This is a genomic window from Candidatus Polarisedimenticolia bacterium (assembly GCA_035764505.1).
Taxonomy (GTDB): Bacteria; Acidobacteriota; Polarisedimenticolia; order Gp22-AA2; family AA152; genus AA152.
In genome coordinates this window covers 1-42,498 of the sequence record DASTZC010000112.1, presented here as the reverse complement: position 1 = coordinate 42,498, position 42,498 = coordinate 1, and the positions used below count along the sequence as shown (strand labels likewise).

General features: G+C 66.7%; 33 protein-coding genes. 13 read left to right on the top strand and 20 right to left on the bottom strand.

The window, feature by feature from the left end; genetic code table 11:
- The coding region (locus tag VFW45_07770) for a hypothetical protein (protein HEU5180675.1) at positions 1–2,302 on the bottom strand (2,302 nt) is incomplete at its 3' end.
- Positions 2,303–2,897: 595 nt separating this feature from the next.
- Here VFW45_07770 and VFW45_07765 point away from each other — a divergent pair.
- Positions 2,898–6,344 (top strand): proprotein convertase P-domain-containing protein, encoded by a 3,447-nt coding sequence (locus VFW45_07765; GenBank protein HEU5180674.1) that lies wholly within the window; start codon positions 2,898–2,900, stop codon positions 6,342–6,344.
- A gap of 213 nt (positions 6,345–6,557) precedes the next feature.
- On the opposite strand, the gene VFW45_07760 is transcribed toward VFW45_07765, so the two are convergent.
- Complete coding sequence (locus VFW45_07760) at positions 6,558–9,185, bottom strand: VCBS repeat-containing protein (protein ID HEU5180673.1); 2,628 nt, start codon at positions 9,183–9,185, stop codon at positions 6,558–6,560.
- 361 nt (positions 9,186–9,546) lie between these two features.
- On the opposite strand from VFW45_07760, the gene VFW45_07755 reads away from it, so the two are divergent.
- The 4 genes from VFW45_07755 to VFW45_07740 all read left to right on the top strand — a co-directional run bounded on the left by VFW45_07755 (position 9,547) and on the right by VFW45_07740 (position 12,075).
- Positions 9,547–10,035 (top strand): VOC family protein, encoded by a 489-nt coding sequence (locus tag VFW45_07755; GenBank protein HEU5180672.1) that lies wholly within the window; start codon positions 9,547–9,549, stop codon positions 10,033–10,035.
- A 193-nt stretch (positions 10,036–10,228) separates the two neighbouring features.
- Positions 10,229–10,513, top strand: coding sequence for an autorepressor SdpR family transcription factor (locus VFW45_07750; protein HEU5180671.1), 285 nt, complete (start codon positions 10,229–10,231; stop codon positions 10,511–10,513).
- Between the two features lie 4 nt (positions 10,514–10,517).
- Positions 10,518–11,165, top strand: coding sequence for a DUF1648 domain-containing protein (locus VFW45_07745; GenBank protein HEU5180670.1), 648 nt, complete (start codon positions 10,518–10,520; stop codon positions 11,163–11,165).
- A 280-nt stretch (positions 11,166–11,445) separates the two neighbouring features.
- Positions 11,446–12,075, top strand: a complete 630-nt coding sequence (locus tag VFW45_07740) for a DUF4382 domain-containing protein (protein HEU5180669.1) — start codon at positions 11,446–11,448, stop codon at positions 12,073–12,075.
- Positions 12,076–12,304: 229 nt separating this feature from the next.
- Here the strand turns inward: VFW45_07740 and VFW45_07735 are convergent, their stop codons facing one another.
- Both VFW45_07735 and pyrE read right to left on the bottom strand, forming a co-directional pair.
- Entirely contained in the window at positions 12,305–13,465 is a 1,161-nt protein-coding gene (locus VFW45_07735; GenBank protein ID HEU5180668.1) for a hypothetical protein, read from the bottom strand.
- Between the two features lie 204 nt (positions 13,466–13,669).
- Positions 13,670–14,209, bottom strand: a complete 540-nt coding sequence (gene pyrE / locus VFW45_07730) for an orotate phosphoribosyltransferase (GenBank protein ID HEU5180667.1) — start codon at positions 14,207–14,209, stop codon at positions 13,670–13,672.
- A gap of 70 nt (positions 14,210–14,279) precedes the next feature.
- Here pyrE and VFW45_07725 point away from each other — a divergent pair, with 70 nt between their 5' ends.
- Positions 14,280–15,842, top strand: coding sequence for a GWxTD domain-containing protein (locus VFW45_07725; GenBank protein HEU5180666.1), 1,563 nt, complete (start codon positions 14,280–14,282; stop codon positions 15,840–15,842).
- Between the two features lie 145 nt (positions 15,843–15,987).
- Positions 15,988–16,380, top strand: a complete 393-nt coding sequence (locus VFW45_07720) for a hypothetical protein (protein ID HEU5180665.1) — start codon at positions 15,988–15,990, stop codon at positions 16,378–16,380.
- On the opposite strand, the gene VFW45_07715 is transcribed toward VFW45_07720, so the two are convergent.
- From VFW45_07715 to VFW45_07680, 8 genes are all read right to left on the bottom strand, one after another.
- Positions 16,355–18,415, bottom strand: a complete 2,061-nt coding sequence (locus tag VFW45_07715) for a hypothetical protein (protein ID HEU5180664.1) — start codon at positions 18,413–18,415, stop codon at positions 16,355–16,357. The two genes, VFW45_07720 and VFW45_07715, sit on opposite strands and share 26 nt — an antisense overlap.
- Entirely contained in the window at positions 18,406–20,664 is a 2,259-nt protein-coding gene (locus VFW45_07710; protein HEU5180663.1) for a hypothetical protein, read from the bottom strand. The genes VFW45_07715 and VFW45_07710 overlap by 10 nt, the downstream gene beginning before the upstream one ends.
- Positions 20,661–21,263: a non-canonical purine NTP pyrophosphatase gene (locus VFW45_07705; GenBank protein HEU5180662.1), complete on the bottom strand. Its 603-nt coding sequence runs from the start codon at positions 21,261–21,263 to the stop codon at positions 20,661–20,663. The genes VFW45_07710 and VFW45_07705 overlap by 4 nt, the downstream gene beginning before the upstream one ends.
- Positions 21,260–22,003, bottom strand: a complete 744-nt coding sequence (rph, locus tag VFW45_07700) for a ribonuclease PH (protein HEU5180661.1) — start codon at positions 22,001–22,003, stop codon at positions 21,260–21,262. Before rph ends, VFW45_07705 begins: the two co-directional genes overlap by 4 nt.
- Complete coding sequence (murI, locus tag VFW45_07695; GenBank protein ID HEU5180660.1) at positions 22,003–22,815, bottom strand: glutamate racemase; 813 nt, start codon at positions 22,813–22,815, stop codon at positions 22,003–22,005. Before murI ends, rph begins: the two co-directional genes overlap by 1 nt.
- Before the next feature lie 2 nt (positions 22,816–22,817).
- Complete coding sequence (locus VFW45_07690; GenBank protein ID HEU5180659.1) at positions 22,818–23,447, bottom strand: GerMN domain-containing protein; 630 nt, start codon at positions 23,445–23,447, stop codon at positions 22,818–22,820.
- A complete protein-coding gene (locus VFW45_07685) occupies positions 23,444–24,667 on the bottom strand; it encodes an N-acetylmuramoyl-L-alanine amidase (GenBank protein ID HEU5180658.1) in 1,224 nt (407 codons plus the stop codon). Before VFW45_07685 ends, VFW45_07690 begins: the two co-directional genes overlap by 4 nt.
- Positions 24,668–24,839: 172 nt before the next feature.
- Positions 24,840–25,358, bottom strand: a complete 519-nt coding sequence (locus VFW45_07680; GenBank protein HEU5180657.1) for a CHRD domain-containing protein — start codon at positions 25,356–25,358, stop codon at positions 24,840–24,842.
- Between the two features lie 64 nt (positions 25,359–25,422).
- Here VFW45_07680 and VFW45_07675 point away from each other — a divergent pair, with 64 nt between their 5' ends.
- Both VFW45_07675 and VFW45_07670 read left to right on the top strand, forming a co-directional pair.
- On the top strand, positions 25,423–25,653 hold the full coding sequence (locus VFW45_07675) for a hypothetical protein (protein HEU5180656.1): 231 nt from the start codon (positions 25,423–25,425) through the stop codon (positions 25,651–25,653).
- A 48-nt stretch (positions 25,654–25,701) separates the two neighbouring features.
- Entirely contained in the window at positions 25,702–25,926 is a 225-nt protein-coding gene (locus VFW45_07670; GenBank protein ID HEU5180655.1) for a hypothetical protein, read from the top strand.
- A 78-nt stretch (positions 25,927–26,004) separates the two neighbouring features.
- Here VFW45_07670 and VFW45_07665 read toward each other — a convergent pair whose 3' ends face one another.
- From VFW45_07665 to VFW45_07645, 5 genes are all read right to left on the bottom strand, one after another.
- Entirely contained in the window at positions 26,005–27,195 is a 1,191-nt protein-coding gene (locus VFW45_07665; GenBank protein ID HEU5180654.1) for an isocitrate lyase/phosphoenolpyruvate mutase family protein, read from the bottom strand.
- Positions 27,196–27,217: 22 nt separating this feature from the next.
- Positions 27,218–28,813, bottom strand: coding sequence for an aldolase/citrate lyase family protein (locus tag VFW45_07660; protein ID HEU5180653.1), 1,596 nt, complete (start codon positions 28,811–28,813; stop codon positions 27,218–27,220).
- A gap of 377 nt (positions 28,814–29,190) precedes the next feature.
- On the bottom strand, positions 29,191–30,729 hold the full coding sequence (locus VFW45_07655; GenBank protein HEU5180652.1) for a sigma 54-interacting transcriptional regulator: 1,539 nt from the start codon (positions 30,727–30,729) through the stop codon (positions 29,191–29,193).
- Positions 30,730–30,745: 16 nt separating this feature from the next.
- A complete protein-coding gene (locus VFW45_07650) occupies positions 30,746–32,824 on the bottom strand; it encodes a S9 family peptidase (protein ID HEU5180651.1) in 2,079 nt (692 codons plus the stop codon).
- Between the two features lie 282 nt (positions 32,825–33,106).
- Entirely contained in the window at positions 33,107–33,703 is a 597-nt protein-coding gene (locus VFW45_07645) for a sigma-70 family RNA polymerase sigma factor (GenBank protein HEU5180650.1), read from the bottom strand.
- A gap of 472 nt (positions 33,704–34,175) precedes the next feature.
- Here VFW45_07645 and VFW45_07640 point away from each other — a divergent pair, with 472 nt between their 5' ends.
- Genes VFW45_07640 through VFW45_07630 form a run of 3 tightly spaced genes read left to right on the top strand, consistent with a single transcriptional unit; the run spans position 34,176 to position 36,995 of the window.
- Positions 34,176–34,610 carry a Rieske (2Fe-2S) protein gene (locus tag VFW45_07640; GenBank protein HEU5180649.1) on the top strand — a complete coding sequence of 145 codons (435 nt, stop codon included), beginning with the start codon at positions 34,176–34,178 and terminating at the stop codon, positions 34,608–34,610.
- Between the two features lie 26 nt (positions 34,611–34,636).
- Positions 34,637–35,716, top strand: a complete 1,080-nt coding sequence (locus VFW45_07635) for a cytochrome bc complex cytochrome b subunit (GenBank protein HEU5180648.1) — start codon at positions 34,637–34,639, stop codon at positions 35,714–35,716.
- Position 35,717: 1 nt separating this feature from the next.
- On the top strand, positions 35,718–36,995 hold the full coding sequence (locus tag VFW45_07630; GenBank protein HEU5180647.1) for a cytochrome c3 family protein: 1,278 nt from the start codon (positions 35,718–35,720) through the stop codon (positions 36,993–36,995).
- A gap of 9 nt (positions 36,996–37,004) precedes the next feature.
- On the opposite strand, the gene VFW45_07625 is transcribed toward VFW45_07630, so the two are convergent.
- The 3 genes from VFW45_07625 to VFW45_07615 form a co-directional block, all read right to left on the bottom strand.
- Complete coding sequence (locus VFW45_07625; GenBank protein ID HEU5180646.1) at positions 37,005–37,838, bottom strand: response regulator; 834 nt, start codon at positions 37,836–37,838, stop codon at positions 37,005–37,007.
- A complete protein-coding gene (locus VFW45_07620; GenBank protein HEU5180645.1) occupies positions 37,835–40,480 on the bottom strand; it encodes a response regulator in 2,646 nt (881 codons plus the stop codon). Before VFW45_07620 ends, VFW45_07625 begins: the two co-directional genes overlap by 4 nt.
- Before the next feature lie 91 nt (positions 40,481–40,571).
- Positions 40,572–42,314, bottom strand: a complete 1,743-nt coding sequence (locus tag VFW45_07615) for an alkaline phosphatase family protein (protein HEU5180644.1) — start codon at positions 42,312–42,314, stop codon at positions 40,572–40,574.
- Here VFW45_07615 and VFW45_07610 point away from each other — a divergent pair.
- Positions 42,313–42,498: hypothetical protein (locus VFW45_07610; GenBank protein ID HEU5180643.1), on the top strand; the 186-nt coding region annotated here is incomplete at its 3' end. The genes VFW45_07615 and VFW45_07610 overlap by 2 nt on opposite strands.

Here is a 42,498-nt window from a genome sequence, read left to right as displayed (position 1 = left end):
CGCCGTACCATCCCATCCGATCGTCGAGCGTGCAGGTCCCGCTCTCGAAGCTCAGCAGCGATGCGGGGCAGATGAGCGGATTCTCGTCCACCTGTCCGTTCCCATCGTTGTCCAGCCCGTCCAGGTGCTCGGGGGCCAGCGGGAAGCGATGGTCGTTGGCATCGTCGAAATCGAGGCCGGTCCGCGCCAGCGCCGCGTAGCCATCCAGATCGAGGTCGGCGTTGTTCAGCTGGTACCAGACGCCGACATCCCCCGAGCTCACGAACGATCCGCCGACCTCGGGATGGAAGCAGGTGGTCTTCCGTCCCGCCACGTCATAGCCCGAGTACCCGACTTGCGGGAAGCTTTGCCGCGCCTTGTTCATGCGCAGCTGGAGATTGCGGGTGGGGTAGCTCCCCAGCAGGGCCGGGCTGGCGCGGAACTCCAGCAGGTAGTCGTAATAGGGGTAGCCGCGGAAGGAGAGCATCTTCGCCTTGGCGGAGGGGTCGGCCATGATGTCGGCGATGTTCATCCAGTTCATGCCGCCGAATTTCACCTGCACGCCGTAGTAGTCGGCATTGGGAATGGTGATGTTGTTGTTGCGGGAGTCGTACTTGACCCGATGCCCGTAATAGGTGGCGCCATAGATGGCGCGGTTGCAGGCCACCACGTTTCCCACGTACTGCGAGTAGGCCTCCTCGATCTTGAATTGCCCGATGGCGTGGATCTGCAGCCGGTCGTTGGTGTTCACGCCGTTGATCACCACCTGCTCCAGCGGCGCGCTCCCGTCGTTGCCCACCCGGAAGGCCGGCTTCACGTCGGGCGGAGGATCCAGATCGCGGAAATCGTCGGCGGTGACGTAGTAGAAATAGACGCGGTCCTCCGGCAGAAGGATCGTCGTCTCCAGGTTCAGCTGGGTCAGCGGCTGGGTCGCGAAGCGGAAGCCCACCACCCAGCGGCCATAGGCCGCCTGCTGCGCCGGCGTGAGCGAATCGAAGTCCTGATCGGCGTAGGCGTTGGTCTTGTGGTTGATGCGCTTCACGATCGGCGTGCCGTCGGGCATGTGGTCGAACTCGACGTTGGCGGCGCCGACGTACTGAATCAGCATGTCCTTGGCGGTGAGGCAGGCGCTGTTGGGCTGGAAGACCGCCACCTGGCCCCACTGGCGCGGCGTCGAGTCGCCATAGACGATCGAGATGCGGGCGTTCGAGCCGTTGATGCGCGAGATGCGCGTGGCGATGTCGTTGGTCGTGCCGCGCTCCACCGCCGAGAAGCCCCCGGCCAGCTCGAAGTCGAAGACCCAACCCTCGGCCATGTCGTTCATGATCTCGAGGGAATTGAGTCCCGACATCACCAGGGTGCGGGAGTCGGTGTCGTTGCCGGCGCCGTACCCGAGACGGAAGACGTCGGTGAAGTGGAAATCGCCGATGGCATGCTTGACCCCGGTGAAGGGGCTGTAGGCGACCACGGCGATGACCACGCTGGAGACATCCAGGTCGAGCGGATAATCCGACAGATTGTGCAGCGTCACCTGCCCGGTCACCTTGCCCGCGTTCTCTTCCACCGTCAGCGATCCGGTGTCCCGCCGATTGTTGATCTGGGTGAACTTGTCCTCCACGATGCGCGAGGAGTCGCGCGTCCAGGTGAAGGTTCGGTTGCGCTCCGTCTCGAACACGATGTTGACGTCCCCCAGCGAGATGAACGGTTTCTTGTCCTTGAACCCCAGCGACAGCTTGATGCCGCTGCCGGTGTTGAACTTGCTGGTGATCTCCGTCTGGTCGTGCACGGTGGTGGTGACCTTGATGTCCTCTTCATGGAAGCGGTTCGACTCGAAGGTGAAGTCGACCCGGTCGTTGTACTTCACGGTGACGCCCGGCTCGATGTAGCTGGTGAAATCGGCCGTGACGCGGGGGCGGTCGGCCACGTAGGGGCCCTGGCGCAGCGGCCGCTCGTCGGGCGGGGTGGTGGTCGCCGTGAAGCCGTCGGCGTCGAAATCGCCGTCGGCGGGGGGATTGCACGTCGGAGGCGTGGTCGTCCCGCCGCCTCCTCCGCCGAGCGGCGGATCATCGCCGGGATCGATGATGATCTCGTCCAGGCTCGGGCCTCCCGGAGCGACGTTCCCCTGCTCCGCCGCCAGCGCCTCGAGGTATTCCTCCCAGGGGATGGCCTGCTTGAAGGAGCGCTTGCGGATCGTCCCTCCTTCCGGAGTGGTCTCCACCTCGAAACGCCGCGTCTGCCGATCCAGATTCACCTTCGGCTTGCTCTCCCGGGCCTGCTGCACCGGGGCCGGAGACGCGATGCTCGCGCCGAGCAGCCAGGCCATCGCCACGCTCACAATTGGATGAGCCCCTCTCCTCCGTCGCATGGATCCCCCCTATGAGTGATTGAGGTGACCGGCGCTCCGGCGCGTGCCCGGCGCGGGCGAGGGAGTGCGCCGGGATGCGGCAGGATCGCGATGTCACATCCTTGATTGAACGGACAGAAAAACCGGATGCGGTTGTTTTTTCAGAAATGGAAATGAGGCGGAAGCGATCCCGGATGCTGCCCCGCCATTTTTCGCGCTCGATGGTTTGCTTCATCAGGAAACACGATGAAATCTCTCGGAAAACTCTCTTGCATGCACCGGTGCGCGTGCTATATTCCGGCGCCCCGATACGAAAACGCGGCGAACGTCCCGGCCGCGGAGATCGCTCCGATCACTGATTCATGCACCGACGCGTCGTGAAGGAAGCCATCCACACCAACAGCCGGACATCCCGGCCGTGCCTGGATCGCCGGCTCACTTGCTCGAGGAGGGGGGAATGCGTCCCGATGGATCGAACCGCCCGCCGGATAGAGGAAGCAGGGAGGGAAGCCGGGGAAGGCGACGCGGATGGAGGTGGCTCACCGGCCTTGCAGGATTGACGGGACTCTCCGCAATGCTGGCTTTCGCGATCGGATCGGGAGGACCCGCCTCATCGGACGGAAGCGGCGTGGATCCCGCGGCAACGGTGCATCCGTCCGGCGCGCACAAGCTTCTGGTGCTGGCGGAGGATCGCGCGGCGATGGATCGGCTGGCGGGACTGGGCGCGGTGCAGCGCCAGATCGATTACGGCAGCTTCCGGCTGCTGGTAGTGAGCGACCGCGCCGTGCCGGCGCTGTCGGAAAAAGCGCTGGGCAGGGCCCAGGTCCGCGATGATTTCGACTTCGTCGGCGTGAACCGCTGGAGCTTCGACACGCGCGAAGGCGAGCCCAGGGATCTTCCCGTCAATCGCCTCGATCGTCCCGGCGTCTACGAGCGCCAGCTCTATCTGGTCCAGTTCGTCGGTCCCGCGAAGGACGAGTGGCTCGCGGGATTGAAGGGCCAGGGCGACCTCGATGTCGTGGCCTATCTCCCCAGCAATGCTTTCGCCGTGTTCGCTTCGCCGGCCGCCTGGAAGCGCCTGTCGGCGGATGTTGGGCGCCCCGGAAGCTCCCTGCAGTGGGCCGGCGCCTACCATCCGGCTTACCGCATCGCCCCGGGACTGGAAGACTCCATCGCGCGCGATGATCGCCAGGTGGACGTGGTGGTGCAGTTCATCGAGCACCCCGGGGTCGAGCGCTCGGTGGCCGACCTGAAGGTCCAGGCCTTCAAGCAGCTCATGGACGACGTCTCGCTGGGCGGCATGCGCGACGTGCGCGTCCGCATCCCGGCGGCGAGGATCCCGCTGCTGGCGGCGCAGCCCGACGTCTTCTGGATCGAGCCCTGTCTCCCGAAAGAGCTCCTCGACGAGCGCCAGGGGCAGATCATGGCCGCCAACCTGGACGGCACGGGCACCCAGCCCTCCGCCCCCGGCTACCTGGCCTGGGTCAACGGCAAGGGCTTCACCTCCAATTTCTCCTTTACGGTCGACGTATCGGACGACGGGCTGGACCGCGGGTCGACGACCGACGTGCACCAGGACTTCAAGGACGCCGGCGGGACGTCGCGCGTCAGCTATGTCTCAAACTACACCACCGACGCCTCGGGCGACAGCGGCGGCGGCCACGGCAACATCAACGCCGCCATCATCGGCGGGTACAATGACACTCAGGGCAACAGCTCCTTCGAGGACGCGAACGGCTACCGGTACGGGCTGGGGATTGCTCCTTACGCCCGGGTCGGCGCCTCGAAGATCTTCAACAATGCCGGCGGGTTCACCTCCACGGCTTATTCGACCATCATCGCCAACGCCTACAACAACGGGGCCAGGATCAGCAGCAACTCCTGGGGCCTGACCGGGACGGGATCGAACCTGTACACCACCGACTCGCGCAGCTACGACATCCTGGTGCGCGACGCCGTCTCGGGCACCGCGGGAAACCAGGAGATGGCGATCGTCTTCGCCGCCGGCAACGCCGGATCGGGCGCCAACACCGTCTCCGCGCCCGGCACCGGGAAAAACGTGCTGACCGCGGGCGCCTCTGAGAACTTCCGCATGACCGGGACCGACGGCTGCGGCGTCGGCAACACCGGCGCCGACAATGCCAAGGACATCATCAGCTTCAGCAGCCGCGGCCCCGCCTCCGACGGGCGCAAGAAGCCCGACCTGATGGCGCCCGGCACGCACATCCAGGGAGCCGCCTCGCGCAGCGCCAACTACAACGGCTCCGGGGTGTGCAACCAGTACTGGCCGACGGGCCAGACGCTGTACGCCTGGTCTTCCGGGACTTCCCATTCGACGCCCGGCATCGCCGGCGCGTCGGCGCTGACCCGCCAGTGGTTCGCGAACCAGGGGTGGGGCACTCCCTCGCCCGCGATGACCAAGGCTTTCCTCATGGCGACCCCGACCTACATGACCGGGGTCGGCGCCAACGACACGCTTCCCTCCAACAACCAGGGATACGGCCGTCTCGACCTGGGCCGCGCCTTCGACGGGACCGCCGCCGTCCGCGTCGATGAGACGCAGACCTTCGGTTCCGCCGGACAGACCTTCACGGTGACCGGCAACATCGCCGATTCGTCGAGGCCGTTCCGCGTGATGCTGGCCTACAGCGACGCCCCGGGCGCCACCAGCGGCAACGCCTGGGTCAACGACCTCAACCTCGAGGTCACCGTCAACGGAACGCTCTACCTCGGGAACGTCTTCTCGGGAGCCGGCTCGGTGACGGGCGGCGTCGCCGACACGCGCAACAACACCGAGGGAGTGTTCCTCCCCGCCGGCACCACTGGAAGCTTCTCCATCACCGTGCGCGCCGCCGGCATCAACGGCGACGGCGTTCCCGGCAATGCCGACACCACCGATCAGGATTTCGCCCTGTTCGTCTACAACGGGACGCAGTCCGCGCCCAACCCTGATTTCACCCTCTCGGCTTCGCCGGCATCGCAGACGGTGACGCAGGGAGGGTCGACCAGCTACACGGCGACGGTAACAAGCGTGAACGGCTTCAGCGCCGCCACCACGCTGTCGGTCAGCGGGCTTCCCTCCGGCGCAACGGCGTCCTTCGCGCCCAACCCGGTCACGCCCCCCGCGGGTGGCTCCGCCGCATCGACGCTCACGGTCAACACCTCGGCGAGCACTCCGGCGGCCAGCTACACGCTGACGCTGACCGGGACGAGCGGCGCCTTGTCGCATTCCACCTCCGTGACCCTGGTGGTGCAGGCCACCGGGGGCGGCAACCAGGTCCTGACCTACTCGGCCTCGCCGGGCCTGGCGATTCCCGACAACAACGCCACCGGGATCACCAGCACGATCAACGTGCCGGCCTCGATGACGATCACCAGCGTGAGCGTCTACACCAGCATCACCCACACCTACATCGGCGATCTGGAGACCTCCCTCATCGGCCCCGACGGAACCACGGTCCTGCTCCACAACCGGACCGGCGGCAGCGCCGACAATATCGTGACCACCTACAACATCACCACGCGCTCCAATCAGTCGCTCGGCGCCTTCAACACCAAGAACACCTCCGGCGCCTGGACCCTCAAGGTGCGCGACCTGGCCGCCGTAGACGTGGGCACGCTCAACTCCTGGAAAGTCGCCTTCAACGGCTATTACACGGCGTCGCCCGGCCTGGCGATTCCCGACAACAACACGACGGGGGTGACCAGCACTATCAACGTCGCCGCCACCGGCACCGTCGCCGATCTGAGGGTGCGCGTGAACATCACCCACACCTACATCGGCGACCTGGAGGTCTCCCTCATCGCTCCCGATGGGACGACGGTGCTCCTGCACAACCGGACCGGAGGCAGCGCCGACAACATCGTGACCGTCTATCCCGACCTGACGGCTCCGGCACAGTCCTTGACGGCACTGTCCGGCAAGGCGATTGCCGGAGCCTGGAAGCTCAAGGTGCGGGACCTCGCCGCGATCGACACCGGCACGCTGAACTCCTGGGAGATCGACTTCCGCACCCCCTGAAACGGAAGCCGATCTCTTTCTCCCGGCCCCGGCCGCGCGGACGCGGCCGGGGCTTTTCTTTTTCGAAGGATGCACTTCCCAGGTGGGCCGTGGAACCAGCTGGCGTGCCGGCGATCCGCAGGGTCGCCCGCTGCCCCCGTTCATCTGCGGTGACTGCGGAGCGGCTGACTCCCGATTGCCGCCGATCAGAAGGTTTGCAGGCTTCCTTCGCGGTCAAGGAGACGGCAGCGAAGGCACGCCCTTGTGTCGCACGGACCCTTCGGCCGGGCCGAACAGCTCTGAGTGACCGTCGCGGTAGAGCACTTCGATGTAGATCGTTCGACCCTTTCCGGGCGCCCTCAAGCTGGCGGCATAGGAATGTCCCCTTCCGGTGGTGCACTCGGCGCATGCGATCGGCAGGGCATTGATTCGTGCCCTGTGGCCTCCCGGAGTCAGGGTGACGAGGTTGAAGCCGGTCAGGTCCCCCTCATGGTCCGTGCTCCACTCCACGATTTCCTTTCTTCTGCCACCGGCCGCGGAGAACCGGGCCTTGGGATCGAGGATATTCGTCATGCGAGGCGCACGCCTCTCGATGACAAACAGGCCCGCGCTCGAGAAGGCGAGCAAATCCTCGAGATTGTCGCCGTTGAAGTCGAAGCTTCCCAGGATGGTCGGGGTCCCGAACAGGCCGTAGCGTTCTTCAGTGCCGAAAGTCCCATTGCCCAGGCCGGGGAAGAAGGACTCGTATCCGTTGGAGGTTTCCACGAACAGGTCGGTGATCGAGTCTCCGTCGAAATCCGCGAGACTCACATCGTAGGGCCCATACCCTGCCAGGAACGTGACTCCGGGAACGAACGTCGCGTCCCCCTGTCCCAGGAAGACATGCACCGCTCCGGGATTATTCGGTGGAGGCAGCGAGTCCCCGCTGTCGGCCACCACCAGGTCAGGTTTTCCGTCGCCATTCAGGTCCGATACCGCGACCGCCACGTTAAGGGTCCGCGAAAAAGTCGCCAGCGTGATGGGGTTCTGGAAGGTGCCGTCGCCGTTTCCGAGGAGAATGAGGGCCGTTCCGGGCGCTCGATCGTTGCGAATGGTGACGACCAGGTCAGGATGCCCGTCCAGATTGAAATCCCCGACTGCCATGTCCGAAGGCAAAGTTGGAATCGTCTTGGATAGTGCGGGGGACATGGATCCTCCCACACTGCCCAGATAAACCCTGACGTCTGAAAGTACGCCAACGAGGTTTCCCACGTCCGCGACGGCTATATCGGGCACGCCGTCGCTATTGAAGTCCGACACCACCATGCGGAGAGGGTAGGGTCCCGTCGCGTAGGAGTCCGGCGGCGCGAAGGTGCCGTCTCCGTTGCCTTTCGAAATAATGAGGGTGCCAGGGGGAATGGGATTGGGTCGTACATAGGGCCAATTCAACACCGCTTCCGCCAGGTCCACGTGACCGTCGGAATCGAAGTCGGCCGCGGCGAGGGCCAAGGCGCCCACGCCGCCCGGAATCCTCGATTCAGAGCCGAAGCTTCCGTCACCGTTTCCGAACAGCAGCGAGACCTGGTTCGCGTCGACACGGCCTGCGGCCAGGTCCAGTTTTCCGTCTTCGTTGAAATCTCCCACCGCCGCGGCGCCGATGGGCGCATACTGCAAGGCCTCGATCGGAGCAGGTCCGAAGCTACCGTCCCCGTTCCCCAAGATGGTGAAAACCGCCTCGGAACTGTTGCCAAGCATGACCAGATCGGCCTGCCCGTCCCCCTGGAGATCGGTCAGCAAGGCCTTGGCGTTGCCGTTTCCAAGGTAATTCACCGGCTGCGGTGCAAAGCTTCCACCCCCCAGCCCCAGATAGACCGTGAAATCGTATTCGCTCGCGGCGACAAAGTCCTGGATTCCGTCCCGGTTCAGATCGCCCGGCGCGATGGCATTGAGCAAGCCTGCTCCCGCGGACACGAAGAGGGTCGGACCTGGATCCAGGGTTCCGTCCCCGCGGCCGTACATCAGCACATTCTCGAAATGGCTGCTTCCGCCAACAAAATAGGATGATTCGAACACCAGATCCATTTGGCCATCGTTGTTGAGCTCCGCTGGGAAAACCAACAGGATCTCATCCCGCTGGGTTGTATAGATGAAAGGCGCCGAAAAAGTGCCATCTCCGACGCTGCAATAGATCATCACGTCGCTGGTACCGTCGTAGATGGTGGTGACGACCGCGATGTCATCCCTGCCGTCGCCGTTGAAATCGGCGGCCTTCATGGAAAGGTAAGGGCTCGGACTGAAATTGTGGGTCCCGGCCGGAACGGCGGGTCCCGCGTAGAAGCCGGTCCCCGCGAAGACCAGCACCTGAAAGAAGTGCTGGCCTGAAAAGTCGCCGTACACGACGAGGTCCTCGATGCCGTCCCCGTTGAAATCTCCCATCTCGAGCTGGCGCACGCTCAGAATCGTTGGGAGAGGAGTCTCCGGACCGAAGATTCCCAGCCCCTGGTTGAGCAGGAATGCGGCCGTGAAGCGGTAGTACACCGCGAGATCAGGTTTTCCATCGTTATTGAAGTCGCCCGCATAGACCTCCAAGGGGGCCTGCGTGAGCGGGATTTTGACCTGCGGGGCGAAGGTGCCGTCCACCCGTCCACGCAGAAAGGACAGCTCACCCGGCGGGGCTGACGATCCGAGGTTCGAGACGATCAGGTCATCGATTCCGTCGCCGTCGAAGTCGGCCTTCGCCATGCCCCAAGGGTTCGAGCCAACCGGGTAGACCGGGTTCGGGAACTGGGGGGCGGCGATCAGGGCCGGGGAGAACGCCAAGGCCGTCAAGGCGCTGCAGATAAGGAACGATAGTCTGGTCGGGATAGGCTTGCGCAGTCTCATGGCTTGTCCTCCGGCGACGGACCGTATTGACACTGGAGATTTCGAGGGAATATCCCTTTGACGTCAAATATACGACGATTCGAAATCCCCGCCAGGAATTTTCTTAGCTTCTCATGCACCTCGAAAGTGCAGACCCCTGGGAGTCGGCCACGCGCGGCCGGGTCGCCCACGGAGTCCGCATGCCGAACGGCGGCGCCAGCGCTGGCGATTCCCGACAAACACCACGACCGGGATGACCAGCACCATCAACGTTCTCGCCAGCGGGACCCTAACGGATCTGCGGATGCGCGTGGCCACGTCGAGGAAAGGTGGACTACAATGCGTTCCTTCTGCCGAAAAACTCAATCAAGGAGGAATCGCGATGGCCACCCCCGTGAAGCCCATCCCCGACGGTTACCACACCGCCACAGCCTACCTGGTCCTGCGGGACACGAAGACCGCCCTCGAGTTCTACAAGAAGGCCTTCGGCGCCGAGACGACCGTCCTCATGCCCATGGCGAACGGGCGAGTCGGGCACGCCGAGATGAAGATCGGCGATTCGATGATTTTCCTCTCCGACGAGTCGCCCGAGATGGCGCCCGAGAACAAATCGCCGCAGACCGCGGGCTGCGTCACCGGATCGACCTTTCTCTACGTGAACGACGTGGACGCCGTCTTCAAGAAGGCCGTCGACGCCGGAGCCAAGGTCAAGATGCCCGTGACCGACATGTTCTGGGGAGACCGCTTCGGGAAAATCGTGGATCCGTTCGGGCATCACTGGGGGATCGCCACCCACAAGGAAGATCCCTCTCCCGAAGAGATCCGGAAGCGGCAGGCGGAGTGGGAAAAGAAGATGGCCCAGGGGAAATAAGCGCTACGTCAAAGCCACCCAGGAAAGATCCGCCGAAAAAGGAAGCTCCGGAAAAGGACCCTCCGAGTACGGAGCTTCCGCGAGACAGATCCTCGATCTTGCCTCCCCGGTAGGCGGAGAGCTCGGCGAGGTTGACAGGCGGGGGCCTGTCGTCTATATTTAGACCGTTGTCTAATTATCTAAGAGGTGCCCGTTGCCGAACGGCGACGTCTTCAAGGCCCTGGCCGATCCCACCCGCCGCGAGATTCTGCGCATGCTCCATCAGCGGCCGGAGATGAGCGCGGGGCAGATTGCCGAGGTTTTCGACATGACGGCTCCGTCGGTATCGCACCACTTCAGCGTCCTCAAGGCGGCCGACCTGATCTCGCAGCGGCGCGAGGGACAGCAAATCCTCTACTCGATCAACACGAGCGTCGTCGAGGACCTGATGGCCACGATGTTCGAGATGTTCCGCAAGAACGGAAGAAAGGAGCGTTAACGTCATGTCCACGAGAACCGCGGTGATCCTGGTGCTGGCGGTGACGGGCGCCGCCCTTGCGGCCTCGGTCATCTTCTATCCCTCGCTTCCCGAGCGGGTGCCCACGCATTTCAACCTGCATGGAGAACCCGATCACTGGTCGGGAAAGACCTCCGCCTCGCTGGCCCTTCCCGGCCTGGTCGCGCTTCCCCTGCTCTTCATGCTGCTCGGAGACTGGCTGTCGCCGGACCACTTCAAGGTCGGCGCTTTCCGTCCTTCCTTCAACTACCTCATGGTCATCCTGGCGGTGCTGTTCGCCTACATGCATGCGATCGTGCTGGCGGCGGCGCTGCATCCGGAGCGATCCTACGCACGCTGGATGATCGGTGGCATCTTCCTGTTCCTCGCCTGGGTGGGCAATCTCCTGGGCAAGACCCGCCGCAACTTCTGGATCGGCATCCGCACCCCGTGGGCCCTGGCGAGCGACGCCGTCTGGATCGGCACGCACCGGCTGGGCGGACGGATCTTCATGGGGGTCGGCCTCCTCGGCGCGGCGGCCATCGCCGCCGGCGTGTCGCCGGTCTGGTGCCTCGCCGCCTTTGCGGCCGCCCTCTGCATTCCGGTCTTCTATTCGTTCTGGCTGAGCAAGAAGCTGGAAAAGCAAGGCGCCTGAGTGTTTTGCAAGCGACCTTTTCTTGACAGGATCCGGGGGCTGGAGTAGCCTCTCCTGGAATTCTCTGCAATTGACGTGGATTTTGGAGCTTCGCCGACCCGAAGTGCGCCCCGGTTTCCGCAGGCCCCCGGTCAGCTCGCGCGATACCGCATCGTACTCGACCCTCTCCGAGCGCCGCTTCCCGCCGTCCAGCTCCCTCGATCCCTCGATGCCCGAAAGCAGGGGATCTTCCAACGAGTCGGAGCGCGCACAAGCATCGCGCAGCCAAGGAGGCCCTTAGATGATCTCGAGCCGCTGGATCCGGACCTTTCTCATCCTGAGCCTGGCGTTGACGGTCGCCGCCTGCTCCTCCAACCACGGAGAGTCGAATTCGCGCACCGGTAACGTGCGAGTCATGCTCACGTCGGCACCGGCCACCACGGGCGTCGTGTCGGGCGCCACGACGGATGCCGTGGCTGCGGGCGGGAGCAGCTGGGGCGACGATGACGGCGGCATGCTGTCGCGGCTGTCCCAGGCCAACGTCACCTTCTCGAGCCTGCTGGCCCGCAACCTGAACGGCGACCTGGTCAATCTGTCGACCACCCTGCCGCAGACGGTGGATCTGATTCCGGTCATCAACGGCCACGAGGTGAGCCTGCCCGCCGGCACGCTGCCGGCAGGCATGTACGATCAGTTTGTCGTGGTGATCACGCATGTGCAGTTCGTGTTCACCGACGGTGCGAAGATCGACCTGACGCCTCCGGGCGGCGGCTGGACGAAGATCATCCCGGTGCAGACTTTCGAAGTCGTCGACGGGCAGACCACGGTCATCGAGCTGCGCTTCAATCCGGATCACGCCTTCGACGACGTGGACGGGGATTTCCACTTCTTCCCCAACTTCGACTGCGATACACACGGAGAGGACGACTGATCCCCTAGGGCAACCACTGGAAAGCCGCCGGAGCCTCTCCGGCGGCTTTTTTCTTTTGCGAAGACCAGGGCGCGACGGTGCATCGTGTATCCAGTTGACACCAGGCCGCGGAGCCGCCCGGATCGCAAGGCGCCGCGGCCCATGGCCGCTCCACGACGAAGCGCCGCGTATCCATGCGGCTACGCAAGCGAGACGCAACGCAGCGAGGCGGGATGGATCGGCGGCCGAGCTACGGCCTCAGCCAGGCGCTGCCAAAGATGACGTAGATCGCCGGATTGTCCGGCCCGAAAGCGACGTCAAGCCCGGCGTGCAGCCCGTAGCGGCGGGCGATTTCGTAGCGGAAGCCGGTCCCGCCGGTAACCACCGTAAGGGTGTTGTCGAAGCTCTCGAAATCATTCCAGGTGGCGCCCGAGCCCGCGAAGCCGATCAGGCTGAAGCGCTTCCAGAACTGCCAGCGCGCCTCCGCCTCGACATCCGCCACCTCCTCTCCCTGATAGCGCAGCACCGCCGCGCCGCGCAGTGTGATGAAGGGGCGCATGTAGAACGGGGTGTCGCCGAAGGAGAACACTCCGCGGCCACGCACTCCCAGCGTCAGGTCGGACCGCAGCGACCACTGGTGGATCAGGATCAGGCCGACACGCTGGAAATCGGCATCACTCCCCAGGGAATCGTCGTACAGGCTCGCGCTGCCTTCGAAGAAGGTGCCCTTGTTGGGGGTGAAGAGGTTGTCGCGCGAATCGAAGGTGACGGCCGGAGTGATTCCGCCGATGCGGGAGACATTCTCGAGGTCGGGTAATCCTCCGCCCGCCTCCCGGAACTCGACTCCCATGTCGGCAAGGACGTAGGTCATGCCCGCCCATACGCGCGAATTGCCCAGCCGGTACTTGCCCCGCACCAGCCCGCCGACGGGGGCGAGGTTGTAGGAAAGCGGATCGTCCCGCAGGGCATCGTCCTCGCCGATGCCGTAGAAATCGAGATTGATGGAGCCTTTCATGAGGCCGACGAAAGTCTCGAACCGGTCCTTGTGCCAGCGGCGCAAGTCGCCGGCGAGCAGGGACCAGGTATCGTTCTGCGTGGCGAGCCCGCCGACCATCGTGACGTTGGGACGTCCCAGGCCCGGCTGGTCGTCCGCCGGATTCTTCTTGATGAAGGCCAGTCCGCCCGCGGCCCCGTAGCCGACCGCCGGCTCGGTGATCGGGACCAGGAGCGGAAAGAAGCCATAAGGCCGGTCGAGAAAGCCGCTGACATCCAGCCAGCCGTCTTCGGGATCGCGGAACTTGGATTCCTTCGCGGCGGAGGCAGGTTCTTCCTCCGCTTCGAGCCGCGCGCCCGACAGGAAGAAGGCCGCCAGACAGCATCCGATGCCCATCCACGTAGAAAGGGATCTCATGCGCCGTTACCCAAGCTGCTTGTGTTGCGTATCAGAAATCGAGTTAACACCGAGGCGTCGAGCCACCCGGATCGCAAGGCGCCGCGGCCTATGGCCGCTCCACGACGAAGTGCCGCGTACCCAAAGCGGTACGCGAGCGAGACGCAACGCAGCGAGGTGGGACGGATCGACGGCCGAATGTAACTCGATTCCTGATACGCGACACTACAGGCCGAACTCGGACTTCTTGAAGAGGGGGCGGTAGTCGTAGGCGGCCAGGGCGGCGGCTCCCCCCTGCTCGCGGTCCACCAGGCAGAAAACAGCGGCGACTTTGAGGCCCGCCTCCTCGACGGCGCGGATGGCGTCCAATGTCGATCCGCCGCTGGTGACCACATCCTCGAAGATGACCACGCGGCTGCCGGCGGGAGGAGGGTTCTCGATGGCGCGGCGGGTGCCGTGCGATTTCGCCTCCTTGCGGACCAGGAAGGCGGCGATCGGCTTGCCCTTCATGTGGGACAGGGCCGTGAGGTGCCCGACGATTGGATCGGCCCCGATCGTCGGCCCTCCAACCGCCGCCACCTCGACGTCGAGCGCCCCGATCGCTTCCCAGAGGAGCTCTCCGATGAGCGACACTCCCTCGGGATGGAGGGTGGCCCGCTTGCAGTCGAAGTAGACGGTGGAGCGGGCGCCGGAGGCGAGGACGAAATCGCCCCGCAGGACGCACTTCTCCGCGATCAGGTCCCTCAGGCGCTGGCGGGGTGTCATGGCGGGCGTACTATAGCGGATGCCCGCGGGCGGTCACAACCCTTTTCGGGTGTTATACTTTTTCCATTCTATGTCCCGGAAAACGACCCTCGAATCGACCCTCTTCCTGGGTTTCCTGCTCGCCGCCCTTTCCTTCCCCGGCGCCCTCCGGGGCAAGGACTACGAGATCAACGTCGACAAGCCGACGCCTGACTGGCGGGAAGGTCCGGTGCGCTACATCATCAGCAAGGACGAGGACAAGGCCTTCAAGACACTGAAGACCGAGGATCAGAGGAAGGAGTTCATCGACATCTTCTGGAGGCGTCGCGACCCGACGCCGGAGACCGATTACAACGAGTTCAAGGAGCGCTACCGCAACCGCGCCCTCGATGCCATTCGCCTTTACGGGGAAACTGCCATGCCGGGATGGAAGACCGACATGGGAAAGATCTACATGCTCATCGGCCCTCCCGACGAGATGGTGCGCGATCGGGTCGCCCGCAGCCATCGCGGCACGGTCATGTGGATCTACCGCAATCCCCCCTTCCCCGACCTGGCGCCGAACACGGTCATCGCCTTCGCGCAGGACCCGACGGGTGAGTACGTCCTCAGCAGCAGGCCGACCTGGGACTCGGACGTGGCGCACGGCATCCGCCTGATGGGGCCGAAGGCCACCGATCCGGAGAACAACTACCTGATGGTCGCCGGGAAGGACCCGCTCCTCCTGGGGCAGGGAGTTCCCTTCTCGCAGGGCGAGTTCGAGACCCAGTTCATCTACGGGCGCATGCAGCAGCTCCCGCCCAAGGATGCCGCGATCCTGCACGACGTGGTGACGGCGAAGACCAGCTTCGAGGTCTTCCCGATCCGGAGCCGCTACTCCTTCTTCCGGACCCCGAACCAGCAGCAGACGCTGGTTGCGGTGACCCTGGCGATCCGGACGACCTCGGTGCAATACCAGAAGGTGGGCGCCAAGGAGCAGCCCGACGTCGACCCGTTCGGGAAATTCGTCGATCAGGACCATCCGGAAAACCAGGTGGCCATCTCCGACGACGACGTCTTCGCCGCCGCTCCCCTGAACGCCGATGCCGGGCTGGATGACTACCTGCTGTTCCAGGCGCTGGTGCCGTTGAAGCCGGGGCGTTATCTGGCGGTCTACGGAGCGCGCGACAACGTGGCGGCAAAAGTGGGGACGTTCCGGGAGCAGATCGTCGTGCCGGATCTCTCGGCGCAGGACAAGCTGGCCCTCAGCAGCGTCACCTTGGCGCAGAAGCTTTCACCCGTCTCGCGGGAGCCGGCGGAGAGCGCCGCGAAGTTCTCCCCCTTCCGCTTCGGCGCTCTCGAGATCGTGCAATCCGGCGTCGAGGACTTCAAGAAGTCGGGCTCGTTGAACCTCTATTACCAGGTCTACAACGCCCGCAAAGACGACGCCGGGGCCGCGAGCCTGGATGTCGATTACGACTACTTCGCCATCCGGCCTTCGGGGGACGTGCCGCTGGGCAACATCCATGTCGGTCCCTCGCCGTCCCTCGTGCAGGCCTACTCTCTCCCCCTCGATCGCTTCCCGGTGGGACCGTACAAGCTGCGCATCACGGTGACCGACCGGAACCAGGGGATCAAAGCCTCCCAGGAAGTTCTGTTCAACGTCGTGCAGTGATCGCCACCCATCCGCCGGTGTCCGTTTCGTAATCAACCCCCTCTGACCCGACCTTCCCTGGCTTCGGTCTTGTCCGGAGAAGTCACGGGCATACATTCTTCTCATGGCAGCGAGCAATGCCGCCAGCGGTTCTCGGGAGTGAAGGATGGAAATCCGGAAAATGGCGGCGGCAGCGGTGCTGCTGGCGGGCTTCATGACGCCCGCTGCGGCGATGGGGGTGTTTCGGCGCCCCACTCCCTCCCATCCGGCGCGGCGCGTCATCGTGGTGAGGCGTCCCCGGGCCATGGCCTCACCCGTTCTCATCGCAGGACGCCCGCATGGTGCGATCGATCTCGATGTCGCGCCACGCGAGACGCTCGTCTGGGTGGACGGGACGCTGCGCGGCAAGTGCGATGATTTCGACGGCGTGCCGTCGAAGCTCTACCTGCTCCCCGGAATCCACACCCTCGAGCTGAAGACCCCCGCCGGGGAAGAGCACCGGGAAAAGCTGCGCATCGTGGCGGGGCAGGAGATCAATCTCTGCCTGTCGCCGGAGTAGCCGCCGGAACGCCCTCAACCCGGAAGCGGTAGATCCCCACCCCATACCCCGGAAGGTCCAGCGCCAGCCGGTTGGACCCGAGCTTCGCGGGCGCCGCGGCGAAGAGACGCTTGCCCGGCTTCCGATCGTGCCGGTAGACCAGCTTCTCGGCCGCTTCGATCGTCCCGCCCGATAGCAGCTGGAATTCCACGCCCGCCACCGGGTGCGGCGACGAGTTGGCCACCATCAGGATCCATCCCTCGCCGGCACGCTTCAGAATCGAGTCGACTCCTTGCGCCTCGCCCGTCAGGCGGTAACGCAGCGGGTTGAACTCGGCGCGGGTCAGGAATCCGGTCTGTTTCTCCAGGGTCGCCAGCTCCGCCGCCGCGGGGAGCAGGACGCCGGTCCAGTAGGGATCCTCCGGCGTCAGCAAGGTGTCTTCGCCGTCCTGGTAGAAGAGAAATCCGGTGACTCCGTTGGCCACCGATGCGAAGAGCATGTAGCGGAGCTGATCACGATTGGGACGCATGGCCAGCAGCTCGGCGGCGTTGTGCGGCGCAAAGCGATAATGCGGGTCATTCTTATCCAGAACGATCTTGCCGCTTCCCCCGTTGACCAGCATCCAGACAGGCTTGATCTGCCGGCCGCCCTCTCCGGCGACGTCGTCGGAAAGACGGCGCGCTTCATGGCGGATACCGTTGATGCTGGTCTGCGGATACATCGACATGACGCTCCCCAGCGCGCCCGGCGGCGCGTTTCCCCCGCGCCGGAGCACCGACACGATGTCGAAGGCTTCAGAGCGGTGGAAGCGCCTGAGGTCGTCCCATCCGTAGGTGTTGTAAAAGACGCCGCCCGGCATGTCGCTCGCGAGGATCTGGACCGGATCTTCCGCCGGGCGCAGGCGGGCTCCTTCGCGGTGGATGCGGCGGGTGGAGGCGATCATGTCTTCCAGGTCTCCATGGACCTGCGGATGACCGTTCGGCTCGTCCACCCAGACCATGCCGCCCGGCTCCTGCAGGTAGCCGGGATGGTACGAGCCGCAGTCAGGACAGAGCCTGCAGTAGGTGCAGTCCGAAGGATCGGCCGTCTCGCACCGCGTGCAGGCCGGATCCACCATCCACGGAAGGGTCATGGCGTTGAAACCGAGCGCCTTCTTCTCCGCCATCAACTGGGGGCCCCCTACCAGATTGAAGACGCGCTCGGCCGCCAGCCCTGGGTAGGTCATCCCCTCGGGCAGCCAGTACAGGCCCAGCCCGAAGAAGGGCTTGCCGGCCCGGATGGCAAAGGCCAGCTCTCCCGCGTCCCGCCGGACGGGAGGCGGCGTCGCGTTGGAGCGTGCCAGTCGCAGATCATCGACCTGGATCGTGCCGGTCCCGAAAAGCTGGACGAGAAGCATCAGCTTCAGCCGCGCATCGCCTCCGGCGTCGGCGGCTCCCGCATAGGCTTCGCGCGGGGGCGTTGTGAAGCGCATCGTCCGCAGGGCCCAGCGGGTCGTTCCGTCCGCAGCCGGGTAGGCTCCCGAGGGAAAGCCACGGCCGGCCTGGTTCCCGTCGGGAGGGTAGATCCAGAAGAACAGACCGCACTCCTGTCCGAAACCGAAGGGATAGGCCGTTTGCGAGATCAGATTGATCCCTCGCACCCAGACGGAGAGGTCGTAGGTCGTCTGGTAATCGAGGCGAAGCCACTGCTCCAGCTGAAGGCCGTAGCCCGCTTCACCTTCCGGCGCCAGGGTGATTTCGGCCACGCGCGATCCTTCCGGCGCTCCCGGGACGGCGACGGATCGCAGGCGCGCTCCTTTTGGCAAATCCTGCGGCGCCGTCCATCCGGACGGCATCTCGCCGTTGACAACTTCGAAACCGCCGTTTTGCACCAGGTTCCTTTCGAGGGGAGGCGGGGGGACGACGCGCGATTCGGCACCCTCCGGCCGCGGTGGTGATGGAGCCGGCGGCGCCGGCATGGCCGGATCGGCGGCGCGACGGACGCAGGCCGTGCAGAGCAGCACGATGAGCAGCGCCGATCTCGCGGCCGGCGATTCGAGGAGCTTCCTCAACGGCATCGGACCGGATGCAGCGCGCCGGCGACGACCTCCGCCTCCGACAGGACCACCTCGATGCGGCAGCCGGGCGATTCGAGCGCGGCCGGGGCGGCGCTGATCGTCCCCGCCGGCTCCGTCGCATACGGAACGGTCAGCCGGAACCTGCCATCCGAGCCGGCCACCGCGCGCGAGCGATATTCGAAGCGGCGTCCGCTGTTCGTGGTCACCGGAACGCGCAGCCTCACCTCTTCTCCGGGAGCCACCTTCCCCTCCAGGATGACCCCGCGCACGCGCTCGAAGATTTTCACGGTCGAGTCCTGGAGGTCCTCGTCGCTTCCCGCCGCGGAGCCGCGCCCGGGCGCAGGCGACTCGTGCGCGATCCGGAAGCCTTCGAGCGCCGGAACGAATTGACCCGCGGCCTCGCTCTCGGAGCCATCGGCCAGCGCCAGCCTCAGCCCGAATGTCCGATAGGAGCGCGGCGTGAGGGCGGCGGGCCCTCCGGCGGACCGGCGGACGTACTCTTTCGGCGGGGCATTGATCAGGCGGGCATACTCGGGAAGCTTCTTCCCGGTTTCATGAATCAGGACGTAGCGCAGCACGTTGCGATCCATCGCCTCGCGCGCCTCGGCCTCGGTTTCGGCCAGGAAGATGCGCGCCGATTCGAAGATCGGCTTCTCGTGCCACGGGGCGAGGCTGAACGGGTTGCAGAAGTTCGGCCGCTGCCCGATCGCGGTGATCCAGTGGCCCAGGGTAAAATCGGCCAGCACCCCGTACTCGGGCTTCCTGTCGGGCTCCCAATAATAAGAGGTGGGAGGGGTCCGGTCCCGCAACCACTCCAGCGACGGAGTGATGCGCGCCAGGACCGGGTCGAGATCGCCGGGAAGCGAGTGGATCGAGGCCCGCAGCAGCGGGGCGAGCGGGGCCAGGAACAGCGCGGTCGCCAGGACCGCCCAGCTCCAGCGCGCCACCGGCCGCTTGAACCAGCGCTGCACCGACTCCAGCCCGCGACGGAACGCCCACAGGAGCATGATGCAGTAAGGGACCGCCAGGTAGTTCAGGAACCTCGCCTGCGTGGCACCCAGCGCGGCGGTGAAAAGCACCAGCGCCAGGAGGCAGTTCAGCCGGGCGTCGTGGAAGCGGTCGCGTATCAGAAAGCGCGTCAGGAGCAGCAGGGCGAGGGGCGCGAGGTAGATCAGGAGCGAAAAGCACTGCACCATCGTGCCCGGCGGCAGCTTCCAGATCGGCGTCGACTCGGCCTTCAGCGCGATCACCCGGTCCTGGCGCGTCAGGAACTGGAAGCCGGCCGTGCCGGCTCGCAGGATCCAGACCGCCATGCCCATCAGGAGCGTCACCGCCACCGCTCCGCCCGAGGCGCGCAGGATGGCGCGGCGGCGCCCGGCGGCGAAGATGATTTCCGACAGCGCCGGCATCAGGAAGGTGGCGATCGCCAGCAGCGCCGGCTGGTACCAGGAGAGGAGCAGGAAGGTGAAGGTCCTGCGCCCTTCTCCGGGGGAGACGATCACCAGCGGCACCAGCAGCAGCGAGCCCCAGAACAGCACGCGCAGCGCGCTGCGGCCGGCGCTCGATTCCCCGCGGCCGTGCAGGCGATCCAGCGTCATCTGGCCCAGCGCGAAGATGGCGATGAAACCGGCGAACAGGATCGATCCGGTCCAGCAGAAGGTACCGAGCGCCAGCGCCACCCCGCCCCAGAACGAATAGCGGCTGCCGGGATCGTCGCGCAACGCGCGCAGGAAGAACAGAATCGCGCAGCCGAAGGCCGGCATCTCCATCACGTGATGGTCCAGCTGGCCGACGGTGGAGACCGCCTGCTGCGCCGGCAGGAAAGCGAACAGCAGCGCGGCGCCGAAGGCCTCCCAGCGGCCGCGCCCCAGGATCTCCTCCGCGACAAGGAGCGTCACCACCGCGCCGGCCGCCCCCAGGATCGGGATCACCAACGCCGCCGCGGCCTCGGTGCGGTGCGGCGAGGGGTTCCCCAGTCCGGCCACCCAGCAGAAGGCGGCCACCAGCAGGTCGAAGCCGGGCGGCCAGACGATGGCCGCCCCGGCCGGAAAATTCACGTAGGCATCGAAGGCGGGGGTCTTCGGGAACTGGTGCAGCGTGAGGAGAATCCTGCGCAGGTGATAGTAGGGATCGTCGGAGCCGAACAGCACACGGTCGCCCACCAGGACCTCGCGCACGTTGCGCAGCCGCAGGGCGAGCGCCACCCCGTAGACGATCAGGGCGCGGCCCAGGAGCTTGAGACGCCTCACCCGAGAAGACCCGGCGAGCGCAACAGGAGGGCGACGACCTGGGCGAGGGCCCGGCCGCGATGGCTCACCTGCCGCTTCACGGCCGGCAGCATCTGCGCGAAAGTGAGATGGAGATTCGGCTCGTAGAAGAGGGGATCGTATCCGAAGCCGCGATCGCCCTGGGGCTCGCGCAGGATGCGGCCTTGCGCCTCGCCGCGGAACGTCGCGGCGATTCGTCCCTGCGCGGCGAGCGCGACGACGGCCACGTAGCGCGCCGCCCGGCGCTCCTCCGGCACATCACGCATCGCCTGCAGGAGCTCCCGGTTCCTGCCGGCATCGTCGAGGCCTTCCCCGCCGTAGCGGGCCGACAGCACTCCCGGGGCGCCACCCAGCGCCTGCACCTCGAGGCCGGAGTCGTCGGCCAGCGCCGCAAGCCCGGTGGCGCTCGCGTAGTGCAGCGCTTTCAGCCGCGCGTTCGCCTCGTAGCTCTCGCTGCCCTCGACGCAATCGGGAATTCCGGGAAAATCGAGGGCGCCGAGGATCTCCCAGTGCAGCGGCACGAGCGCCTCCGCGATCTCGGCGAGCTTCCCGGGATTGCGCGTCGCGACGAGAAGCTTCATTCCATCAGCGCGGGGAGGAAGGCGGAGAGCAGCTTGCGCTGCGCCTCGAACAGCCGGTCGATCCCGTCGTTGGCGAGCTCCAGCATCTTCAGCATCTCCTCCTGCGTGTAGGGGGTCTTCTCCGCCGTCCCCTGCACCTCGACGTAGCGGCCCGCGGAGGTGCGGACGATGTTCATGTCCACCTCGGCGCGGGAGTCCTCCTCGTAGCGCAGGTCGAGGCAGGCCGTTCCCTCCACGATGCCGACGGAGATGGCCGCCACCAGCCCCGCGAGCGGCTTCTTGTAGAGCTGGTCGCGCTCTTTCATCTTGCGGAAGGCGAGCGCCAGGGCCACGAAGCCGCCGGTGATCGAAGCGGTCCGCGTCCCCCCGTCGGCCTGGATCACGTCGCAATCGACCCAGATCGTCCGCTCTCCGAAGGTCGTCAGGTTGGTGATGGCCCGCAGCGATCGCCCGATGAGGCGCTGGATCTCCTGCGTCCTGCCCGAAGGCCTCCCCTTCGAGGCTTCCCGCTGCGTGCGTACGTCGGTGGCCCGCGGGATCATTCCGTATTCGGAGGTGACCCAGCCCTGCCCCTGGCCCCGCAGCCACTGCGGCACCCGGTCCTCGACGCTGGCGGTGCAGATCACCTTGGTGTCGCCCAGCGTGATGAGGGCGGAGCCTTCGGCGTACTTGTTGACCGACGGATCGATGCGCAGCTCCCGCATCTGTCCCGGGGCGCGCGTGTCTTTTCGCTGATACATCAGCCTTCTCCCGTGATTTCAACCTGCTCCAGCCGCTCGAGGGGCCTTCCCAGGAAGCGCGACCCGACCTGGGCGAAGCGCCTCGACGAGTCGGTGACATAGAAATGATGCCCGGCATGGGCGGGACCCGGCGGCGCCAGCAGCCCCTTCGCCTCGAGCAGCCCTGCCGTCTCCTCCGCCGCGGCTTCCGCCGAGTCGACGAGCGCGATGTCGCCGCCGAGCACCGAGCCAATCACCCCTTTGAGCAAGGGGTAGTGCGTGCACCCCAGCACCAGCGTGTCGATTCCCTCGCCCGCGAAAGGAGCCAGATAGCGGCGGGCGGTCAGCAGGGCCACCTCCCCTTCGGACCAGCCCTCTTCGGCCAGCGGCACGAACAGCGGGCAGGCGGCCGAGACGACGTGGGCCTCGGGCCGCAGCCGGCGTATCGCGTCGGCGTAGGCGCCGCTTTGGATCGTGGCCTCGGTGCCGATGACGCCGATCCTCCCGCCGCGGCTGAGCCGGCAGGCGCGCCGCGCTCCGGGCTGCAGCACCCCGAGCGTGGGGACCGGGATCTCGCCTTCCAGCGCCGGCAGCGCCAGGGCCGAGGCGGTATTGCAGGCGACCACCAGCGCCTTGATGCCGCGCTGCAGAAGAAAGCGCGCCGACTCGCGTGTGTAGCGCGTGACCGTCTCGGGCGACTTGGTCCCATACGGAACGCGCGCCGTGTCGCCCAGGTAGAAGATCTGCTCGACGGGCAGCCGGGCCGAAAGCGCACCGAACACCGTCAGCCCCCCGATTCCCGAGTCGAACACCCCGATGGGACGCGAATCCACGCTCAATGTCCCGCCGTGCCGCGGCTCACGAGCGACATGTCGGGGGCGTAGCTGCGCCGCAAGTCGAGGTGCTCTTTCAAGGTGTCGCGCTCCTCGCCTTCCACCAGAATCCTGACGCGCCGGATCTCGGGGAAGTTGAAGGTGAGGGTGTCGACCAGGGAGAAGACGGTGGCAATCTCCGCCGCCGAGCCGCCGGGATGGCCGTCCACGAAGGCCCGCGAGAAATCGACGTAGGCCGTTCCGTCCGGACCGAGAAAGATCTCGCGCACCTCCGATGCCGCGGGCAGGGTCGGGAAGAGATCGGTCTTGGGCCCGTCCACCAGCTCGCGCACCGCCTGCCGCGCCTGGTCGGTCACCGTGGGCGTCAGGAAGATCTTGCGGGTCTCCGGCACCAGGTCCTCGCCGTCGGGCGACTGGAAGAAAAGGGTGATCTCGCGCTGGTTGCCTTCCTCGGCGGGCGCGGGGCTGCGGGACAGCGCCGGTGTCTCGGGCGAGGCGGCCTCGGCACCGGTCGCCGCGGGCGGCGGGTTGGCGGCGCGCCGCGAGTCCTTGCGCCAGAAGAGCGACATCCCCACCAGCAGGACGGAGATTCCGGCCGCGGTCAGGAGCACCCACTTTCCCGACCACCTCATCGGATCCCCAGCTGTTTCTCGGAGCGCTCCTTGAAGGCGGCCACGCTGTCCACGATCGCCTGGGCGATGCGGTCCTTGTAGCCGTCCTGCTTGAGACGATCCTCCTCCTCGGGGTTGGTGATGAAGCCGATCTCCACCAGCACCGCGGGCATGGTGGCCCCCATCAGCACCTTGAAGGGGGCCTGCTTCACGCCGCGGCTCTCGATGCGCAGCAGATCATTGAGATTCTGCTGGATGGCCTCCGCCAGCCGGCTGCTCTCGGCGAGGTACTGCGACTGGGCGAGGTCCCACAGCACCATGCCCAGCGCGGTGTCGGTCTTCGGATTCTCCACGCCGAGGGTGTTGTTCTCCAGGGCCGCGGCGGCGCGCGCCTCGTCGTCGGTCGCCTGATAGGAAAGGAAATAGGTCTCCGCCCCGCGCGCCTTGTTGGCCGGAGAGGCGTTGACGTGGATCGACAGGAAGAGATCGGCGCGTTCGTGATTGGCAATCGCGGTGCGGTCGTCGAGGCCGACCTGCCGGTCGGTGTCGCGCGTCAGGATGACGTGCACCCCCAGGCGTTTCAGCAGCCCCGCCTGGATGCGCTTCGCCATGTCGAGGGTCACGTCCTTCTCGAGCAGTCCCGTCGGGCCCTTGGCTCCGTTCTCCGATCCTCCGTGCCCGGCATCGACCACGATGACCTGGATTCCGGGGGCCCGGGACGGAACCGAAACCGGTCCTCGGGGCGCGGGCTCGGAGCCGGGCGGTTGAACCTGGTCGATTGTCCCGGCCGGCGGAGCCGCCGGAGCGGGCGCGCGGGTGGGTGGCGTCTCCGCGTCGGGCGAATCCGCCGCGGCGGCGGTCTTCCTCTGGAACTCGAGGATCAGGCGGAAGGGGGCGCTCATCTCGAAGCTGCTGACGGAGGCGAACTCGGGGCCGGTCGTGAAGATCAGCTCCGTCTGACGCGAGCCGCGATCCAGCTTGAAGTGATCGAGCGCCGGCTCGTCGACCCGCTTCGACTTGAACGGTATCGATTTGAAGGAACCCATGACGGTGACGATGACGTGCCCCGAGTCCTGGCGGACCTCGTAGTGCGGCCGGCCGGCGAATTCCAGGATGACCCGGCTACCGTGGGCCGCGCTCTGGAGGCGGACCGCGACCTCGTCGTCGCCCGGAGATTGCGAAGTGGCCGGAGCAGCCAGCAGCAGCACCGGCAGTGCGAACAGGAGAGACTTGAGGCGCAAGGAGCCCTCGCGAGGGGCCCGGCGCCTCGTCCCGGGCTGGGCGGGGCGTCCGGAGCGGTGGCGGACCGCTGACGTTAACCCGGGGGGAACCGGAAAGGCAAGCCGCCGGCGGAGCGCCTGTGCGACCAGACGCCCGCCGGCGGGTTGAGCGGATGGAGCAGAGCGTCAGGGACTAGGGAGTCGGCTCGCCCGGATCCACGTCGTTGCGGCCGTGGGTCCGGATCTGCCCGCGAATCTCGCCGCCGGGAAAGTCGCCCGCACCGGTGTTCTGGGGATCGATCCCGTCGTTGGTGTGGACGTTCACGTAGGCCCCGCCGTTGCGCATCGATTCCAGGAGGACCGAGAGGCTCTGGCCGGCGAGGGGCCCGACCAGGTTGGCCGCCGTGGCGGTTCCCTGGGAAAGGATGCCGCTCGACGGACCACCGCCGGGCGCCAGCGGCCCCGCCAGGAAGAGGACGACCGGCCCGTTCACCCCTTCCAGTCCGATGTGGATGTGCGAGGCGATGACGTTGTCGATGTCATCCACGATGAGTTTGTAGCTGAGCGTGGTTCCGTCGGCGCTCAGCCGGAAGAGCACCTTGCCGACCGCGTCGGTGGTGCGTGGAGGGACCTCGTTCGCACCAATCAGCTTCGCGCTGAACTCCACCCCTTTGGGTGCCGCGCTCCCGGGAGAAGAGAGGGGTCGTCGCATAGAGGCATCGTCATCTTGGCGCAGTCTTGACAGCACCTCGAAGGAATTCCTATCCTACGGCACCATGATCAAGAAGCGGATCGCCTATCTGGGGCTCGGCCTCATCCTCGTCGGCGTGCTGGTGCTCGTCTTCGGCGCATTCGGCTATTACTCGCAGCAGGATAGGCAGCTGGAGCTCGGCGCCTTCGATGCGAGCGTCGAGTTGCCCGAGCCGGGGCACGCGCGGGCGTGGACCAGCGGCCTCCTCCTGACCTCGGGCGCCGTCCTGGTGGGCCTGGGGTTGCGCAAGCGCTGAAAGCCGTTCGGCAATCGCCCTCGTCAACTCTTCCAAGAGGAGCTTCCGATGACACGCTTTCTGATCGTGACCGGAATCGCGCTCGGACTGATGTCGGCCATCGTCCTTCACCCTGGCAAGGGGCCGGTCGATCCGCAGGCCGGGCAGCCGACGATCGATTCCAGGTGCCCCGCGGTCTATGCGCCGGTGATCTGTGACGGCGGTAAGACCTATCCCAACCTGTGCTACGCGGAGCAGCACCACGCCAAGAACTGCGTGCCGCTCGGCGTTTAAGCCCTCGCAAAAGCAAAAACGCCCCCGGCGTCACCTGCGGGCGCCGGGGGCGTCGTCGTTTCGCGTCGGCTCGGACTCTTACTCGCCCGCCTCCTTGGCGATCTTCTCCAGGCTCAGCCAGCGATTGGTGCCGCAGAAGACCTGATGCTTGCGGGTCACCGGCTCCGGATCCGGCCCCGCCACCTCGAGGTTTTGTAGATCCGCCAGGGCCTCCAGCCCGATGCCGCGGAAGGATTTCAGGACCCTTTCCAGCATCAGCCCGGTGGAGCGGAACGCCAGGAGCGTGGAGAATTGCATCGTGTAGCCGAGCCTGCCGAGCTGGGCACAGGTCAGGAGCGTCCCGGCGCTCTTCGCCTTGCCCCAGTGCAGCGAGGGCGACAGGTTGAAGCCGAGGATCTGCTGCGGATAGTACTTGTGGATCGCCTCCGCGAATTCCTGCGGGCCGTCGATCAGCGTGTCGTTGAACTCCGGCCACAGCACGTCGATTCCCAGCGAGGCCGCTTCCAGTCCGCGGTCGATGGCGTTATCGATGCCCGCCTCGCGTCCGCCGGGCTCGGCCCCGTCGACGGCGTCGGTGCGCGCGATGACGACCGCGTCGATGCCGGTCGCCTGCGCCGCCGCCTTCACGGCGATCAGCTTCTCGATCCAGCGGCGCGTCGACACCAGCACCTTGGGCCGCTTCTTGCCGTGGTGCGCGATGACGTGGCCGCAGGTGCGCTCGGCCGGATCCTGGTCCTCCAGGTGGACGCCGGCCGCGCCGGCGCGGATCAGCTCGCGCGTCAGGGTGAAGGTCTGGGTGGGCCCGCCGAAGCCGGCCTCGATGTCGGCGAAAATGGGCGGCACGTTGAGCACCTCGCCGCCGCTGTCGTAGAAGTGGGTGTCACGGGTCCCCTCGATGCCGCGGGTCAGCTCGCGCACCAGCTCCACCATCGAATGGGACGGATAGATGCCGATGTCGGGGTACATGCTGTGCGCCACGGCCAGCTGCCAGCCGCTGGCGTAGAGGGCATCGAAGCCCAGGCGGGTCATCATCGAGGCGGTCAGGGCGTCGTAGGCACCCGCGGTGTGCAGGTAGCTCTGCTCCGGCCGGCTGGCGCGCTGCGCGAAGCGCTCCCGCAGGAGTATTCGCAGCTTCAATGACGGGTGGATTTCCTCCGGAGGGGCGAACAGCTTGCCTACCTCCAGCGCGGGATACTTCCAGGTCTTTCTCGCCGGCTCCGCGACCACCGCGGCTTCCGGCTCCAGCGTTCCGACTTCTCTCGAGCTCATCTCACGACCCCCTTTTCGTTATCTAGAATTCGCCCCGGCGGATCATCCCCTCCGACAGTGCGCGGGCGTTTCGGTAACGGTCCTTGACCGCGTCGAACCCCTCGGCCGAGCGCTGCTCGTCCAGGATCCTCTCCAGCTCCTCGTCGAACAGGCGGCCGACCAATTCCGCCGTGATCTTCACCTTGTCCTCCGTCTCCACCGCATGGCGGATACGCTGGGCCAGCATCAGCCGGTAGATCCGGTCGGTGGCCAGGTCCTCCATGAAGCCGCCGATCAGCTTGCCGTCGCGGTCGTATCCCTTGATGAGGCGCGCGCCGAGCCCCGACAACACCCCGTACCGGTACTCGATCACGGTGCGCACCGCGTCCCGCGTGCCGGCGTGGGTGATGGCACCGATGCCGCGCGGGTTGGGCGTGAGATCGGGACGCTGGGGCGCCTCCGGATGCGTGACCGTCAGCTGGTTGGGCTCCGGGAACTGCCCGACCGCCGTATCGCACTGGTCGGGATGCCCGGTCCAGGCGCCGTCGAATCCCAGCGCCGCCTCGTTCTTCTTGTCCACCGCCAGCCGCTGCAGGGCGACGGCGTTGAGCTCTTCGTTCTTGCGATCGGGGAACAGCGCGGTCATGCCGCCGATGGCGAGCGCGCCGTGGCGATGGCAGCAGTCCACCAGCCGCAGCCGCACGTTCTGGAAAAAAGGGATGTCATGCGGGATGGTGTTCCGGTCGGGCAGGATCCATTCCGGATCGGCGAGCTTGAAGTGGATCAGGCTCGCCATGTAGTCCCAGCGTCCCAGGTTCAATCCGACGACGTGGCGCCGCGCGGCGTAAAGGATCTCCTCGACCTGGTAGGCGGCGGGCAGCGACTCGATCAGGAACATCACCTTGGTCGTGCCCACCGGGATCCCGATCTCCTCCTCCATGGCGGCCAGGACGTCGCTCCACCATCCCGCCTCCTCCGCCGACTCCGACTTGGGGAGATAGAAGCCCAGCTTGCGCTGCAAGGTCGGATCACCGACCGCCGCCCGGCGCTGCCGGGCCGTCTGAAAGAAGACCATGGCCAGGTCGAACAGCGACGCCGACACCGGGTCACCCGGGAAAAGATGCCGCTCGGACAATCGCAATCCGCGGGGCCGGTAGAACCAGGCCTGCGGGCCCGGACGGATCTCCGAGGTCTTTCCGGTGGCGGGGTCGGTCCACCGCAGCTCGCCGCGGATCGCGGCGACGGTGTTCTGCTGGGCGGCGCGGACATGGTCCCAGTCGGTGGTGATCGAATCCTCGCCATCGGGCATGCAGCCGGGATCCTTGGTGTTGCACATGGCGATCAGGAGCTTGGGGTTGTCGGCGGGGCCGGTGATCTGGTTGCGCTGATCGCGCAGCCATTCGGGAAGCTCGACTCTCCAGTCGGAGCTCGCCTCCCCCTGCGGGAGATAGTCGACCGGCTTTCCCAAGTGCGCCGCCCGGAGGGCGGCCTCACGTGCTTTCAAAATGGCGGCGCGTCTCGCCTCGAAGCGCTCACGCAGGGAAGCCAGGAGGGCATGAAAGCCCTCCGGCAGGCCTTCGGCAGGCGGCTTCGCGGCAAACGATCCGGATTCGGAGCTCGAAAGCGGCGTTTCATTCATCGTTGCGGTGCTCCTCAGCAGTAGGACGCGGGTCGTTGGAGAGGCAAGGCGCGTACCATGCCCGTCGGCAGGCTCGACAGCTTGCCTCCGGGAAGCTCCAGCCCCTACAAACTTCGGGACTTAACCCAATCGAAAATCTGGCGTGAGCCCGGGAAAGGTACGACGAAGGTGTCGAATAGTCCAGAGTTTTCGACATTGATGTCGATCCTGATGCCTTCGGGGGTAGACAGGCTGAAACCTGGTGGTGAAAGGGAAGATGTCCGGACGATGGAGGGCGAGCCAAGCGGGAGCTTGGAGGCGGCGAACGAGTCCCAGGCAGACTAACGGGTCGACACCATTGTCGAGAACTTCGAATGTTTCGACCAATATGTCGAGCTCTAGACCTTCTCGCCGGCCGCTTTCCTCGGCTCGAGATGGTATTTGCGGGCCTTGTAGCGGACCATCCGCTCGGAGATCCCCAGCAAGCGAGCCGCGCGGCTCTGATTGCCGTCGGCGTTGGCCAGGGCCTCCGAGAGCAGCTCCTTCTCCAGCTGCTCCACGGCGGAGCGCATGGAAGGTGCGCGTCCTTTGCCGCGGGTGGCCGACTGGATATTGGGGGGCAGGTGGTATGGATAGAGGGTCATCCCGGTGCAGACCAGGACGGCCCGCTCGACGGCATTCTCCAGCTCCCGGACGTTTCCCGGCCAGGGATAGGCCATCAGGAGCTCGAGCGCCCCCGGAGAGAAGCGCCGCACCGGCTTGCGGTTGGCCGCCGCGCTGCGCTCCAGGAAGTGCTCGCTCAGGATCGGGATGTCGCTCTTGCGGTCCCTCAGCGGGGGCAGGTGGATCGAGACGACATTGAGCCGGTAGTAGAGGTCCTCGCGGAAGGCACCGCTGGCCACCGCCGCCTCCAGGTCCTTGTTCGAGGCGGCCAGGACGCGCGCGTTGCAGCGCAGCGTTTGGGTCCCCCCGACTCGCTGAAACTCGCGCTCCTGCAGGACCCGCAGGAGCTTCGCCTGCGTGGCGGGCGACAGCTCGCCGATCTCGTCCAGGAAGATCGTCCCGTCGCCCGCCACCTCGAAGCGCCCTTTCTTCTGCTCCAAAGCTCCGGTGAAGGCACCCCGATCGTGACCGAACAGCTCGCTCTCGATGAGGGTTTCGGGAAGGACGGCGCAGTTGACCCGCACGAAGGGGCGCGCCGAGCGGCCGCTGAGGCGGTGCACCGCGGCGGCCACCAGCTCCTTGCCGGTGCCGCTCTCGCCGCGCAGGAGGACGGTGGCGTCGGAGCGCGCCACCTGCTCGGTCATCCGGAACAGCTCCTTCATCCGGGCCGAGTTCCCGATGATGTCGCGGAACTGCCCGACCGAGTCGGCCCCCGTCGCCGCGGCGCCGGAAGCCTCCGGCTCCGCGCGGGAGGCACGTGCCGGCTCCGGCTTGCGCTGCAATCGGATGAACATCGCCAGGATCGAGGCGACGCCGGAGAGGAACTTCAGATCCTCCTCGAAGCCCGAGGAGGAGCGCGATGGTCGCAGCACGCTCAGCGCTCCCTGCGGCCGCTCCGCCTCCAGGATCGGGACGCACAGGAAGGCTGCATCGGGATCGGTGCTCAGGGTCCCGGTCCGATCCAGGAACTGCGGCTCCCGTGAGATGCGCGGCACCACCACCGGGACGCCGGTCGCGACCACCTGCCCCGTGATTCCCTCGCCGATCTGGTAGCGCCCCCGGCGGCGCTGCTCGTCGGTGAGCCCGTGGGCCGCCGCGATGCGCAGCTCCTTGGTGCCGGGGCGCACCAGGCTCACGGTGCCGCGCTCCATCTTCATCTCGCGGGCAAGCAGCTCGAGGACCTGCTCCAGGCCGCGCCCGAGGGCGGGAGCGCGCTCCAGCGCCTGGACGATCTCCTGGATGACGTGAAGCTCCTTCGAGGTGCGGCCCGCCATGCCTTGTCGCGCGCTCCTAATGGCCGCCGGCGCGGGCGCTCTTGGTCCAGCGATCGAGCCATTCGAGGACGGTCTCGTGCCAGAGAACGCTGTTGGCGGGCTTCAGGACCCAATGGTTCTCGTCGGGGAAATAGAGGAAGCGGCTCGGAATGCCGCGGCGCTGCAGCGCGTTGAACGTGCCGAATCCCTGCGTTTCCACCACGCGGTAGTCCTTACCGCCATGGATCACCAGCGTCGGCGTCTTCCAGTTCTTCACGAAATTCGCGGGATTCTGCTCTTCGTACCCTTTCGGGTTGTCCCAGGGCGTCCCCTTGTGGTCGCGCTCCGGGAACCAGAGCTCCTCCGTGTCGTAATAGGCCATGCGCTCGTCAATGTTGCCGTCATGGGCCACCAGACATTTGAACCGGTCGGGCCAGTTCCCGGCAATCCAGTTGATCATGTAGCCCCCGTACGAGGCGCCCAGCGCGCAGACGTTGCCGGCGTCCATCCAGGGGTATTTCTCCAGCGCCGCGGCCAGCCCTCTTTTCAGATCTTCCAGCGGCTTGCCTCCCCAATCCGACTGGATCGAGTCGGTGAAGGCCTGCCCGTATCCCGGCGTGCCGTGGAACTCCACCACCAGCGCGGCATAGCCAGCCCCGGCATAGGCCTGCGGGTTCCAGCGGTAATGGAAATGGTTCCCCATGGACACCTGCGGCCCGCCGTGGATGAGCATGGCCACCGGGTATTTCCGGGAAGGATCGAAATCGGCCGGCGGGACGACGTAGGCGTAGACCGTCTCGTCGTTCCATCCCTTGAAGCTGAACTGCTCCGGCTTGCCGATGCGGGCCGCCGCCATGCGCGCGTGATTGAAGTGGGTGATCGGCCGCGCGTCGGTGCCATCCGGCTTGCTGGAGTAGATCTCCGCCGGGGAGGTCAGGCTGTCGAGCAGGTAGACCAGACGATTCTGGGCCGGCGAGGGATTGTCGGCCGTGCCTTCCTTGACGATCGCCGAAGCACGGCCGCTGGCGATGTCGATCGCGAAGATCGATTTCTGCCCGCGGTTGTCGGCGGGGGCGTAGATCGTCCGGCCGGTCGGAGCGAAGGCGATGGAGGAAGGGGCGAAATCCCACGCTTCCGCCAGGACGCGCGGCGTCCCGGAAGGATAGAGCATCAGCATGATACGGGTGCGGTCGGCCTCGTACCCCGGAACCGACATCGCCAGGTAGGCAAGGGTCTTGCCGTCGGGGGAGAAGACGGGGGCGGTATCGGTCGCCTTGTTGGCTTCGGTCAGGTTCTTCGGCTCCGCCGATCCATCCACCGGTACGGCGAACAGGTCGGAATTCGTCGACCAGGCCTCCTCGCGCCCCACGTTCTTGGCTGTAAAGACCAGGGTCCGTCCGTCGGGGGAAAAGGCGGCCTCTTCGGATCCCCCGAAGGGCTTGCTGGGGCTGTCGGCTTCCATGCCCTTCATCAGATCGAGCGGGTAGCCTCCTTCGATGCGCAGGGCGAACCAGTGGGAGCGCCGCCCGTCGGCCCAGGTGTCCCAGTGTCGGATCATCAGCTGATCGAAGATCTGCCCCGTGGCTTTACGGGCCGCGGTGTCCTCGAGGCGCTTCGTCGTGCACTGCAGATTGGCACAGTCGGCGAAGACCTCCATGGCGACGGCCAGACTGCGGCCGTCGGGGGAGACCAGGAAGGCACCGACATCCAGCGGGAGATGGGTGACCTGGGCCGATTCACCGCCATCCATCGACAGCTTCCATACCTGCGAGGAGCCGCCGCGCGTCGACAGGAAGAAAATCGTCTTCCCGTCGGGGGCCCAGCGCGGCGAGGAGTCCGAGGCGTCGTTGGAGGTCAGCTTGCGCAGCCCCGTGCCGTCCAGGCTCACCAGGTGGATGTCGGTACGGCGCTTGTTGGCCGCCAGATCCAGCTCGCTGACCACGAAGGCGATGCGCCGCCCGTCGGGCGACACCTGCGGATCGGAGATGCGGTCCATCGCGATCATGTCGTGGACCGAGAAAGGATGGGATTCGGCAGCGGCGGCCATCGCCGGCGTGCCGGCAAAGACGGCCGGCAGCACGCACAGGGCGAGAGCCGCACAGGTCGTGAGTCGCATGGACGCTCTCCTGGATGAGGGGGCCTGAATCGCTGTTTTCAGGGGCGAAAGAATAGGCCCCGCTCCGATGCCGCGTCAACCTTGCCGCATCTTCCCGGCCGCCTTGGCGAAATCTGATGTAACTTGAGACGCAGCCCTCAAGACTATTAGAAGTGGGTAGCAGCCCTCCGGGAGCCGCCGTCCGGTCCATCCGTGCATGCGGGACGAACCCCTCCGTCCCGCGGCCGCGGCGCAAGACGCCGCCCTCATGCCGCGCGGCGGCCCCGGTTCTTTTCCTTCTTCTCACTCTTTGCGCGGCTTCGTCCTGGGAGGAATCCCACCCGGGCCCGCTCGCCCATCGTGCAGCTCGGCGGCGAGATCGCCGTAGCGCTCGCGGATCTTCCTGCGGCAGCGGTGCACTCTCACCTTGATCGCCCCGACCGACTTCCCGAGCCGGCGGGCGGTCTCTTCATAGCTGCAGCGCTCCTCGAACAACATCGCCATGAGCTTGCGATCGATCTCCGAAAGACCGCGCAGGACCCGGCGCACCAGCTCCTCGGCGATGGCGCCCTTCTCCGCGGCGCCGGCTTCGCTCGCTTCATGGACGAGGGGCAGCGCGGGAGGTCCCTGGACGCGGCGCAGGAAGTCGGCTTCGGCGTTGTGGGCAACCTGGTGGACGTAGGTCTTCAGCGAGGCTCCGCCGCGGAAGCTGCCGGCTCGCAGGCTCTTGACCAGGCGCATGCGCACGTCCTGGCGGAGATCGTCGAGCGCGTCGAAGGCGAGGAAGCGGCGGCGAAGGGCGGCGTCGATCCAGCGGTCGATGGTCTGCAGCGCGGCGGGCTCGCCGAGGAGGTAGGCTTCGATCAGAGTCCGGTCATCGGGGAAGGCAGATTTCGGCACTCACACCCGGCCCAAGCTTCCCCCCGGGACAGCCGATCGCATCGTACGCCCCGCCGTCGGGACCCTGTCAAGAGATTTTCGCGATGGATGCCGCCAGGACATACGCGGGAGCGTTTTCGATGCGGCGGGTCGGCTGCCTCGCCCGGATTTTCCGGCACGAATGGAGTTACAATCCCCCCTGCCGGTCTCCCCCAGGGACCAAGAGCGATGGATCGCGGCCACCCTCGCCTGGTGACCCGACATCGTCCCGGAGAATCGCTCTGCTGCACTCATCAGGCGTCGGCGATCGCAGCCCGTCCGGACGCGAGCTTCCATCGGCGGGCGCACCAGGGATCGCCGGCCAGATCATTCCCTGCCGGCGCTTCGGCGCGCTTCGACCATCCGCCGCGCTTTCCTTCCATATCGTATCGCCCGCCGCCGGGCCATTCCTGCGGGCGCCGCTTCACCGCCAACTGAAAGGGGCACCGCCATCATGAGCCAGCAACCCACGCGACGCCGCTTCATCAACTGGTTCCTGGGAACCTCGCTGGGAGCCATGGCCGCCTCGGTCCTCTATCCCGTGTCGCGCTATATCTCCCCTCCCGACATTCCGGAGGCCGCCACCGATCGCGTGGTCGCCGCGCGCGACGGCGAGCTGAAGCCCAACGCCGGAAAGATTTTCCGGTTCGGCAGCCTACCGGGCCTGCTGGTACGGAGCGCGGACGGAAGCTACAAAGCCTTCTCGGCCACCTGCACGCACCTCAACTGCACCGTGCAGTACCGGGATGACACGCGGCAGATCTGGTGCGCCTGCCACAACGGCACTTACGACCTGACCGGCAAGAATCTCTCCGGGCCCCCGCCGCGGCCCCTCGAGGAGTACACCGTCAACGTGGCCAATGGCGAAGTCGTGGTGTCGCGGACATGAGCGCGGGCGAGGGGCGCGGAAGGGCGGTGCTGGACTGGATCGAGGAGCGCTCGGGCTGGTCCTTCCTGCTGGAGCTGGGCCGCCATAAACAGGTGCCGAGACACCGGCATACCCTCTGGTACTACCTGGGCGGCATGACGCTGTTCCTGTTCTCGGTGCAGGTGGCCACCGGCATTCTGCTCCTCCTGTACTACCGGGCCTCGGCCGAGGAGGCCTTCGAGAGCGTGCAGTTCATCATGGCCAAGGTGCCGTTCGGCTGGCTCATCCGCTCCATCCATTCCTGGTCGGCGAACCTCCTGATCTTCGTGCTGTTCGTGCACATGTTCAGCGTCTTCTTCATGAAGGCCTACCGGCGTCCGCGCGAGCTGACCTGGTTCAGCGGCGCGTTCCTCCTGTTCCTGATGCTCGCCTTCGGCTTCTCCGGCTATCTGCTGCCGTGGAACAAGCTGGCTTTCTTCGCCACGCAGGTGGGCACCGACATCGCCGGGTCGCTGCCGGGGGTGGGACACTTCGCGCTGCGCTTCCTGCGCGGCGGAGACCAGGTGACCGGAGGCACGCTGACGCGCTTTTACGGAATGCACGTGGCCGTGCTGCCCGCCCTGACCACCGCATTGGTGGGCCTGCATCTGCTGATGGTCCAGAAGCACGGGATGAGCGAACCCCCCTCCGTGCAGGCGCGCCGGCAGGCTTCCGGCGAGACGCGCAAGAGCATGTCGTTCTGGCCCCATTTCCTGCTGCGCGACGCCATCGGATGGAGCGCGGCGATCGGCGTCCTGGCGGCGCTGGCGGCGCTTTTCCCCTGGGAGCTGGGGGAGAAGGCCGATCCCTTCGCGCCGGCCCCGGCCGGAATCCGGCCCGAGTGGTACTTCGCCTGGATGTTCCAGAGCCTGAAATTTCTCCCGGCGCACGTGCTCGGAATCGAAGGGGAGCTTCTGGGAGTGCTGGCGATCGGCGCCGCGGCGGTGGTCTGGCTGCTGGTGCCCTTCCTGGATCGCTCTTCCGTTCCGGGAGATCGCGTGAGCCGCGCCTTCACCGTGGCGGGATGGCTGGCGCTTGCGTTCATGGCAGTGATGACCCTTCTGGTCTACCTGCCTCAGAGGAGCTGACATGAAGCGGGGTCCGTCTGCGCTGTGCCTGGTGATCCTGATCCTGACGGCGGCCGCCGCGGCGGCACGGGCGGCGGAGCCGCCGCACGAGCCGGCCGGATTGCGACCCACCGAGACGAGCTGCTTCCTGTGCCACGCGACGCTGGAAGGCGAGCCCACCAAGAACGCGGCCGACGACGTCCATTTCCAGCGCGGGCTCTCCTGCCATGACTGCCACGGCGGCAATCCGACCGCCATCGACGACATGGAGGCTTCCCACGACCCCCGCCGCGGATGGAAGAAGCCCTCACGCCTGCAGATCCCCGATTTCTGCGCCCGCTGTCATTCCGACGCAGTCTTCATGAAGCGCTTCAATCCGCACGCGCGCGTGGATCAGCTCAGCGAGTACCGCACCTCGGTGCACGGCCAGAAGAACGCGCGCGGCGACGAAGGCACCGCGGTATGCGTGGACTGCCACAACGTGCACGGAATCCGGGCCGTGTCGGATCCGCGCTCCCCCGTCTACGCGCCTAATGTCGCCGCCACCTGCGGCCGCTGCCACGCCGACGAAAAGAAGATGCAGTCCTACGGGCTGCCCACCGGCCAGGTCGAGCAGTACCGCACCAGCGTCCATGCGCACGCCCTGGTGGATGGGGGGGACCTCGCCGCCCCGACCTGCAACGACTGCCACGGGAGCCACGGCGCCGTGCCTCCAGGAGTGGAGAGCGTCACCAGCGTGTGCGGCAGCTGCCATCCGCGCGAGGCGACGATGTTTCGCGAGACCGAGGCGAAGAAAAAGATTGATCTCGAGCCCTGCATCCGCTGCGTGGTGTGCCACAGCAACCACGCCGTGCAGGCCCCGCGCGACGAGATGCTCGGGGTGGGCAAGGAATCGACCTGCACCGGCTGCCACAGCGAGGGGGACGCGGGCTATGCCGCGGCGGCCAAGATGGCGCAATCGGTCGCGACGCTGCAGGCGCGCCACCAGGAAGCCTCGCTGCTGCTCGAGCGGGCGGAGCGCGCCGGCATGGAGGTTAGCGAGGATCGCTTCGCCTTGCAGAAGGCCAAGGACAGCCTGGTGGAATCGCGCGTCCTGGCCCACTCCTTCGATCTGGAGCGCTTCATGACGGCGGCGACCGCCGGGATCACCACCGCCGATCAGGGGGTGGCAGCGGCCCGCCGCGCCTTCGGCGAGCTGCGCTTCCGCCGGGTGGGTCTGGGGCTGTCGCTTCTGGTGATCGGGGCCGTGATCGCCGCGCTGTTCATCAAGGTGAAGGAGCTCGATCGCACGGGGGGCTGAGACGCGCGCTCACAGGTACTTGACGAACACGACCTCGTTGCGCGACTCGTTGTAGATCAGCTCGTCGACCTTGGCGCGCGCCATCAGGATGCCGAAGCCTCCGGGACGGATCCCCTTCTCCAGCCGGACAATCATGTGGTCCATCGGGCTCGCGCCCTCCGGGTGCCCGACGGCCGCGTGCTTCAGGTTATCGAAGCTGAAGCCGGGGCCGGGATCGGCGATGCGGTAGAGGAGCATTTTCCTGGCGCGCACGTAGGCGATCCGCACCTTGCGGTTCGGATCGAGCTGCCCGCCCCACTCGATGGCGTTCAGCAGCAGCTCGCGGAAGGCGTAGCCGACCGACTCGCGGACCTCGGGGGCCAGGTCGGCGTCGAGGTGCCCCATGAACCCCTCGATGCGGGCCGCCGCCTCGCGCGTGCACGGGACCAGCAGCTCCAGCCACTCGGGCCGCGCCGAGAGAACCTCGATCGGCAGCATGGTGGGGGTGTGCGAGGCCATGTCGCGCAGCATCTCCACCAGCGCCTTCGGCTCGATCGGCTTGGTGATGTATTGGTAGGCCTGCTCGCGTACCGCCCGCAGCAGCGTTTCCGGCGTGCTGTCGGAGGTCATGACCACGACGCGCGGGCTGGAGGACCAGTCCTTCAGGTGCGCCAGCACCTCCAGGCCGTTCATGCGCGGCATCCAGATGTCGAGAAGCAGGAGATCGAATGTCTTGCGCTTCAGCTTGGCGAGCGCCTCGGCGCCGTCTTTCGCCGTGGAGACGGTGAAGTTCGCCGCCCTGAGGCGCTCGCGCAGGAGCAGGCGGGTCGGACGATCATCCTCCGCCACCAGAATCGAGTTCATGGACGCGCTCTCCTTCGGGCCGCGAGCGGCCGGACCTTCTTGCGGGGGACCAGGGTTTCCAGGGATCGATCCAGCTTGCGGATCTCGGTGACCAGCTGATGGAACATGCCGCGCGCCCCCTTGAGCTCTCCGGTGCGGGCCAGCTTCTCCAGGCGGAAGGCGGCTTCGGCGGCGGCGGGAGCGGCCAGGGTCGCGGCGGCGCCTTTGATGGCGTGGGCATGGTTGCGCAGGGCTTCCGCGTCCCTCGCGTCGAGCGCCCCATGGATGTGCTCCAGGGTCTCCGGGTAGTCGGAGCGGAAGGCCCGCACCATGCGGCGCAGCAGCGGCAGGTCCCCTTCCACCCTCTCCTTCAGCAGCGCCTCGTCGAACGATTTGCCGCGGGTCGAGCGGAGCGCGAAGCGCTTCGTCGATTTCGCCTTGCGCACCGCCAGGCGGCCCACCGTCTCCAGCAGCTGCGCGGCATGCACCGGCTTGGAGAGATACTCGTCCATGCCCGATTCCAGGCAGCGCTCCTTGTCCCCCTGCATCGCATGGGCGGTCAGCGCGACGATCGGCACCCGCCGCCGGGTGCCGCGCTCGCGCTGGCGGATCGCCTGTGCCGCCTCCAGCCCGCTCATGCGGGGCATCTGCACGTCCATGAGAACCAGGTCGAAGGGGACCTCGATCGCCTCCTCCATCGCGCGCACCGCCTCGAATCCGTCCGCGGCAATCACCACGGCGTGCCCGCGCTTCTCGAGAATCTTGCGGGCCACTTCCTGATTGACCCGGTTGTCCTCGGCCACCAGGATTTTCAGCCGCCCGGGCCCCGGACGGCCGCTCACGGCAGGCTCCTGACGGCGGGACTCCCCCGCGCCCAGCGCCGTGACGATGGCGTCCCACAAATCCGACTGCTTGATCGGCTTGGTCAGGTACCCCGCCAGCCCCAGCTCGCGACAGCGCTTCACCTCGTCGGGCCGCCCGGCCGAGGTGAGCATCAGCAGCGGCGTGTCGGAAGCATGCGGGTCGTTGCGAATCCTCTCGGCCAGATCGAACCCGTCCATCTCCGGCATGTGGCCGTCGAGCAGCGCCAGCGAGAAGGGGCGACCCGTGCGCTGCGCCTCGCGCAGCGCCGTCAGGGCGGCGGCTCCGCCCCCGGCCGTCTGCGGCCGCAGCTTCCAGCCCGCCAGCATCTCCTCGAGGATCCAGCGGTTGGTGGCGTTGTCGTCCACCACCAGGATGCGCATGCCGTGCAGGTCCTTGGCCGCAGAGCTACCCGGCGGCGTGGCGGCGCGCGCCGCGCGCCCGAAGCGCGCGGTGAACCCGAAGGTGCTTCCCTCCCCCGGCGTGCTGCGCAGCCACAGCTTCCCACCCATCAGCCCCACCAGCTCGGAGGCGATCGCCAGGCCCAGCCCGGTGCCGCCGTACTTGCGCGTGGTGGAGCCGTCGGCCTGCGCGAAGGCCTCGAAGACGCGCTGCTGCTGATCCTGCGGGATGCCGATGCCGGTGTCGCTCACCGAGAAGCGCAGCACCACTTCGCGGCCGTCGAGCGACTCCGCCTCGGCGCGCACCACCACCTCGCCGCGCTCGGTGAATTTGATGGCGTTGCCCACCAGGTTGAGGAGGATCTGGCGCAGCCGGCCCGGATCGCCGACCAGCATCTCCGGGACGTCGGGACGCACGTGCCACACCAGCTCGAGCCCCTTCTGCTGCGCCCTGAGGGCCAGCGCTTTCAGCGAATCGGCCAGCGCGTCACGCAGGTCGAAGGGGGCCTCCTCCAGCCGCAGCTTGCGCGCCTCGATCTTGGAGAAATCGAGGATGTCGTTGATCAGCGCCAGCAGCGAATCGGCCGAGTCGCGCACGGTGTTGAGATATTCCCGCTGCTCGCGGTTGAGGCGCGTCCCCAGGGCCAGCTCGGTGACTCCGATGATGGCGTTCATCGGCGTGCGGATCTCGTGGCTCATGTTGGCGAGGAACTCGCTCTTCGCGCGGGTCGCCTCCTCGGCGCGCCGCTTCGCTCCCTCCAGCTCCTTGACCAGCTGCGCCAGCCGCGCGGCATTCTCCTCCTCGGTCTGGCGGGCGACTTCCAGCTCCTCGGTGTAGCGGCACAGCGCCTCCTCGGCACGTCGGCGCTCGATGAACTGCCCGATCTGGCTCCCCACCGTGGCCAGCATGCGCAGCAGGTCCTCGTCCGGCTCACGGATCTCACGGCTGAAGAATTCCATCACCCCGAGGACCTCGTCCTGGAGGACGATCGGAAAACCCAACGCGCCATGCAGACCTTCGCGGGCGGCCGAATCGGAGCGCGGGAAGTTGGCGTCGCGCGTGACGTCGGGGATCCAGGCGGGCGATGCCGACGACCAGACCCTTCCGGGGAGGCCGATGCCGGGACGGAAGCGGCTGGCGCGGCTGGAGGCTTCGAACTCCCGGCAGGATCCGGACGGGTGCCAGGCTTCCAGGCAGGCGATGCATTCGGAGGCCGTGTCCACGCCCCACAGGGCGCCATACTCCCAGCCGAGGACCTCGCAGATGGCCTGGAGGATGCGCGGCGCGGCGTCGGTGAGCGAGGCTGATTCGGACAGCGCCAGGGCCGTGGCGTACTGCACCGTCAGACGCTTGCCCGCGGCGGTGGGAGCGGCGCCGGCGAGTTCTTCGGGACAGGACATCGGATGCGCTCCGATCGAGGGAGAGGTCCGTTCTATGCCTTCGGACACCTCGCCGTCAAGCGAGGGCCCGGCGATGTTGCCCGGCGCGCGTTCAGCGGACAGCCGGGATGCCGGAAAGAACTTCGCGCAGGGGACGTCCGTCGCGCCCCGGGGGCACCGGCACGCCCGCGAGCCATCCCAGGGTCGGTGCAAGGTCCACGGTGCGGACGCGCTGATCCGACATCCCGCGCGGGATCCCGGCTCCCCAGAAGATCAGCGGCACCCAGCGGTCATATTCATAAGGCGATCCGCCGGCGGCTGCATCGCTCCCCACCAGGGTCTCGCGTGTCAGTCGCACGACGATTCCTTCGCTTCCCACACCTTCCTCCGCCATCGCGGAGAAGGGAAAGGCCGGGACCCGATCGGCCCGATAGGAGTTGCGATAAAGGGAGGTGAATTCATCGCACGTCTCGCCGCCCGTGAGGATCTCGGGCGTCATCGCCTCGGCGATGAAATCGAGGCGGCCCAACGCCTCCTGCTCATCCCGGGACGGCCGGGCGGCGCCCGGGCCCGGTGCGGCGCGGTGCATCGCATCCAGCGCCGCGCGCGCCTGCTCCACGGATAGCCGCCGGCCGGCGCGCCCGCGCTCGCGCTCGTGCTCGGGGACGTTGGCGACGCCGTGCGAGGATGTCAGCGCCACCAGGACGCCACCGCCGCCCGCCTGACGCTCCAGCAGCGAGAGAAAACTCCCCAGCTCGCGATCCAGCTTCAGGAGGCCATCGAGCTGCTCCAGGCTGAAGGGGCCGAAGCGCCTGCCGATGGCCTCGACCTGGGACAGCTCCAGGAGGAGCAGGTCAGTTCCTTCCCGCTTCCCCATTCCCAGCGCTTCGACCGCTCCGCCGGCCAGCTGCAGCGTGGCCTTGTCGAGGTCGGGAGTCCGGGCGAGCCAGCCACCAAGTCCGGCGCCTCCGGCGGCGCCCTCCGGCGCGGATTCCGATTCCATCCGGTGCGGGAAGACGACATGAATCCCGTCGGCCTCGAAGCTCATCATGTCGGGAAAGGCCATCGCCTTCCCCTCGTCCGGAACCTGCTCCACCCAGGGATTGGATTCCTCCTGGAGGCGCGGCAGCTTCTCGCGCTGGAAGCTCTTCAGATATTGGGGAGCTTCCTTGCGGTAATAAGCCGAGGTGACGTAGCCGCCGGCGGCCGGCGAGTACCAGAAGACATCCCCCCGGAAGGCTCCCGCGAGGTAAGCGGCCGAAGTCTCTCCCGATCCGAGGACGACGACGCGCGCCGCCGGATCGGACGCGGCCAGCCACTCGGGGAGGGTGCGCTCCAGGATACGGCGCGGCGAGACTCCCGGCTCACCTCGGCCTTCGAAGATCGGCTCCGATTCGTCGGCAAGGGCCGCGACCAGGCGCCGGCTTCCCGATGGGCCTTCGTAGAAGAAAGCGTCGACGATGCCGTGCCGCGATGGATGGGTGCCCGTCGCGAGCGTGACCAGACCCGGCGCAGTCAGGGTGACGGCATGGTCCACCGTGGCGCGCGAGAAGCGATACCCCTCGTCGCGCAGCCTGCGGAAGCCGCCTTTCAGGATCGTGTCGTAGCGGTCGAGGAGATCGGCGCGCAGCTGGTCGACGACGATGAGCACCACCAGCTTCGGCCGCGGCGGCGACGGAGAATCCTGGCGGCAGGAAAGCGAGAGGGCGGCAAGGATCACGCAGATAATGAGCGAAAGCGGCACCGGGAGAGCGACCTTGCCGGTTTTTTCTCTTGCGGGTCCGGGGGAAACCGGGCTATCGTCCGCCCCGCCACATGGGGTGGCGGCGATTCCGGCACGGGAGAGATTCGGCATGCGGCACTCTTCGACGAAGTGGCTGGTGATTGCGGGCGCGGCGGCAATCCTGGGGATCCTTCCCCTGCATGCCGGCTCGTTCGAGGTGACTCCCTACTACGGCTATCGCCTGGGGGGCGAGTTCAACGACTTCGACACCTCCGGGGTCGACAACCTGGAGATCGACGACGGCGATTCCTGGGGC

What these genes read in the sequence shown, in the direction of transcription:
- VFW45_07670 (HEU5180655.1), top strand. Translation starts at nt 25,702, where the DNA reads ATGACACGCTTTCTGATCGTGACCGGAATCGCGCTCGGACTGATGTCG.
- VFW45_07680 (HEU5180657.1), bottom strand. Translation starts at nt 25,358, where the DNA reads ATGCGACGACCCCTCTCTTCTCCCGGGAGCGCGGCACCCAAAGGGGTG.
- VFW45_07745 (HEU5180670.1), top strand. Translation starts at nt 10,518, where the DNA reads ATGTCCACGAGAACCGCGGTGATCCTGGTGCTGGCGGTGACGGGCGCC.
- VFW45_07665 (HEU5180654.1), bottom strand. Translation starts at nt 27,195, where the DNA reads ATGAGCTCGAGAGAAGTCGGAACGCTGGAGCCGGAAGCCGCGGTGGTC.
- VFW45_07705 (HEU5180662.1), bottom strand. Translation starts at nt 21,263, where the DNA reads ATGAAGCTTCTCGTCGCGACGCGCAATCCCGGGAAGCTCGCCGAGATC.
- VFW45_07675 (HEU5180656.1), top strand. Translation starts at nt 25,423, where the DNA reads ATGATCAAGAAGCGGATCGCCTATCTGGGGCTCGGCCTCATCCTCGTC.
- VFW45_07765 (HEU5180674.1), top strand. Translation starts at nt 2,898, where the DNA reads ATGCTGGCTTTCGCGATCGGATCGGGAGGACCCGCCTCATCGGACGGA.
- pyrE (HEU5180667.1), bottom strand. Translation starts at nt 14,209, where the DNA reads ATGACACCCCGCCAGCGCCTGAGGGACCTGATCGCGGAGAAGTGCGTC.
- VFW45_07620 (HEU5180645.1), bottom strand. Translation starts at nt 40,480, where the DNA reads ATGTCCTGTCCCGAAGAACTCGCCGGCGCCGCTCCCACCGCCGCGGGC.
- VFW45_07640 (HEU5180649.1), top strand. Translation starts at nt 34,176, where the DNA reads ATGAGCCAGCAACCCACGCGACGCCGCTTCATCAACTGGTTCCTGGGA.
- VFW45_07715 (HEU5180664.1), bottom strand. Translation starts at nt 18,415, where the DNA reads ATGCCGTTGAGGAAGCTCCTCGAATCGCCGGCCGCGAGATCGGCGCTG.
- VFW45_07720 (HEU5180665.1), top strand. Translation starts at nt 15,988, where the DNA reads ATGGAAATCCGGAAAATGGCGGCGGCAGCGGTGCTGCTGGCGGGCTTC.
- VFW45_07690 (HEU5180659.1), bottom strand. Translation starts at nt 23,447, where the DNA reads ATGAGGTGGTCGGGAAAGTGGGTGCTCCTGACCGCGGCCGGAATCTCC.
- VFW45_07735 (HEU5180668.1), bottom strand. Translation starts at nt 13,465, where the DNA reads ATGAGATCCCTTTCTACGTGGATGGGCATCGGATGCTGTCTGGCGGCC.
- VFW45_07660 (HEU5180653.1), bottom strand. Translation starts at nt 28,813, where the DNA reads ATGAATGAAACGCCGCTTTCGAGCTCCGAATCCGGATCGTTTGCCGCG.
- VFW45_07740 (HEU5180669.1), top strand. Translation starts at nt 11,446, where the DNA reads ATGATCTCGAGCCGCTGGATCCGGACCTTTCTCATCCTGAGCCTGGCG.
- VFW45_07650 (HEU5180651.1), bottom strand. Translation starts at nt 32,824, where the DNA reads ATGCGACTCACGACCTGTGCGGCTCTCGCCCTGTGCGTGCTGCCGGCC.
- VFW45_07725 (HEU5180666.1), top strand. Translation starts at nt 14,280, where the DNA reads ATGTCCCGGAAAACGACCCTCGAATCGACCCTCTTCCTGGGTTTCCTG.
- VFW45_07760 (HEU5180673.1), bottom strand. Translation starts at nt 9,185, where the DNA reads ATGAGACTGCGCAAGCCTATCCCGACCAGACTATCGTTCCTTATCTGC.
- VFW45_07615 (HEU5180644.1), bottom strand. Translation starts at nt 42,314, where the DNA reads ATGCCGAATCTCTCCCGTGCCGGAATCGCCGCCACCCCATGTGGCGGG.
- VFW45_07755 (HEU5180672.1), top strand. Translation starts at nt 9,547, where the DNA reads ATGGCCACCCCCGTGAAGCCCATCCCCGACGGTTACCACACCGCCACA.
- VFW45_07655 (HEU5180652.1), bottom strand. Translation starts at nt 30,729, where the DNA reads ATGGCGGGCCGCACCTCGAAGGAGCTTCACGTCATCCAGGAGATCGTC.
- VFW45_07625 (HEU5180646.1), bottom strand. Translation starts at nt 37,838, where the DNA reads ATGAACTCGATTCTGGTGGCGGAGGATGATCGTCCGACCCGCCTGCTC.
- VFW45_07630 (HEU5180647.1), top strand. Translation starts at nt 35,718, where the DNA reads ATGAAGCGGGGTCCGTCTGCGCTGTGCCTGGTGATCCTGATCCTGACG.
- rph (HEU5180661.1), bottom strand. Translation starts at nt 22,003, where the DNA reads ATGTATCAGCGAAAAGACACGCGCGCCCCGGGACAGATGCGGGAGCTG.